This window comes from Mesorhizobium sp. M1295, assembly GCF_040318135.1.
In the GTDB taxonomy this organism is placed as follows: Bacteria; Pseudomonadota; Alphaproteobacteria; order Rhizobiales; family Rhizobiaceae; genus Mesorhizobium.
Genome location: NZ_JAMYLU010000004.1, coordinates 336,472 through 388,099 on the forward strand (window position 1 = coordinate 336,472; position 51,628 = coordinate 388,099).

45 protein-coding genes (1 of these 45 cut by a window edge) are annotated in these 51,628 nt (G+C 63.5%); 33 read left to right on the forward strand and 12 right to left on the reverse strand.

Annotated features, from left to right (window positions below):
- The 6 genes from NKH29_RS09060 to NKH29_RS09085 all read left to right on the forward strand — a co-directional run.
- On the forward strand, positions 1–2,382 hold the 3' portion of the coding sequence (locus NKH29_RS09060) for an efflux RND transporter permease subunit (protein ID WP_023716801.1). It extends 798 nt beyond the left edge of the window; 2,382 of the gene's 3,180 nt are visible here — the last part of the coding sequence; its start codon lies beyond the left edge, outside the window; it ends in the stop codon at positions 2,380–2,382.
- A 16-nt stretch (positions 2,383–2,398) separates the two neighbouring features.
- Positions 2,399–3,553 carry an efflux RND transporter periplasmic adaptor subunit gene (locus tag NKH29_RS09065; RefSeq protein WP_023716800.1) on the forward strand — a complete coding sequence of 385 codons (1,155 nt, stop codon included), beginning with the start codon at positions 2,399–2,401 and terminating at the stop codon, positions 3,551–3,553.
- Positions 3,554–3,809: 256 nt separating this feature from the next.
- A complete protein-coding gene (locus tag NKH29_RS09070; protein WP_352999413.1) occupies positions 3,810–4,547 on the forward strand; it encodes a GntR family transcriptional regulator in 738 nt (245 codons plus the stop codon).
- Between the two features lie 50 nt (positions 4,548–4,597).
- Positions 4,598–5,704, forward strand: coding sequence for a mandelate racemase/muconate lactonizing enzyme family protein (locus tag NKH29_RS09075; RefSeq protein ID WP_352999415.1), 1,107 nt, complete (start codon positions 4,598–4,600; stop codon positions 5,702–5,704).
- Positions 5,705–5,929: 225 nt separating this feature from the next.
- Complete coding sequence (locus NKH29_RS09080) at positions 5,930–7,252, forward strand: NAD(P)H-dependent oxidoreductase (RefSeq protein WP_023716797.1); 1,323 nt, start codon at positions 5,930–5,932, stop codon at positions 7,250–7,252.
- 20 nt (positions 7,253–7,272) lie between these two features.
- Complete coding sequence (locus NKH29_RS09085; RefSeq protein WP_352548716.1) at positions 7,273–8,772, forward strand: xylulokinase; 1,500 nt, start codon at positions 7,273–7,275, stop codon at positions 8,770–8,772.
- Here NKH29_RS09085 and NKH29_RS09090 read toward each other — a convergent pair.
- The gene (locus NKH29_RS09090; RefSeq protein ID WP_352999417.1) at positions 8,762–9,724 is read right to left on the reverse strand and encodes a sugar-binding transcriptional regulator; all 963 of its coding nucleotides are present in this window, start codon (positions 9,722–9,724) and stop codon (positions 8,762–8,764) included. The genes NKH29_RS09085 and NKH29_RS09090 overlap by 11 nt on opposite strands.
- A 293-nt stretch (positions 9,725–10,017) precedes the next feature.
- Here NKH29_RS09090 and NKH29_RS09095 point away from each other — a divergent pair, with 293 nt between their 5' ends.
- The 5 genes from NKH29_RS09095 to NKH29_RS09115 all read left to right on the forward strand — a co-directional run bounded on the left by NKH29_RS09095 (position 10,018) and on the right by NKH29_RS09115 (position 15,316).
- Positions 10,018–11,001, forward strand: coding sequence for an ABC transporter permease (locus tag NKH29_RS09095; protein WP_502895879.1), 984 nt, complete (start codon positions 10,018–10,020; stop codon positions 10,999–11,001).
- A gap of 149 nt (positions 11,002–11,150) precedes the next feature.
- On the forward strand, positions 11,151–12,089 hold the full coding sequence (locus tag NKH29_RS09100; protein WP_352484098.1) for a sugar ABC transporter substrate-binding protein: 939 nt from the start codon (positions 11,151–11,153) through the stop codon (positions 12,087–12,089).
- A 33-nt stretch (positions 12,090–12,122) separates the two neighbouring features.
- Positions 12,123–13,631, forward strand: a complete 1,509-nt coding sequence (locus NKH29_RS09105; protein WP_023716792.1) for a sugar ABC transporter ATP-binding protein — start codon at positions 12,123–12,125, stop codon at positions 13,629–13,631.
- Between the two features lie 126 nt (positions 13,632–13,757).
- Positions 13,758–14,522, forward strand: coding sequence for an SDR family oxidoreductase (locus NKH29_RS09110; protein WP_352493993.1), 765 nt, complete (start codon positions 13,758–13,760; stop codon positions 14,520–14,522).
- Positions 14,523–14,530: 8 nt separating this feature from the next.
- Positions 14,531–15,316, forward strand: a complete 786-nt coding sequence (locus NKH29_RS09115) for an SDR family oxidoreductase (protein ID WP_352484100.1) — start codon at positions 14,531–14,533, stop codon at positions 15,314–15,316.
- A gap of 56 nt (positions 15,317–15,372) precedes the next feature.
- Here NKH29_RS09115 and NKH29_RS09120 read toward each other — a convergent pair whose 3' ends face one another.
- Entirely contained in the window at positions 15,373–16,449 is a 1,077-nt protein-coding gene (locus tag NKH29_RS09120; RefSeq protein ID WP_352588896.1) for a D-alanine--D-alanine ligase family protein, read from the reverse strand.
- 21 nt (positions 16,450–16,470) lie between these two features.
- Between NKH29_RS09120 and NKH29_RS09125 the strand changes: the two genes are divergently transcribed.
- From NKH29_RS09125 to NKH29_RS09145, 5 genes are all read left to right on the forward strand, one after another.
- Positions 16,471–16,701: a hypothetical protein gene (locus NKH29_RS09125; RefSeq protein WP_352999420.1), complete on the forward strand. Its 231-nt coding sequence runs from the start codon at positions 16,471–16,473 to the stop codon at positions 16,699–16,701.
- 306 nt (positions 16,702–17,007) lie between these two features.
- A complete protein-coding gene (locus NKH29_RS09130; protein WP_352999422.1) occupies positions 17,008–17,982 on the forward strand; it encodes an ABC transporter substrate-binding protein in 975 nt (324 codons plus the stop codon).
- 73 nt (positions 17,983–18,055) lie between these two features.
- On the forward strand, positions 18,056–19,132 hold the full coding sequence (locus tag NKH29_RS09135; protein ID WP_352999423.1) for a quaternary amine ABC transporter ATP-binding protein: 1,077 nt from the start codon (positions 18,056–18,058) through the stop codon (positions 19,130–19,132).
- On the forward strand, positions 19,129–21,111 hold the full coding sequence (locus NKH29_RS09140; RefSeq protein ID WP_352999424.1) for an ABC transporter permease: 1,983 nt from the start codon (positions 19,129–19,131) through the stop codon (positions 21,109–21,111). The genes NKH29_RS09135 and NKH29_RS09140 overlap by 4 nt, the downstream gene beginning before the upstream one ends.
- A 160-nt stretch (positions 21,112–21,271) precedes the next feature.
- Positions 21,272–22,837, forward strand: a complete 1,566-nt coding sequence (locus tag NKH29_RS09145; RefSeq protein WP_352999426.1) for a hypothetical protein — start codon at positions 21,272–21,274, stop codon at positions 22,835–22,837.
- Positions 22,838–22,960: 123 nt separating this feature from the next.
- Here NKH29_RS09145 and NKH29_RS09150 read toward each other — a convergent pair whose 3' ends face one another.
- Genes NKH29_RS09150 through NKH29_RS09170 form a run of 5 tightly spaced genes read right to left on the reverse strand, consistent with a single transcriptional unit; the run spans position 22,961 to position 27,751 of the window.
- Positions 22,961–24,142, reverse strand: coding sequence for a M20 aminoacylase family protein (locus tag NKH29_RS09150; RefSeq protein ID WP_352484107.1), 1,182 nt, complete (start codon positions 24,140–24,142; stop codon positions 22,961–22,963).
- Positions 24,143–24,184: 42 nt separating this feature from the next.
- Positions 24,185–24,958 carry an amino acid ABC transporter ATP-binding protein gene (locus NKH29_RS09155; RefSeq protein ID WP_352484108.1) on the reverse strand — a complete coding sequence of 258 codons (774 nt, stop codon included), beginning with the start codon at positions 24,956–24,958 and terminating at the stop codon, positions 24,185–24,187.
- Positions 24,945–25,865, reverse strand: a complete 921-nt coding sequence (locus tag NKH29_RS09160; RefSeq protein ID WP_352639048.1) for an amino acid ABC transporter permease — start codon at positions 25,863–25,865, stop codon at positions 24,945–24,947. Before NKH29_RS09160 ends, NKH29_RS09155 begins: the two co-directional genes overlap by 14 nt.
- Positions 25,866–25,873: 8 nt before the next feature.
- Positions 25,874–26,743: an ABC transporter substrate-binding protein gene (locus NKH29_RS09165; RefSeq protein WP_352895553.1), complete on the reverse strand. Its 870-nt coding sequence runs from the start codon at positions 26,741–26,743 to the stop codon at positions 25,874–25,876.
- Between the two features lie 33 nt (positions 26,744–26,776).
- On the reverse strand, positions 26,777–27,751 hold the full coding sequence (locus NKH29_RS09170) for a substrate-binding domain-containing protein (RefSeq protein WP_352484111.1): 975 nt from the start codon (positions 27,749–27,751) through the stop codon (positions 26,777–26,779).
- 108 nt (positions 27,752–27,859) lie between these two features.
- Here NKH29_RS09170 and NKH29_RS09175 point away from each other — a divergent pair, with 108 nt between their 5' ends.
- The gene (locus NKH29_RS09175) at positions 27,860–29,197 is read left to right on the forward strand and encodes an aminotransferase-like domain-containing protein (protein WP_352484112.1); all 1,338 of its coding nucleotides are present in this window, start codon (positions 27,860–27,862) and stop codon (positions 29,195–29,197) included.
- Positions 29,198–29,223: 26 nt separating this feature from the next.
- Here the strand turns inward: NKH29_RS09175 and NKH29_RS09180 are convergent, their stop codons facing one another.
- The gene (locus tag NKH29_RS09180) at positions 29,224–30,582 is read right to left on the reverse strand and encodes a trimethylamine monooxygenase (protein ID WP_023716778.1); all 1,359 of its coding nucleotides are present in this window, start codon (positions 30,580–30,582) and stop codon (positions 29,224–29,226) included.
- Positions 30,583–30,842: 260 nt separating this feature from the next.
- On the opposite strand from NKH29_RS09180, the gene NKH29_RS09185 reads away from it, so the two are divergent.
- The gene (locus NKH29_RS09185; RefSeq protein WP_023716777.1) at positions 30,843–31,559 is read left to right on the forward strand and encodes a helix-turn-helix domain-containing protein; all 717 of its coding nucleotides are present in this window, start codon (positions 30,843–30,845) and stop codon (positions 31,557–31,559) included.
- A 168-nt stretch (positions 31,560–31,727) separates the two neighbouring features.
- Here the strand turns inward: NKH29_RS09185 and NKH29_RS09190 are convergent, their stop codons facing one another.
- From NKH29_RS09190 to NKH29_RS09205, 4 genes are read right to left on the reverse strand one after another with little or no spacing between them, the layout of a single operon-like run.
- The gene (locus NKH29_RS09190; RefSeq protein WP_352484115.1) at positions 31,728–32,768 is read right to left on the reverse strand and encodes a heme-dependent oxidative N-demethylase family protein; all 1,041 of its coding nucleotides are present in this window, start codon (positions 32,766–32,768) and stop codon (positions 31,728–31,730) included.
- Positions 32,769–32,777: 9 nt separating this feature from the next.
- Positions 32,778–33,743, reverse strand: a complete 966-nt coding sequence (locus NKH29_RS09195) for a PDR/VanB family oxidoreductase (RefSeq protein WP_352484116.1) — start codon at positions 33,741–33,743, stop codon at positions 32,778–32,780.
- Positions 33,740–34,336, reverse strand: a complete 597-nt coding sequence (locus tag NKH29_RS09200) for a dimethylamine monooxygenase subunit DmmA family protein (protein ID WP_352484117.1) — start codon at positions 34,334–34,336, stop codon at positions 33,740–33,742. The genes NKH29_RS09195 and NKH29_RS09200 overlap by 4 nt, the downstream gene beginning before the upstream one ends.
- Before the next feature lie 14 nt (positions 34,337–34,350).
- Positions 34,351–35,484 carry an aminomethyl transferase family protein gene (locus tag NKH29_RS09205; protein ID WP_352789914.1) on the reverse strand — a complete coding sequence of 378 codons (1,134 nt, stop codon included), beginning with the start codon at positions 35,482–35,484 and terminating at the stop codon, positions 34,351–34,353.
- Positions 35,485–35,732: 248 nt separating this feature from the next.
- On the opposite strand from NKH29_RS09205, the gene NKH29_RS09210 reads away from it, so the two are divergent.
- The 15 genes from NKH29_RS09210 (at position 35,733) to NKH29_RS09280 (ending at position 51,527) form a co-directional block, all read left to right on the forward strand.
- Positions 35,733–36,020 carry a hypothetical protein gene (locus NKH29_RS09210; RefSeq protein ID WP_023716771.1) on the forward strand — a complete coding sequence of 96 codons (288 nt, stop codon included), beginning with the start codon at positions 35,733–35,735 and terminating at the stop codon, positions 36,018–36,020.
- 13 nt (positions 36,021–36,033) lie between these two features.
- A complete protein-coding gene (locus NKH29_RS09215) occupies positions 36,034–36,411 on the forward strand; it encodes a hypothetical protein (RefSeq protein WP_023716770.1) in 378 nt (125 codons plus the stop codon).
- A 17-nt stretch (positions 36,412–36,428) separates the two neighbouring features.
- Positions 36,429–36,590 (forward strand): hypothetical protein, encoded by a 162-nt coding sequence (locus NKH29_RS09220; protein ID WP_352484119.1) that lies wholly within the window; start codon positions 36,429–36,431, stop codon positions 36,588–36,590.
- Positions 36,591–36,605: 15 nt separating this feature from the next.
- The gene (locus NKH29_RS09225; RefSeq protein ID WP_031193329.1) at positions 36,606–38,006 is read left to right on the forward strand and encodes an APC family permease; all 1,401 of its coding nucleotides are present in this window, start codon (positions 36,606–36,608) and stop codon (positions 38,004–38,006) included.
- A gap of 309 nt (positions 38,007–38,315) precedes the next feature.
- Positions 38,316–38,945 (forward strand): hypothetical protein, encoded by a 630-nt coding sequence (locus tag NKH29_RS09230; protein WP_502895880.1) that lies wholly within the window; start codon positions 38,316–38,318, stop codon positions 38,943–38,945.
- Entirely contained in the window at positions 38,942–39,262 is a 321-nt protein-coding gene (locus NKH29_RS09235) for a hypothetical protein (RefSeq protein ID WP_031193328.1), read from the forward strand. The genes NKH29_RS09230 and NKH29_RS09235 overlap by 4 nt, the downstream gene beginning before the upstream one ends.
- 95 nt (positions 39,263–39,357) lie before the next feature.
- A complete protein-coding gene (locus NKH29_RS09240; RefSeq protein ID WP_023716765.1) occupies positions 39,358–40,251 on the forward strand; it encodes a class II glutamine amidotransferase in 894 nt (297 codons plus the stop codon).
- 4 nt (positions 40,252–40,255) lie between these two features.
- The gene (locus NKH29_RS09245; RefSeq protein ID WP_023716764.1) at positions 40,256–40,990 is read left to right on the forward strand and encodes a GltB/FmdC/FwdC-like GXGXG domain-containing protein; all 735 of its coding nucleotides are present in this window, start codon (positions 40,256–40,258) and stop codon (positions 40,988–40,990) included.
- Positions 40,991–40,996: 6 nt separating this feature from the next.
- Positions 40,997–42,325 carry an FMN-binding glutamate synthase family protein gene (locus NKH29_RS09250; RefSeq protein WP_023716763.1) on the forward strand — a complete coding sequence of 443 codons (1,329 nt, stop codon included), beginning with the start codon at positions 40,997–40,999 and terminating at the stop codon, positions 42,323–42,325.
- A gap of 34 nt (positions 42,326–42,359) precedes the next feature.
- Entirely contained in the window at positions 42,360–43,667 is a 1,308-nt protein-coding gene (gene glnT, locus NKH29_RS09255) for a type III glutamate--ammonia ligase (protein ID WP_352484123.1), read from the forward strand.
- Positions 43,668–43,703: 36 nt separating this feature from the next.
- Positions 43,704–44,957, forward strand: a complete 1,254-nt coding sequence (locus NKH29_RS09260) for a sarcosine oxidase subunit beta family protein (protein WP_352548741.1) — start codon at positions 43,704–43,706, stop codon at positions 44,955–44,957.
- A 16-nt stretch (positions 44,958–44,973) separates the two neighbouring features.
- A complete protein-coding gene (locus NKH29_RS09265) occupies positions 44,974–45,249 on the forward strand; it encodes a sarcosine oxidase subunit delta (protein WP_023716760.1) in 276 nt (91 codons plus the stop codon).
- Complete coding sequence (locus NKH29_RS09270) at positions 45,249–48,233, forward strand: sarcosine oxidase subunit alpha (protein ID WP_023716759.1); 2,985 nt, start codon at positions 45,249–45,251, stop codon at positions 48,231–48,233. Before NKH29_RS09265 ends, NKH29_RS09270 begins: the two co-directional genes overlap by 1 nt.
- Positions 48,226–48,855, forward strand: a complete 630-nt coding sequence (locus NKH29_RS09275; RefSeq protein WP_023716758.1) for a sarcosine oxidase subunit gamma — start codon at positions 48,226–48,228, stop codon at positions 48,853–48,855. The genes NKH29_RS09270 and NKH29_RS09275 overlap by 8 nt, the downstream gene beginning before the upstream one ends.
- A 302-nt stretch (positions 48,856–49,157) precedes the next feature.
- The gene (locus NKH29_RS09280; RefSeq protein WP_352792105.1) at positions 49,158–51,527 is read left to right on the forward strand and encodes a trimethylamine N-oxide demethylase; all 2,370 of its coding nucleotides are present in this window, start codon (positions 49,158–49,160) and stop codon (positions 51,525–51,527) included.
- Positions 51,528–51,628: the final 101 nt, after the last annotated feature.

Here is a 51,628-nt window from a genome sequence, read left to right on the forward strand (position 1 = left end):
GTTGCGCGCATCGAGCTCGGCGCGCTGCAATATTCGTCGTCGGCCTTCTTCGGCAAGGACCCGACGGTGGTGCTCGCGGTCTACCAGATGCCGGGCTCCAACGCGCTCGATCTGCAGCAGCGCGTCAAGGACAAGATGCAGGAGCTGTCGGCCCGCTTCCCGAAGGGGGTCAGCTATGCCATGCATTACGATACGACACGTTTCGTATCGGCGTCTATGCATGACGTGCTGATCACGCTCGGCGAGGCGCTGGTCCTGGTCGTCGCGGTGGTGTTCATCTTCCTGCAAAGCTGGCGCACCACGATCATCCCGACGATCGCGATTCCGGTGTCGCTGGTGTCGACATTAGTCGTCATGTACATGTTCGGCTTCTCCCTGAACATGCTCAGCCTGCTCGGCATGGTGCTGGCGATCGGCCTCGTCGTCGACGACGCGATCGTCGTCGTCGAGAATGTCGAACGCCAGCTCGAGGCCGGCCTCAAACCGCTGGCTGCCACGCGTACGGCGATGGCCGAGGTCACCGGACCGATCATCGCCACGACCGCCGTGCTGATGGCCGTGTTTGTGCCGGTTGCCTTCATCCCCGGCGTTTCCGGCCGGCTCTACAACCAGTTTGCCCTGACGGTCGCGATCTCCTTCGGCATCTCGGCCTTTGTCTCGCTTACGCTTACTCCGGCGCTCAGCGCGGCGTTCCTGCGCCACCGGCCTGAAACGCAGTTCGTGCTGTTCCGCTGGTTCAACATGGGCTTCGAACGGCTGTCGCATGCGTATGCGAATGGCGTGCGCATTCTCATCCGTCTGCGCTGGATCATGCTTGGCCTGTTCGCGGCCGGACTTGTCGCGACCTACTTCGTCTGGCAGCGCCTGCCCTCGACCTTCCTTCCGGTCGAAGACCAGGGCTACTTCTTCGTCGTTATCCAGCTCCCCGACGGGGCCTCGCTGGAACGCACCGATGCAGTGGCGCAAAAGGCACGCGATATCCTGCAGAACACGCCCGGCGTCGACATTGTCGGCTCGATCAGCGGCTTGAACTTCCTGACCAGTGCCGCGCAGTCGAACTCGGCGGTCGAATTCGCCATCCTGAAGCCATGGGACGAACGCGGCCCCGACCAGAGCGCCTCGAAGCTCGTCGCCGACGTGCGCAACAAGCTGCTGCAAATTCCGGAGGCTTTTGCGCTGAGCTTCGACCCGCCTTCGATCCCGGGCATCGGCACCACCGGTGGCTTCGAGTTCCAGGTCGAGGATCTGACCGGCCGCGGCAGCGTGGCGCTCAACGATGCGACGCAAGCTGTGATTGCCGAGGCGCGCAAGCAGCCGGAGCTCAACCCACAGCAATTGTTCTCGTCGTTCTCGACCTCGACGCCGCAGTTCAACTACGATCTCGATCGCGCCAAGGCAAAGCTGCTCGGGCTCAACCTGCCGGACGTCTTCAACACGCTGCAGATCTATCTCGGCTCGCTTTATGTGAACGACTTCAACCTGTTTGGCCGCACCTTCCGGGTGACGATCCAGGCCGACAAGGACTCTCGAGCCGGTCCGGCCGACATTTCGCGGCTCTATGTCCGCAATGCGTCGGGTGGCATGGTGCCGCTGAGCACGCTGGGCAAGCTTGTGCCCATCGTCGGCCCCGAGACCGTGCCGCACTACAACAACAATGCGTCGGCCCTGATCAATGGCGGCGCCGCCCCCGGCTTTTCGTCCGGCCAGGCGGTGGCGGCAATGGAACGTGCCGCTGCCACGGCGTTGCCGAGAGATTTCGGCTACGAATGGACCGGCATCACCTATCAGGAGCTCAAGGCGGGATCGATCGCATCCGTCGTCTTCGGCCTCGCCATCGTCTTCGTTTTCCTCATCCTTGCCGCGCAATATGAGAGCTGGGCGATGCCGTTCATGGTGCTGCTGGCGGTGCCGCTCGCATTGTTCGGTGCGTTCGTCGTGCTGTGGCTGCGCGGCATGCAGATCGACGTCTACTCGCAGATCGGCTTCGTCATGCTGATCGGACTGGCGGCCAAGAACGCGATTCTGATCGTCGAGTTTGCCCGGCGCCGGCGCGAAGAAGGCCTCAGCATCGTCGACGCCGCGATGGAAGCGGCGCGGCTGCGGCTGCGGCCGATCCTGATGACCGCCTTCGCCTTCATCCTCGGCGTGCTGCCGCTGATGTTCGCTACAGGTGCAGGTGCCGCGAGCCGGCAGTCGATCGGCACCACTGTCTTTGGCGGCATGGTCGCGGCGACCATCCTGTCGCTGGTGTTCGTGCCGGTCTTCTATGCGGTGATCGAGCAGCTGCGCGAGCGCCGCAGCGAGAGCGAACCGGTCTCCGAAACGACTGAACAACCAACCGCCGAACCCGCCTTCGAGCCATTGGCCGAAGCGGCTGAATAGGACTGGAGAATCGATCATGCGTAAATGGAAAATCGCGCTGGGAACGGCCGTCGCCCTTGGGGCGATTTCGATAGCGAGCGTTCACTTGCTCGACATGGGCAGTCTCAGCCTCAACGCCGGCACGGCCGGGGCGGCGACACCCAAGCCGGAAGCCTTTGTCATGCCGGTGCCGGTGGTGAGCGTCGTCAAGAAGACGATCCCGATCTATCTCGACTACGCCGCCCGGGTAGAGCCGATCCGCAGCATTACGCTGCAGGCGCGCGTGCCGGGCTATCTGCAGGAGCAGGTCGCCACCGACGGCGGCGATGTTGCAAAGGGCGACCTTCTCTACAAGATCGCCCCGGAGGATTTCCAGGCTGCCCTGGAGCAGGCGAAGGCGCTTATCCAGCGCGACACGGCAACACTCGACTATGCGCGCTCCAATCTCGGGCGCGGCAGCGAGCTCGCCAAGAGCGGCTATCTCGCCAAGGACGTGTTCGACCAGCGCACCAGCACCTTGCGCGAGGCTCAGGCCTCGCTCGCCGTGAACCAGGCCGCCTTGCGGACCGCCGAGCTCAATTTGAGCTATACCGAAATCCGTGCTCCATTCGCGGGACGCATCGGACGCAGCCAGGCTTCCGTCGGAACGCTGGTCAGCGTTGCCGGCACGGTGCTCAACTCGCTGGTGCAGCTCGATCCGATCTACGTCACCTTCAATCCGAGCGAAACGGACCTGACCCAGATCGAGGAAGCTCGGGCCGCGGGACCGATCAGTGTCGACGTCCTGCTTCCCGGTGAAACCGAACCGCGCCAGAAGGGCGATCTTACCTTCATGGACAACACGATCGATCGCTCGACCGGCACGATCACGGCACGGGCGACGGTCGGCAACGGCAAGTTCACCCTGCTGCCCGGCCAGTATGTCCGCGTCCGGCTGCACGTCAAAGAGCAGCCCGATGCGCTGATGGTACCGCAGACGGCACTCGGCTCAGGCCAGCTCGGCAAATACCTCTATGTCGTCGGCAAGGACAACACCGTCGACCAGCGCATCGTTTCGCTCGGACCGACCAATGGCGATCAGGTGGCCATCTTGAGCGGCGTAGCCGAAGGCGACCAGGTGATCACCGGGAATCTGCAGAAGATCGGTCCGGGAATGCCGGTCTCGCCGCTACCCCAGAAACCGGCCACCTGATAACCCCCATCAGGTCCGGTCCCGCGGCGCCTTCGGCTCCCACGCCGAGGGCGCCGTTTTTGCTGAGCAGGGTCGGCAAGATCGGCCTCATCGGCACACTCGACCTTGGCAGGAGCCATGAAGGCGCAAGTAGAGCGCGCCGTGACGTACCCGTCTGCCGCAAGCAGCTGGCCAGCGGAGAACCTGTACCCGCAATTACCTCTTGTTAGATTGTCGACAATCTGCTGTGTTGCTTTTGGTCTCCTGGAGCAGCCGGATGGCAACGCTGGATTTCAGTCCGATCGCGGATACGACACGCCGGGCCGAGATCGTGGCGCTGCTCCGGCGCGCGATCCTGACCGGCCAGCTGGAACCGGGGCAGAAGCTCAACGAACTTAGGATTTCCGAGCAGATGCGGGTGAGCCGTGCGCCGCTGCGCGAGGCGATGCGCGAACTGGTGCAGGAAGGCATCCTGACCAGCATCCCCTACGCCGGAACCTTCGTCATCGAGGTGACCGCCAAGGACATCGACGATGCCTATTCGCTCAACAAGGTGCTGGACGAATTCGCCATCGAGCGGACCTGGCCGCTTCGCGACCAGCGCTTCTTCGACGAGATAGACCGGCGGCATGCGGCGGTGAAGCAGGCGACGCGCGAGCTGGACGCGACGCGACAGATCGAAACGGCGCTGCAACTGCATGGCCTGATCCACGAATGGGCCGACAATTCGGTGTTGCTGGAAACCTGGCAGCGGCTGGCCAGCCGGCTGCAGATGTATTTTGCGCTGCACCAGAGGGCGCGCAACGAGCCGGTGCCTGCCGAAGACGCTCACGAAAGCTATGTGCAGTTGCTCAAGGGCAGCGACATGCGCGCTGCACAGCGCCACGCCAAGGAGCATATCGATTTGGATTTCGAGGAACTGCTCGCCTATGCGCGCGAGTTGGAAGAGCGTGGCTCAAAGGGCGCCGGCGCGGATCGTGCCGGCCTAACGCGCAATCGGCCCAAAGGCGGCTGAGCCCGACAAGTTTGGCGGTCATCCCGGAACACAGACAACGGACAGAAGACGTGCAGATCAAAACCATCAAAGCCTACCATGTCGTGCAGCCCTTTGTGGACGGACCTTACCGGATGTCGAAGGGGCGCGTCGCCGATGCGTTCGACGCTGTGATCGTCGCCGTCACCGCAGATAGCGGGCTCACCGGCTGGGGCGAGATGGCGCCGCTCGGCAATTTTTACTCGCCGGCGTTCGCCGCCGGCACGCGCGCCGGCGTCGTCGAGATCGCGCCGCATCTCATGGGCCATGACCCACGCGGGCTTGCCGGGATCAACAGGCTCATGGATACGGTGTTCAAGGGCCATCCCTACGTCAAGTCGGCGCTCGACATGGCATGCTCGGATCTCGCGGCGCGCGCCGCCGACGTGCCGCTGGTTACGTTGCTTGGCGGACGCGAGAGCGAGACGGCCGAACTCTACAAGGTCGTCACCCATGGCACGGTCGACGCGATGGCTGCACTTGCCAAGCGCATCGTCAAAGACGGCTGTCATCGACTGCAGGTCAAGGTCGGCGGCAACGTCCATGACGACATCGAACGCGTCACAGCCGTCGCCGCCGCGGTGCCGAAGGGCACCGTCATCTTCTGCGACGCCAATGCCGGCTGGACGCCTTACCAGGCACGCCAGTTCGTGGATGCGACGCGCACCATCGACTACACGTTCGAACAGCCCTGCACGACGATCGACGAATGCATGTCGGTGCGCCGCTCGCTTGACAAACCGATGGTGCTCGACGAATCCGTCGCCTCGCTGGACGACATGCTCGACATCCACCGCAAGGGCGCTGCCGACGGGCTGACGCTGAAGATCTCGCGGCTCGGAGGAGTGACCAAAACGCGCCAAATCCGCGACCTCGCCGTCGATCTCGGCTTCATGATCACCGTCGAGGACACTGGCGGCGCCGAGATCGACACATCGGCCATGGCGCATCTGTCGCTGTCGACGCCCGAGGAGCGCCGGCTGCACGCCATCGCCTTCCACGAATGGGTGACGGTGCGCACCGCATCCAATATGCCGCCGGTCTGGGGCAGCCGCATGGGCATTCCGGACGGGCCGGGACTTGGCATCGATGTCGTTCCCGACCTGCTCGGCGCGCCCTTCTTCGAGATCGGCAGCTGAGGTAGAGACCGCGCCACCTCAAGGCAACGTCGAGCAACCCGCATCGGTCGGCGCCGTCCGGCTACCTGCAGAGGTCGTGCCCTGACCGGCAGCTGACCCCAAGCGATCGGCCATTCCAGAGCGGGAATGTCCCAATTGCAGGTTGAAATATTTTTCATTTGGAAATAGGAATGTTCAAAACGTTGATTTGGACGCTGCGGCGCGTCAAGAACTGGAGGAAGCGACATGTCCCATCCGCAATTTGCAGCGGAACTTCTGCAGCGCGCTGAACAGCAGGGGCCGATCACCATCGGGCTTGCCGGCGCCGGTCAGATGGGCACCGACATCGTCGTCCAGGTGGCACTGATGCCGGGCATGCGGATCGGCGCTATTTCCGAGGTCAGGCCGCAGGCAGCGATCGACGCGGCGCTGCTCGCTGGCCACGACCGTTCCGACATCGTCCAGGCCGGCAATGCGGCGGCGATCGACCGCGCCATCGAGGCCGGCAAGATTGCGGTGACCGAAGATTTGCACGCGCTGGCGGCGGCTGGCCGGATCGACGTCATCATCGACGCGACGGGCAATCCCAATATCGGCACGCTGTTCGCGCTGGAAGTGATGAAGAACGGCAAGCACATCGTCATGCTCAATGTCGAGGCCGACATCACGATCGGCCGCTTCCTCAAGGACGAGGCACGCAAGGCCGGCGTCGTCTATACCGGTGCCGCCGGCGACGAGCCGGCCTGCACGCTGGAGATCATCGGCTTTGCCAAAAGCCTCGGCTTCAACATCATCGCCGCCGGCAAGGGCAAGAACAATCCGCTGAAGATCGACGCCATGCCGGCCGATTACGAGAAAGAAGCGGCCGAGCGCAACATGAATGCGCGCATGCTGGTCGAATTCGTCGACGGCTCGAAGACGGCCATCGAAATGGTGGCGATCGCCAATGCCACCGGCCTGGTGCCCGACGTGCCGGGCATGCACGGCCCAACCGCAACGCTGGAGGAGCTCGCCAGCGTGCTCTGCCCGCGCGAGGATGGCGGCGTGCTGCATCGCAAGGGCGTGGTCGATTATTCGATCGGCAAGGGCGTGGCGCCCGGCGTGTTCTGCATCATCGAGACCCAGCATCCGCGCGTGCTGGAGCGCATGATCGACCTCAAGGTCGGCAAAGGCCCCTATTTCACGATCTTCCGGCCCTATCATCTGACCAGCCTGGAAGTGCCGCTGTCGGCGGCGCGCGCCGTCGTCTACAAACGGGCCGACATGGAGCCGCTCGACCGTCCGGTCGCCGAGGCGGTGGCGGTTGCCAAGAGCGATCTTGGCGTCGGCCAGTCGCTCGGCATGATCGGCGAGAACGACTATCGCGGGTTCGCCATGACATGGGAAGATGCACGCGCCCGGGGCGCGCTGCCGCTCGGCCTTGCCGAACGGGCCAAGGTGGTCAAGCCGCTCAAGATCGGCGATTTCCTGACCTATGAAAATTGTGTACCCGACGATTCGATGGTGATAACCCAGATCCGCCGTCGTCTCGATCAGTCGGACGGACGGTTCGCTACCAACGCGGCTTGACCCCGCCGGATCTCCGCCTGATGGACGATATCGTAATCGGGATCGACGCCTCGACCACGGCCGTGAAGGCGATTGCCTTCACCCGCGACGGCGAGGAGCTGTTCCAGGCACGCGAGACTTATCCGCTTTCAAATCCGAAGCCCAGCCATTTCGAGCAGGACGCCGAACATTGGTGGACGGCGCTGCTTGGCGCATTGAAGCAGGTCACTGAGGCGGTCGGCGCTTTCCGCGTGGCGGCGATCTCCATTGCCCACCAGCGCGAGACCTTCACGCTGGTCGACAGCGCCGGCAAACCACTTATTCCGGCGATCCTGTGGCTGGACGAACGCGCCCGGCCGCAGGTTATCAGGCTTTCGGCCGAACTCGGCCGCGAGGCGATCCGCGACTGGAGCGGCAAGCCGCCGGACCCGACGCCGGCGCTCTACGCCATCGCCTGGCTTGCCGAACACCAGCCTCAGATGCTTCACCAGGCAGCGGCACTGGTCGACGTGCACGGTTTCTTCGTCCAGCGGCTGACCGGGCGATTGGTCACCAGCACCGCAAGTGCGGATCCGCTCGGGCTCCTCGACGTAGAGAGAGGTACCTGGCATCCCCGCCTCGTTGCGGCCGCCGGACTGCAGATGGAGCAATTGCCCGACCTGGTCGCGCCGGGCGCAATTTGCGGCGGGCTTTCCGCAACCGCGGCGCAACTGACCGGCCTGAGGGCCGGCACGCCGGTCGTTGCCGGCGCTGGGGACGGCCAGGCGATGGGCCTCGGCATGGGCGTCTACGGCGAAGGCAAGAGCTATCTCTCGCTCGGCTCCGGCGTGGTCAGCGGCTGCTATTCCGGCAAGGTGAAAACCTCGGACGCCTTTCGCACGCTGGTCTCGCCGACCGGTTCCGGTTTCATGTTGGAGACAGTGCTGCGTTCGGGCATGCAACTGGTCGACTGGATTGTCCGCACGACCGGTTCGCCGTCGGCGGCAGCACTGGAGAAAGCGGCGCTGGAGGTTGCCGCTGGCAGCGAGGGCCTGCTCGTCCTGCCCTATTGGGCCGGCGTCATGAGCCCCTATTGGGATGGTGCCGCGCGTGGCGCCATTGTCGGCCTGTCGCTCGACCACCGGCCGGAGCATCTTTTCCGCGCTGTCCTGGAAGGCATCGCCTTCGAGCAGGCCGTTGCCACCGAGGCCATGGAAGCCCAAGCCGGCGGACAGGCGGCGATGATTGCCGCCGGCGGCGGCACCAATTGCGTACTCCTCATGCAGATCATGGCAAGCGTGCTCGAGCGGCCGATCTCGGTTTCGCCGGTCAACGAAGCCGCCGCACTCGGCGCCGCCATGCTGGCGGCCGCCGCGGTCGGCTGGTTTGCCTCGCCGGAAGCCGCCGCAAAGGCAATGGCTGCCGCTCCCACCATGCATGTCGACCCGGTCGATGGACTTGTTGCCGGCTATCGCGGCCGCAAGGCAATCTACCGCGATCTCTATCAAGCGACGCGCGATATCCACGTGCGGCTGAGTGCTCTCAACGCGACTAGCGGTTGAGCAGCCCCTTTGCCGCATCCTCGTCGGTGATCAGAACCGATACCTTGGTGTTGGCGAGTGCTGCCCGCATGATGGCAATCTTTTCCTGCCCTCCCGACACCAGGATGATGCTCGGGATATCCGACAGATCCTGCAGCGGATAGGCACAGACGCGGCGGTTCACCTCGTGGTCGACCGGGCGGCCCTCGGCGTCGATGAAATGACACAGAATATCGCCGACGGCGCCGGCCGCCTGCAGTTCCTCGAGTTCGCTTGGCTTGATGAAGCCGTAATTGGCGATCGGGCTGTCGTTGGAAAACGAGCCGACGCTGAGCACGGCAATGTTTGCCCGGCGTGCACGGAAGACAACGTCCTGAACGCTGCGCTGGCTCATGAACGCGTCGCGCTGTTCCGGCCGGTCGGCATAGACCGGCACCGGCAGCAGGAAGCACTGCGCACCGATCTTCTCGGCGAAATCCCAGGCGCTTTCTGTCGGGTTGAGCGGCTGTGCATGGGTCAGGCCGCCAAGCATCGAAACCACCGTGGTCCTGGCGATAGGCCGCCTTGGCAACTCATTGATGGCGAATTTCAGCGTCCGCCCCCAGCCCAGCGCAATGACATCGCCGGCATTCACATGGTCGGCCAGATAGGCGGCGGCGGCGTGGCCGATCATCAGCGGTGCGTTGCTTCGGTCGGCAGCCGACGGCACCACAACAGCCTGGCTGAGCCCGAACCTCTGCTTGAGGCTTTCCTCCAAAACCACGCATTCGACGACGCTGTCGCGGATGCGAAACTGGACGACACCCTCTTCGCGGGCGGCGGAGAGAATGCGATGTACCTTGATGCGGCCGACGCCGAGAATTTCGGAAATCCGCTCCTGTGTAAGACCCTCGACATAATAGTGCCAGGCGGCGCGGGCCTTGAGTTCGGCGTCGGGAAAGCGCGAGGCTCTTTCGTTCTCTACGATCGTCATCTGTTTGCCTTGCCGCAGCCGCCGGCTCTGCTCATGATATTCCAATCCGGCGACTTCGAAATGCCCAAGATTTCCGAGACCTTGCGTAAGGCAAACCGGCGGACAGCGCAAACCGTCGTCGAATGAAACGGCAGGGCCTTGACAATTTTCCGACGAACAGTTTAGCTGAACAAAATTGCATGTTAAAGATAAATTGTTCACATGGAGGGGCCTGGTGAACAAAGTGGCCCGGTGATGCAGCGCCGGATTGCTGTGGAGGAGACGAAGTGGCTGTGAGCAACGACGCAAGCGAGTTGAAAGCAGGCTCTGGTACGCAGGCCACGACGGGCGCAAAGTTTTCGGCTGTCTTTGCCGGAACCATGGGCCCGCTGATCGGGCTGGTCCTGCTGTGCCTGGCGCTCTCGCTGACCACCGATACGTTCCTGACCATCCGCAACATCCTCAACGTGCTCGACCAGGTTACCGTACTCGGCATCATGGCGATCGGCATGACGCTGGTCATCCTGATCGGCGGCATCGACCTGTCCGTTGGCTCGGTGCTGGCGCTGGCTTCCATGGTGATGGGCTTCGTCGCCCATCCGGACTATCTCAATCTCGGCCTGCCGGCCGGCATCGCCGCAGCCCTCGTCGTCGCCGGCCTTTGCGGGCTGGTTTCGGGCCTGCTGGTGACGGTCACCAAGCTGCCGCCCTTCATCGCCACGCTGGCCATGATGTCGGTGGCGCGCGGTCTCGCCAATATGATCACCGACGGCTCGCAGATCGTCGGCTTTCCCGACTGGTTCACCAGCCTGTCGATCATCCGCCATTTCGGCTTCCTGTCGGTCACCGTCGGGCTGATGATCGTGCTTGCCGTCATTTTCGCGATCTTCCTGAATTATCGTGCCACCGGCCGCAGCCTCTACGCAATCGGCGGCAGCGCCGAAGTCGCCCGGCTGTCCGGCATACCGGTCAAGTCGCTGACAAACTGGGTCTATACGATCTGCGCCGTGCTGGCCGGTCTCGCCGGCATCGTGCTTGCCGCCCGGCTCGATTCCGTCCAGCCGAGCTCCGGCCTTGGCTACGAGCTCGACACCATCGCGGCGGTGGTTATCGGCGGCGCCAGCCTGTCGGGCGGCGTCGGTTCGATCGGCGGCACAGCCATCGGCGTCCTCATCATCGGCGTGCTGCGCAACGGACTGAACCTGCTCGGTGTCTCGCCCTTCATCCAGCAAGTGGTTATCGGCGTGGTGATCGCGCTGGCGGTGGCCACCGACACCTGGCGGCGCAGAGCACAATGAAAAATGGGGCACAATGAAGAATTGGGCTCAATGAGATTCACCCGGATATTCGGGCGAAAACGGATCGGTGATCCGAAACTGGGAGTTGTTCGGCCACGGGGCGCCGCGATGCGCGGGCAGGACAGATTGAACATCAACGGAGGAATAACATGCTGACTAAACGTTCATTGCTGCTTGCCGCCGCGGCCATCATCCCGCTGCTTAGCCTGTCCGACATGGCCTCGGCCAAGGAAGCCAAGAAGCTCGGCCTCGCCGTCGCCAATCTGCAGGCCGACTTCTTCAACCAGATCAAGCAGTCCGTCGAAGCCTACGGCAAGGAAAAGGGCATCGAGGTCGTCACCGTCGACGCCAAGGGCGATTCGGCGACCCAGGTCAGCCAGGTGCAGGATCTGATCACGCAGAATATCGATGCGCTGATCTACATTCCGGCCGGCGCCACCGCCGCCACCGTGCCGACCAAGACGGCCAAGGCTGCCAGCATCCCAGTCATTAATGTCGACCGCAACGCCGACGGCGCGCCCGGCGACACCTTCATCGCCACCAATAGCGTGGCATCGGCGAAAGCGGTTTGCGACTACATCGCCAAGCAGGCCGGCGGCAAGGGCGAGCTGATCATCATCCACGGCCAGAAGGGTACGACGCCCGAGGTCGATCGCTCGAAGGGCTGCGGCGAAGCGCTGAAGGGCTATCCCGACATCAAGGTCGTCGGCGAATTGTGGAGCGAAGGCTGGCACCAGGACGAAGGTTTCAAGCTGACGCAGGATCTGTTGCAGTCGCATCCCGACGTGTCGATCGTCATCGGCCAGGCCGATGCGCTGGCGCTCGGTGCGGCGCAGGCGGTCAAGGTCGCCAATCCCGGCCACAAGGTCTGGGTTGCCGGCTTCGACGGCGACGTGGCGGCGCTCAAGGCGCTGAAGGACGGCGTCTTCGACGTGACGGCGACGCAGCAGACCCAGGGCATGGGCCGGCTTGCCGTCGATGCGGCAATCAAGCTGGTGGCCGGCGAGACCATTCCCGCAGAACAGCTGCAGGATGCGACGCTGACCACCAAGGACAATGTCGAGCAGTTCATCGCCAAGCATCCCTGATTTAGACCAGTCCGGCAGTCGACGAGCGCAACAATGTCCACCGAACCTCGCCACACGCACAGCCCCAATCTGGGTCTCGTCGTCAGCGGCCTCTGCAAAAGCTACGGACCGGTGCAGGTCCTGGCCGATGCGAGCTTCGAGGTGCGGCCGGGCGAGGTCGTGGCGCTGCTTGGCGAAAACGGCGCCGGCAAGTCCACCGTCTCGAACATCATCGCCGGGTCGACCAAGCCCGATGCCGGCACCATCACCTGGCGGGGGAACGCTTATTCCCCCGCCAATCCTGCCGCGGCGATCGACGCCGGCATCGGCATGATCCACCAGGAGCTGAAGCTGCTGCCGGATCTGTCGGTCGCCGAAAACGTCTATGTCGGGCGCCTGCCGATGCGCGGCGGCCGCATCGACCGCGCGGCAATGAATGCACGGGCATCAGCCCAGTTGAAGCGCCTCGGGCTCGATGTCTCGCCCGAGCGCAAGGTGCGCACGCTGCGTATCGCCGCCCAGCAGCAGGTCGAGATTGCCAAGGCGCTGACGCTCAATGCCGAGCTGCTGATCTTCGATGAACCGACGGCCGCCCTTGGCGGCGAGGAAACGGAGCTCCTGTTCCAGCAAATCCGCAAGCTCAAGGCGGAAGGCATGTCCTTCATCTATATCAGCCACCGGCTGGACGAAATCGCCCAAATCGCCGACCGTGTGGTGGTGATGCGCGACGGGCGCATCGTCGCGCGGCACGAGCGCGCCGATATTCCGGTGCGCACTGTCGTCGAGCAGATGGTCGGCCGCAGCGTCGAGCGGATGTTCCCGACTTTGTCGGCGCCCCGCAATGACACGCTGCTCGAGGTCGAGAACCTGTCCTCGCCGGAACGCAGCTTTCAAAATGTCAGCTTTTCAGTGCGGGCCGGCGAAATCCTCGGCATTGCCGGGCTGATCGGCGCCGGCCGCACGGAGCTGGTGAGGGCGATCGCCGGCGCCGACCCGATCTCATCCGGCTCGGTGCGCGTCGCCGGCAAGCCGGTGCATCTCAATGGGCCGGCGGCGGCGATCAAGGCCGGCGTCGTGCTGGTGCCGGAAGACCGCAAGGCGCAAGGCGTGGTGCTCGACCAGACGATCGGCGAGAATCTGGCGATCGGCAATTTCGACCATGTCGCGCCGAATGGCTGGGTGTTCCCGAAGGCGGTGCAGAAATTCGCCGAGGCCGGTATTCGCCGGCTCGGCGTCAAAGGCCGGCCGAACCAGGCGGTCAGCAAGCTTTCAGGCGGCAACCAGCAGAAGGTGATCATTGCCAAATGGGTGTCGCGCCCGCCCAAGGTGTTTATCCTGGACGAGCCGACGCGCGGCATCGACGTTGGTGCCCGCGCCGCGATTTACGATGTCATCGCCGACCTTGCCCGTTCCGGCATGGCGGTGGTGGTGGTGAGTTCCGACCTCGAGGAAGTGCTCGGCCTGTCGCATCGCGTGCTCGTGCTGAGCCGCGGCCGTCAGCGCGGCATTCTCGACCGCAGTGATGCGAGCAATGTCGCCGTCATGGAACTCGCCACGAGCTAGGACAGCCCATCGAAACAAAGCGCAGCAGGTGGTATCCTCCCGGGCACCAGACCGCGCGGGGCGCCAGCAACAGAGTTGGCGCCCCTTTATTTCCGGAGGACGGCGGTTGGAGGAGAGGGACCGACGATGAAACTATTCGATCTTCATGGTGACGTGGCACTTGTGACAGGCGCCGGCAGCGGCATCGGGCAAGCAATCGCCATCGGCCTGGCCGAGGCCGGCGCCGACATAGCTTGCTTTGGCCACGCCTCCAAAGGCGGGCTGGAGGAGACCGCACACCAGATCACAGCACGCGGCCGCAAGGCACTGGTGCTGACCGGCACGGTGACTTCAGAGGCCGATCTCGCGGCCGCGATCGAGCGTACGGAGCAGGAACTCGGCGCGTTGACCATCGCAGTCAACAATGCCGGCGTCGCCGGAGCTGAGCCGGCAGAGACGCTGTCGCTGGAAAAGTGGCAGAAGCTCTATGACGTCAATGTCAGCGGCGTGTTCCTGTCCTGCCAGGCCGAGGCCCGTGCCATGCTGACGCGGCGCAAGGGCTCGATCATCAACATCGCCTCGATGTCGGGCTCGATTGTCAACCGCGGCCTGACCCAGGCGCATTACAACTCGTCGAAGGCCGCGGTCATCCACATGTCGAAGAGCCTCGCCATGGAATGGGCCGATCGCGGTCTACGCGTCAACGTCGTCAGCCCCGGCTATACGCTGACCCCGATGAACAAGCGACCGGAGGTCGCCGACCAGGTCAGGATCTTCGAGCGCGACACGCCGATGGGCCGCATGGCGGCGCCGGAAGAGATGGTCGGCCCGACCGTGTTCCTGGCCAGCCGCGCCGCGAGTTTCGTCACCGGCATCGACCTGATCGTCGATGGCGGCTTCGTCTGCTGGTAGGAGAAAAAATGCAGAAGCGATTCCAGGGAAAAACGGCGGTCATCACCGGCGCGAGCGGCGGCATTGGCGCGGCAATGGCCAGGCGCTTCGCCGTGGAAGGTGCTGCGGTCGTCGTCAGCGCCATCGACGCGCGCGTTGAAGAGGTTGCCGCCGATCTGAAGACTGCGGGCGCCAAGGTTGCGTGGATGCGCATGGACGTGACCAAAAAGGAAGAGGTCGTCGCGCTTTACGACCTGGCCGAGCAACAATTCGGCCGCGTCGACATCTCAGTGCAGAATGCCGGTGTCATCACCATCGCCAGGATCGAGGCGATGACCGAGGCAGAATGGGACAAGGTGATGGCGGTCAACACCAAGGGCGTGTTCCTGTGCTGCCAGGAGGCGATCGCGCGCATCCGCAAGCATGGCGATGGCGGCCGGCTGATCAACACCGCATCCGGCCAGGCGCGGCAGGGCTTTATCTACACGCCGCATTATGCGGCCTCGAAATTCGGCGTCGTCGGCATCACCCAGAGCCTCGCCAAGGAAGTGGCGAAGGAGAAGATCACCGTCAACGCGATCTGCCCCGGCATCATCGACACCGATATGTGGGCCTATAACGATGCCGCATGGGGCAAGTTGATGGGCGACTACAAGCCCGGCGAGCTGATGGCCGAATGGGTGGAGAACATCCCGATGGGCCGCGCCGGCAGCGGCGAGGACGTCTCCGGCCTGGTCAGCTTTCTCGCCAGCGACGATGCGGCCTATATCACCGGGCAGACCATCAATGTCGATGGCGGCCTGATCATGTCGTAAGATACGACACAGGCCAACGTTCCATCCGCCGGGATCTGAAAGCCGCTTCGCTGCATTCAGGCTGCTCGGCCGGCCCGCGCCAGTCCATGTTCCACGAGCCGGTCGATGATTTCGGAATAGCTGACGCCGCTTGCCGCCATTGCCTTGGAGTACATGCTGATATCGGTGAAGCCGGGGATGGTGTTGATTTCATTGACCAAGAACTGCATGTCCGGTGTCAGGAAAAAGTCGATGCGCGCCATCCCGTCACAGCCGACGGCTCTGAAAGCCCTTGCAGCCACATCCCGCATGCTTGCCTCGACCTCGGGCGGCAGTTCGGCCGGCACTTTTAGCGCCGCGCCGTTCTCGTCGATGTATTTGGCATCGTAGCTGTAGAAACCGTGGCTTTCCGCCGGCACGATCTCGCCTGGCCGCGAGACGAACAGGTCGCCTGCCGGGTCCTCCAACACGCTACATTCGATCTCGCGCCCATGAACGAATTCCTCGGCCAACAGCTTGCAATCGTGCTGGAAGGCTTCAGCAAGCGCCCCATCGAATTCCTGGCTGGCATTGACCTTTCTGACCCCGACAGACGATCCCTGACGCGCCGGTTTGATGAAGAACGGCAGGCCGAGTTCGCCTTCGAGTGTGGCGAGGGCGGGCGCCGCACCTTCATGGACCGTCACTGAGCGCGCGATTGGCAGACCCGCCGCTTTCAGGAGCCGCTTGGTGACATCCTTGTCCAGCGCGGTTGCTGAACCCAGGATGCCGCAGCCGGCAAGCGGCACCAGAGCCACCTCGGCCACCCCCTGTACCGAGCCGTCTTCGCCATGGGGGCCGTGCAGGATGGGAAACAGGATGTCGATCGTTGGCAGATCATAGGGCGTGCCGTCGGCCGGGATCGCCATCATCCGTCCGCGCCCACCCGGAAGCAGGCAAACTTCCGTGCCGCCTGCAGGTTTCGCGAGCTTACCATCCTGAAAGCTGCTCAGCCGCCACCGTCCCTCGCGCGTGACGAAGATTGGGACGGCATCGTATTTGGCAGGCAGCAGCGCACGCATGACATTGGTTGCGGAAAGCACCGAAACGTCATGTTCGGCGGAACGTCCGCCAAAGAGCACGGCAATGCGCAGTCTGTTTAAGGAAGAGGTCATGAAAGCCTCGGAGATGATCTGGTGTTGAAAGGGTCAGAAGCCGACGGCAATACCGCGGTTGGCGCTGAAGTAAGGCGCTTTGGTCTGCTGCATTGTGTCGATGTCCTGTCGTCGCGGCTGGTACCCGATGACTGGCAACCTTGGTTTTTTTTCGAGCCGATCTACGGTCCATGTAAAAAGACGGCCGTGAAGTTGGCGCAGCGTTATTCGTTGCGCGACGTGAACGTTGGTATATATAATTTCATCCCATGAAAGCGGCTCTGGGCGAGTTGCCGAGCCAACAGCCGAGATCATGGGACTTTGATGGTTTGCACCTCAAGACCGGCGATCGATCCGCGGATGACTGCTTCCGCAGCAAACCATCGGCAGTCATGACGCGGCCGGTCCCGCGCACATCTTCACCAATTTGGGCACCACCCCGTTTTGCGCCGGCATCCGCTTCGGCAGCATTGTGGCGCCGACGGCCTTGCGCAACGACCAGCTTTTCCAACACAATCAAAAAAGACGCAAGAAGGGAACTAACGATAACTTCCACCAGAGCTTGACAGGAGAACAAGCATGTTACTTCGGAGCATGATTTCGAAACTATCAATGGGAGCCTTGGCGCTTGCCGCAGCAAGCGCGCTGACACTACCGGCACAAGCAGCGGCGCCGGAATCCAACGACCCGATCAAGATCGCGCTGTTCGACTGGACCAGCGTCAATCTGAACGCCAAGATCCTCGGCGGCATCCTCGAAAAGCTCGGCTATACCGTCGAGTACCCGACCGCCGACTATCTCTCCAGCCTGACCACCGGCCTGACCAATGGCGACATCGATGTCGGCATGGAGTTCTGGGACACGACGGCCGGCGAAGCGATGAAGGCCTCGGATGCAACCGGCCAGACCGAACGCCTCGGCAAGCTCGGGCCCAAGGCCAAGGAGGAATGGTGGTTTCCCGAATATATGAAAGAGAAATGCCCGGGCCTGCCGAACTGGGAGGCATTGAAGGACCCGAAATGCGCCGAGGCCTTTTCGACGGCGGAAACAACACCGAAGGGGCGCTATCTCGGCGGCCCTGTGACATGGGAAGGTTTTGACGACGAGCGCGTCGAGGCGCTGAAACTGCCCTTCACCGTCATCCATGCTGGCACCGATGCAGCGATGTTCGCCGAACTGGACTCGGCCTATCAGCGCAAGGCGCCGATCATGCTGTGGATCTATTCGCCGCATTGGGCACCGGCCAAATACAAGGGCGAATGGATCGAATTCCCCGACCATACTGTAGAGTGCTACACCGACCCGAAATGGGGCGTGAACCCCGATGCGAAATACGACTGTGGCAAGCCGCATGGCGAGATCTGGAAATATTCCTGGGCCGGCATGAAGGACAAATGGCCGGTCGCCTACAAGGTCGCGAAAAACTACACGGTCGATACCGACGAGCTCAACAAGATGAGCGGCGAGATCGATCTCGAAGGCAAGACGCCGGAAGACGTCGCCGCCGCCTGGATCGCCGCCCACGAAGGCGACTGGAAAGGTTGGGCCGAGTGACCGTCTGACTGGAAATCCGACGGCCCGGCCATTCGTGGCCGGGTCTCGATCCCTATTCCAGAAGGACGATTGCATGACCGATACGATTGAAGGCGCGGCGAAAGCGGGCAACGATGCCCGCCCGATAAAGCTTGCCTGCCGCAATGTCTGGAAGCTGTTCGGGGCGGACGCGGCCAATTTCATCCGCCGGCGCGACGGCAAGGCCAGCCTGGCGGACATCGCCGCTGCCGGACTGGTTGGCGCGGTGCGCGCCGTCGATCTCGAAATCCGGCAAGGCGAGATCTTCATCATCATGGGACTTTCGGGATCCGGCAAGTCGACGCTGGTGCGCTGCATGTCGCGGCTGATCGAGCCGACCCACGGCAAGGTCGAGTTTGAAGGCAAGGACCTGCTCAAGATTTCCGATGCCGCGCTGATCGAGCTGCGACGCCACCGCATGGGCATGGTGTTCCAGAATTTTGCCCTGCTGCCGCATCTCAACGTACTGGAGAACATCGCCTTTCCCTTGGGCATCCAGGGGCAGGACCGGCCGACGCGCGAAAAGCGGGCTCGCGAGGTCATCGATTTGGTCGGCCTGCGCGGCCGCGAGCATTTCTATCCACGCGAGCTTTCCGGCGGCCAGCAGCAGCGTGTCGGCATCGCCCGCAGCCTCGCCACCAAGCCGGAAATCTGGTTCCTCGACGAGCCATTCTCGGCGCTCGATCCGCTGATCCGCCGTGAGATGCAGGACGAGCTGATGCGGCTGCAGACCATGCTGCACAAGACCATCGTCTTCATCACCCATGATTTCGACGAGGCCATCCGGCTGGCCGACCGGATCGCCATCATGAAGGACGGCGAGGTCATCCAGATCGGCACGCCGGAAGAGCTGGTGGTCAACCCGGCGACGGATTATGTCGCCGAATTCACCCGCGACGTCGACCGCGCCAAGGTGATCTCGGCCAAGAGCCTGATGCGCGCCTGCGACGCCGCTGAACATGGCGGCACGGTCGCGCCGGATGCCAAGATCGCCAGTTTCTCGGCAGATATCGTCTCTGCCGGCAAGCCCTTCGCGGTGGTCAACGGCACCGGCAAGCCGATCGGCGAGGTAACGCCGCAGGCGGTGATCGATCTTCTCGCTGGCATCGAACGTCCCGGAGCCGGCGCATGACGGTCACGGCAAGCGCGAGCGCAGCGAGGGCGCGGCAGGGTCAGACCTGGCTGGTGATCTGGGCCTGCGCGCTCGCCGCCGTGCTTGTTGTCTTCCTGCTGCAGGAAAGCCTGCCCTGGACGGTCAATTACCCAGCCAATGCCGTCATTCCCGTCGCCGACTGGGTCAGCGCGCTGATGAACTGGGTGAAGTCGAATTTCTCCTGGCTGACGCGCTCGATCACCGCCGTGCTCGGCGTGCCGCTCGATTTCGCGCTCAATCTTCTCGCCAAAAATTTCAAGATCGGCCATGGCGCGGATATGATCGTCTTGCCGCGCCTGTCCTGGGTCGGCGTCTGCGCTGCCGCCTACCTTGCCGGCCGCGCCGCCGGCGGCTGGAAGCTGGGTGCGCTGGTCGGCGGGTGTTTTCTCTACATCGCGCTGTTCGGGCAGTGGACCAGCGCCATGCTGACGCTGGGCCTGATCTCGATCGCTGTGCCGTTTTGCATTGTCACCGGGCTGTTCGCCGGCATCTGGGCATGGCGCAAGCCCTGGGCAGAAAGGCTATTGATCTCCCCTGCCCTCGATCTGATGCAGACGATCCCAACCTTCGCCTATCTCATCCCGATGCTGCTTTTGTTCGGCAACAGCCCGGTCTCGGCAATGATCGCGACGGCAATCTTCGCGACACCGCCAATGGTGCGGGCGACGATGCTGGGCCTGTCGCGGGTGCCGTCGGAGATCGACGATTTCAGCGAGATGGCCGGCTGCACGGCACGGCAGAAGCTGTGGCGGGTGCTGTTGCCGTCGGCGCGGCCGACGCTGATGGTCGGCGTCAACCAGGTTATCATGCTGGCGCTCAATATGGTGATCATCGCCTCGATGATCGGCGCCGGCGGCCTCGGCTATGATGTGCTTTTGGCGCTGCGCGCGCTCAAGGTCGGCGAGGCGATGGAGGCAGGCCTCGCCATCGTCGCACTGGCAATTGCGCTCGACCGGCTGAGCCAGGCGATCGCGCACAATCACGCCAAGGGCAATGTCCGCCATCAGCCCGGCACCAGCTTCTGGCGGCGCTATCCCAACGTGACGCTGGCCGTCGCCATCCTCGCCGTCACCACGCTGCTCAGCCTGTTCGTGCCGGCCTTCGCCGCGGTGCCGAAGGCGATCACCTTCACCACCGCACCTTTGTGGAAGGCGGCGGTGAACTGGATCACGATCAACTTCTTCGACACGATCGAGGCGTTCCGCGTGGCGCTGATCCTCAATGTGCTGAACCCGGTGCGCGCCTTCTGCGAGGGCTTTCCGTGGCTGGGCGCGGTTTGTCTCCTCGGCCTTGCCGGATACCAGCTCGGCGGCTTGCGCCTCGCCGCCCTGGTCGCGGCATTGACAGCGTTCTGCGCCGTCACCGGCCTTTGGGAAAAGACCATGGCGACGGTCTACCTGTGCGGCATCTCGGCCTTTATCGCTTGCCTGATCGGCATCCCTATCGGGCTGATGGCATCGCGCAGCGACCGCTTCGAAAAGATCGTGACGCCGGTCATCGACACGCTGCAGGTGCTGCCGTCGTTCTGCTTCATCATTCCGGTGGTGATGCTGTTCAGAGTCGGCGACGTCACCGCGATGATCGCCACCGTCGCCTTCGCCGTGGTGCCGGCCATCCGCTACACCAATCACGGGATCCGGCAGGTGCCGCCGGCGCTGATCGAGGCGGCGAAGGTTTCCGGCTGCACCAAGCGCCAGACCTTCTTTCGCGTGCAGCTGCCGCTGGCGTTGCCGGAGATCATGCTCGGCGTCAACCAGACTATCCTGATGGCGCTGGCAATGATCATCATCTGCGCCATGGTCGGCACCCGCGATCTCGGCCAGGAAGTGTTCATCGCCCTGTCCAAGGCCGATTCTGGCCGCGGCATCGTCGCCGGCCTGGCCATCGCCTTCATCGGCATCGTCGCCGACCGGCTGTTCAATGCATGGACGGCCAAGGCGAGAGCGAGGCTGGGATAGCCGGGAATAGGACGGCCACAGGAAGCTGCCGCTAATGGCGCCCCGGTGACGAGTTACCGATCCCTACGCCTAACGACATAGCCCTTCGGGATTATTGCTCGCTCTTGGCTCACATCGTACGGCTGTGATGGGACGGGTAGGCTCAACAGGAGAGCGGATAATGTCTAAACGCGTTCCCTTTACTACCGGTGATCTAGCAGATCATCAGTGGGGTATCGATGACGCCCTCACAGGCGATCCAAACACGAATATCTTGACCGGCGACGCCGGCGGCAGCCTGCTCGATTTCTCGAGAGGCGGCAACGATACCTTTACGGAAACCGCACCGTCGACCTACACCTTCTACGGTGACGCGGCTCGGAGCTTGTTCAATTTTGCTCGGGGCGGTGACGACACCTTCACCACGGGGCTTTCGTCCACCACGACGACTGCCTATGGTGACGCGGGCGACGATATGTCGGACCACAGCAAGGGCGGCAACGATACCTTCAACAGTGGATTGGCAAGGCAGGTAGTCGATACCTTCTATGGTGACGCCGGCGGCAACATGCTCGGCCATGCTCATGGGGGTGACGACACTTTCCTGACCCAAACCAAACAAGGAGCCGACCACACCTTCTACGGTGATGCAGGCGGCGAGATGTCCGATCGCAGCAAGGGCGGCAACGACACCTTCGAGGGCTCGAAAGAAGCCAATAACATTTTCTACGGTGACGCCGGCAGCAACATGTCCGGCAATGCGCGGGGCGGCGACGATAGCTTCACGGGCAAGAGCGATTCATTCAACACTTTCTACGGCGATGCCGGCGGCGACATGTCGGACGACAGTAGGGGTGGCAACGATACCTTTACGGGCCGCTCCTTTTCCACCAACACTTTCTTCGGCGACGCCGGCGGCAACATGTCTGGCCATGCTCTGGGCGGCGACGACTATTACACAGACACGTTTGGGGATCTCGGGAGCAAAACTCTCTATGGCGATGCGGGCGGCGATCTTTCCGGTTTTGCCACGGGCGGCAACGACACCTTCACGAGCGTGGGTGGGTCCCGGGTAACGTTCTACGGTGACGCGGGCGGCAGTATGTTCGACCATGCGCTTGGGGGCGATGACGTGGCCGTGCTGCAAGGCACCGCCCATAATGTGGGGTATGGCGACGCCGTGACGATGCTCGGCAACGCTGTGGGCGGCAATGACATCCTGACCGGCGGGGACAAGAGCGCCTTTCCTGACGTTCTAAACGAGTTGTCCGGCGACGCGCGCGCTATGTCCGGCTCCGCCCAGGGCGGCAATGACATTCTTACCGGGGGCCAGAACAGCGAAAGCGGCCAAGTTCGCAACTTCCTGTGCGGCGACGCTCTGCAAATGTCCGGTTCGGCTCAGGGCGGCAACGATGTCCTGTACGCAGGGAGCGCGGCACCTGGCTGCACGGTCATCAATGACATGTGGGGGGATGGACAACTGAGCGAGTTGGCTCAGGGCGGCGCAGACCAATTCATATTCAAGGACGATGGTTCAATGACGGTCGGAACCCAAAACACCATCTACGACTTCAGCCAGACCCAAGGCGACACTATCGTGTTTAGTGGCGTGGAGGGCGTGCAATCGTTCGATGATCTCACAATTGCGCAAAGTGGAACCGACACCATTATTACCGCGGGAGTCGATCAAGTTACTCTCGCAAACTTTGCGAGCCCGCTGACAACGAGTGATTTTTTGTTCGTCTGAAAGTGAAGCTCTTATCGCATTCGAAGAGGGGGAATGCGTGAGAATTCGTTGAGCATCGTCGCGCGGCCGGTCGCCCCAATTCTGGTCGACCGGCCGATCGACAATCCCAGCCGCAAGTATGGATCAAGCGGCCAGGAATCTCTCGGTCAGTCGAGCCCAGAGCGCTGCGCCGACGGTCAAATTGCCGTCGTTGAAATCATATTTCGAGCTGTGCAGGATGGCTGAATCCTCGCCGTTGCCGAGGCGGAGGAAGCAACCGGGTTTGTGCTCGAGGAAATAGGAAAAGTCTTCGCTGCCGGGGATCAACGGGCAGACGGCCACCTTGTCGTGACCAACGAGTTCAACAGCGACGTCTGTCGCAAAGGACGTCTCGCTCTCGGAATTGACCACCACCGGGTAGCCGCGCTCGTAGTCGATCTCGACGGTTGCGCCATGCGCCTGCGCCACAAGTGCTGCGATACTGCGAATACGCTGCTCGAGCCTATCGCGAATCTCGACCGAGAAGGAGCGGACGCTGAGCGTGATCTCGGCCTGTTCGGGGATGACGTTGGAGGCCGTGCCGCCGTGAATGGTGCCGACGGTGACGACAGCCGTCTCGATCGGGTTGACGTTGCGCGACACCACCGTCTGGAGGGTCATGATGATGTTGGCGGCAGCGACGATCGGGTCGACCGTCAGGTGCGGACGCGAGGCGTGGCCGCCACGCCCGGCGATCTTGATGGTGACGGTATCGCTCGCTGCCATCAGCGGCCCCGCGCGCATCAGGAAGGAACCCGCCGGCGCGCCCGGATGGTTGTGCAGCCCGAAAATCGCATCGCAGGGAAAGCGCTCGAACAGGCCGTCGGCGATCATCGCCTGCGCCCCGCTTCCTTTGCCGGCTTCCTCGGCCGGCTGGAAGATGAGGTTCACCGTGCCGTTGAAATGGCGCGTGCGCGCCAGGTATTCGGCCGCGCCGAGCAGCATCGTGGTGTGGCCGTCATGGCCGCAGGCGTGCATCTTGCCGCTGGCTTGGCTGGCATAAGGGAGATTGGTCGCTTCGGTGATCGGCAAGGCGTCCATGTCGGCGCGGATGGCAATGCTGCGGCCGCTGCCTTGGCGCAAGCGGCCGACGACCCCGAGCCCGCCGACATTGCGTGTCACCTCATAGCCCCAGCTTTCGAGCCGTTCGGCAACGTATGCAGCCGTTTCGTGCTCCTGGAAGGAAAGCTCGGGATGCGCGTGCAGGTGCTGGCGAGCCGCAGCAAGCTCGGCGGCCTTGTCGGCGAAGTCGGAAACATCGGCGAACTGGTTGGAGGTCTTTGGCATGAGGGGTCCTTTGCCGAGCACGTAATGGCGCCGGCTTTTCTGTCAGATGAAACGGCTTAAAAAGGCCCGCGTGCGCGGGTGCCTGGGTTTGGCGAGAACCTCGTCCGGAGGCCCGGCCTCGATCACATTGCCGTCGTCCATGAACACCACCCGATCCGCCGCTTCGCGGGCGAAGCCGATCTCATGCGTGACCACGATCATGGTCAAGCCCTGCCTGGCAAGATCGCGCATGGTGGCGAGCACCTCGCCGACCAACTCCGGATCGAGCGCCGACGTCGGCTCGTCGAAGAGCATCAATTTCGGGCGGATGGCGAGCGCACGGGCGATGGCGACGCGCTGCTGCTGGCCGCCTGAAAGCTGGCGCGGATAGGCGTCGATCTTGTCGGCGAGACCGACACGGGTCAGCAGTTCGCGGGCGTAGCCGATCGCTTCCTTGCGGTTCTCCCGGTGAACGCCGACCGGAGCCTCGATGACGTTCTGAAGGGTCGTCATGTGTGGATAGAGATTGAACTGCTGGAACACCATGCCGATCTTGCGCCGCTGCGCCGCGATCGCCCGATCGGAGAGCTTGTCGAGACGGCCGTCGTGCAACCGGTAGCCGATCTGCTCGCCGTCCACCTCGATCGCCCCTTGGTCGATCGCCTCGAGATGATTGATGCATCGCAGGAAGGTCGACTTTCCGGAGCCGGACGGTCCGAGAACGACCACCACCTCGCCAGGCGCGACGTCCAGGTCGATGCCCTTCAGCACCTCGAGCGGGCCGAAGGCCTTGTGAACGTTGCGCGCCCGGACCAAGGGCGTGTCATGCGCGCTCATTGGCGGCCTCCAGGGTGGCGGTCGCCGTCTTCTCGCGGGCGCCGCGGTCGCCGCGGCTGTAATGGCGTTCGATCGCGCCCTGCGCGACATTGAGAACCGAGGTGATCAGCAGGTACCAGAGCACCGCAACCATCAGCAGCGGAATGATTTCGAAGGTGCGGTTGTAGATCGACTGCACGGAGTACAGCAGGTCGGCCATGGCGATGACGCTGACCAGCGACGTCGCCTTGATCATGCTGATCAGCTGATTGCCGGTCGGCGGCACGATCGAGCGCATCGCCTGCGGGATGATGATGCGCCGCAGGGCCCGCGCGCGGGTCATGCCGAAGGCTTCAGCCGTTTCGGCCTGCCCCTTGTCCACCGACAGCAGCCCACCACGAATGATCTCTGCCATATAGGCGGCCTCATTCAGCGCCAGACCGAGGATAGCGGCCGTCAAAGGCGTGATCAGGTCGTTGGTGTTCCAGCTCGCAAAACCGATGGAAATGCGCGGAAACAGCGTCGAAAGATTGTACCACAGGATGAGCTGCACCAGCAGCGGCGTTCCCCGGAAGAACCAGATGAACAGTCCGGATAGAAAAGATGCCAGCCTGTCTTTCGACATGCGCGCGATGGCGAGCAGCAGGCCGAGCACGATACCCAGGATCATCGCCACGACCGTCAGGCCGAGCGTTACGGAAAGCCCCTGCATGACCGTCGGATCGAAGAAATACTGGGCGACGACTGGCCAACCGAAATTCGGGTTGACCGCGACGATATAGGCGAAGCCGGCCGCCACGGCGACGGTGAACGCCCAGAGCACCAGCCGGACAAGCGGAAACGGCCGGTGGGCTCGCTTGACATCGCGCAGAGCGTCGTCGGGACGTCGCGGCACCTCGGACGCGTAGGCAGCGGTCGCGTCGGTCATGGCAGCCTCTACTGTCCCTGGTTGATGCCGGGCGCGTCGATCATGTTCTTCTCGAGACCCCACTTCTTCATCACCGCGGCGTAGGTGCCGTTCTTCATCAGGATCTTGAACGCGTCGAGTAGTACACCGCCCAGCGGCGAGCCCTTCTTGAAGACGGCGCCTTGATAGATGTCCTTGAAGCCATTGGCCTGGCCGACACCTGAAAGTTCCAGTTGGCCCTTCGCCTGCTCGACGAAATAGGTCAGTGGCGCCTGCGAGGAGAAGAATGCGTCGGAGCGCTTCGACCGGACGGCCAGTATCGAGCTCGGCTGGTCGGTGAAGGATTGCACCTCGACGGCCGGCTTGCCGCCCTCGGTGCATTTCTGCGCCTGCTGCTTGATGACCTTTTCGGCTGAGCCACCCGACATCACGGCGATGCGCTTGCCGCACGCCGTGTCGAGCGAGGTGATGCCTTGCGGATTGCCCTTCTCGACGGCGAAGACGACGTATTCGCGCACCCAATCGATGAAGTCGTTGGATTTCTGGCGGTCGGGATAGTCGCCGACAGGTCCCATCGCGAACTGATAACGGCCGGCATTGATGCCGCTCAGCAAGGCCGGCAAGCCGGCGACCGAGGCGTGATCGACTTCGACACCGAGCAGCTGGCCGATGGCGTCGGAAATGTCCCTGGTTGCCCCGGTCAGTTCGGTGCCGGTGACGATCTCATAGGGCGGGAACGAGCCGTTGTTGACGGCCGTGATCTTTCCCGCCGTGCGGATCTCTTCCGGCAGCCGGGCCCGCAAATCTTCGTTCACCGATTGCTTCTGGATATCCTGGGCGAAGCTGGCCTGCGCCAGAATGGTGACGAGCGAGGCGAATATGAAGCTGATTGTCCTCATGGCATTCTCCTTCGTGTTCTTCGTTGCGCGTTGTCAGGCTGCGGTGGCCCGCGACCTGGCGTCGAAAGGAAACAAGGCTTCGGCGGAAATCGGTTCCGTCAGAATGCCCTGGGCATGTAGCTCGGTGACGAAATCCTCGATCATGCGCCGGTTGGCGGGCAGGCCGCTGGCGTTCCAGGAGGCAGGCAGGTCGCGCCCCGCATGAAGCAGCTCCTCGAGGATCCAGGGCGAGGTATCGGCATATTTTCGGCGCTTGCCCGTCCAGACGCGCTGGCTTTCGTCGATCAGCCTGGCGAGTTCCTGCGGCAGCCAGGGGTGCTCCCTGGCCAGGACGGCCTTGACGGCGACCAGATGCATGCCCGGGACATAACCGACGTCGGCGAAATAGGCGCGTTCGGCCGCGCGAAAATCGCGCAGCACTTGCCGGAAGCCGGAAGCCGGGCCGAAAAAGCCGTCCGGCATGAAGGGTGTGAAAACGGCGTCGAGCTCGCCTTGCGCCAGCAGCTCCATCATCGGGCGCTCGCCTGGCGCTGCTTCGATGCGACCCGGCCTGCCGAATCCGTCGAGGCGGTCGGCGACCGGGTGCTCGGATGTCAGCCTGCCGGCAAACCAGTAGGCGTCCTCGACGCCGACACCTTCGCGGCGAAGTGCCGCCCGCGTCCATGTGTTGCCGGAATCGCGCCAGCCGGTGACGCCGATGCGTTTGCCGGCAAGGTCGGAGAGCCGTACCAGCGGACTGTCACTGACCGTGATGATGCAGCGGTGGCGAAAGCCGCGCATGATGAAACACGGTATTCCAACCACCGTATCCCGGCCCGACGCCATGGCCGACACATAACGGCTGAACGAGACCTCCGCCGCATCGTAGTTCGGATCGGTACCGAGATCCGCGATCAGCGTGGCGACGCGGTCAACCTTCACCGACAAGCGGCTGGAGGTGACGTCACCGAGGACCAAGGGCGTGAGATAGTCCCAATCACGGGTGGCTATAGTGATGGAAACGGGCATCGGCATGAACTTCAATACTATGTTTGACCGGCGATTGGTAAATGTTTATTTTTGGCCGATCAAATGTTATTATGTTACTGAACATTAACACTGGCAGTCGTTGATTCGATGGATTTCGATGCAGGATGGTTCGCTGAACGCCTCGGCGACCGCACGACGCGCGGCATCGCGCGCGAGACCAGTGCGCTGATCAGAAGCGGCGCGCTGCCTGTCGGCGCAAAGCTTCCGCCGGTGCGCGATCTTGCCTATGTGCTCGGCGTCAGCCCGGCGACGGTCTCGCAGGCGTGGAGCGAGCTGCGGCGCTACAAGATCATCGGCGGCCGCGGGCGCAACGGCACCTGGATCATGGGCAACCGCTTTGCCGCCCGGCCCGAGCGCCACATGAGCGGCGGCAATTACGGTGCGGACATTCTGAACCTGGCGATCGCGGAGCCCGATGTGAAGCTCTTGCCGCCGCTCGACATCGCGCTGGCGCATGGCGCGCGCGCCGAAAAGCTCAACAGCTACGACCGGGTGCGCATCCTGCCCGAGCTGGAGGCCGCGGTGCGCCCGTCATGGCCGTACGATCCCGGCGCGTTCCTGGCCACCAATGGCGGTTACAACGCCATCTACACCTTGCTGCATGCGCTGGTCCCGACGGGGGCGCCGGTGGCCATCGAGAATCCGACGGCGCTTCGCCTGCTCGACATCCTCGAAGATCTCGACGTGCCGATCATCCCGGTGGACTGCGACAGTGACGGCCCCTTGCCCGACGCGCTCGCCAACGCTCTGCGGCAGCGGCCGGTCGCGTTCCTGTTCCAGCCGCGCGTCCATTCGGTGACCGGCGCCTGCATGTCGTCGGCGCGGCTGGAAGTCATCGGCGACCTGCTCGCCGGCACCGACGTGCTGATTGTCGAAGATGACGGCGTTGGCGATATTGCCGATGCGCCGCGCATTTCGCTTGGCCGGCGTTTTCCCGATCGCGTCGTCCACATCCTGTCCTATTCCAAGACCCATGGCCCGGACCTGCGGCTCGCCGTGCTGTCCGGATCGGCGACGATCGTCGAACAGATCCAGTCCTATCGCAGCTTCAGCTCGGGATGGACCAGCCGTATCCTGCAGGCGGCCACCGCCTGGCTGCTGCAAGACCCGGCCACGGCTGTCTTGGTCGAGCAGGCGAAGGAAGTGTATCGCCGCCGCCGCGAACGGCTCGCCGGCGAACTGGCGAAACGCGATGTCGCGATCGACGCCGGATATGGTCTCAGCGTCCTCATTCCGGTTGCTTCGGAACCTTATGCGATGGTCACGCTGGCCGCGCACGGCATCGCGGTCCATGCCGGCGCGAAGTTTTCGACCGGAAAAACGAACGCCGTCCGCGTCGCGACCAGCATCCTGGACGAGGAGCACCTCGAACACGTCGCAAATTCCCTGGCGCTGGCAGCCGACCCGGCGCGGGACGTTGTCTGAGGCAAGGCAATCGTCGTTCGGACTCCCTACTCCGCCGCCACGCCCTTCACTTCGAGATAGCTCTCCATCGAATCGTCCATCGCCTGCAGCCAGGGCGTATGGTGCAGCGGCGCCATCGTGCCGGTCATCAGCGAGCGATAGGAATGGTCGCGGAAGCCCATGATGTCTTCCGCCTTGTGGTGCTCCCACTCCATGAAGGTCTGATTGACAGCCTCGACATCGAAGCCGGGATAGTCGGTCTGCTCCATCAACTCCCTGGTGTAGTCGCCCTGGAACCAGATCATCTGCTCGGCGTCTTCCAGCGTTTCCTCGCGTGCCCGCCACTTTTTGCCGTGCTCGGCCATCGCATCGGCCGAGGGCAGTTTGATGCGGCCCATGATGACGTCGCGGGCGAACCAGGCCTGCGCGTCGAACATGTTGAAGGTGTAGAACTGGTCCTGCATGCCGATATAGGACAGCTTCAGGTTTTTCTCCCAGACGACGCCCTCGTAGAGCCCGTCCGGCCACATGCGGTTGGCGGTCTTCAGCTTCAGATCTTCGGTCAGGAACGGGAAGGAGTGGAGATAGCCGGTGCACAGGATGATGGCGTCAACGTCTTTGGTGCTGCCGTCCTTGAAATGCGCGGTCTTGCCGACGACCTTCTGCAGCAGCGGCACTTCCTTCCAGTTCTCCGGCCATCTGAAGCCCATCGGCTTCGAGCGGTAGCTGGAGGTGATCGATCTGGCGCCGTATTTGTAGCATTGCGAGCCGATGTCCTCGGCCGAATAGGAGCGGCCGATGATCAAAATGTCCTTGCCCTTGAATTCCATCGCGTCGCGGAAGTCATGGCTGTGCAGGATACGGCCGTTGAAGGTCGAAAAGCCCTCGAAATAAGGAACGTTGGGCACGGAGAAATGCCCCGAAGCGACGACGACATTGTCGAACTCTTCCGAGTAGGTGACGTCGTTGGTGCGGTCATGCGCGGTGACGGTGAACTTCTTCGTCGCATCGGAAAAGGTGACCATGCGCACCGGGCTGTTGAAGCGCACCCATTGGCGCACGCCGGATTTTTCGACACGGCCCTTGATGTAGTCCCACAGCACGGCGCGAGGCGGATAGGAGCCGATCGGCCGGCCGAAATGCTCCTCGAACGTATAGTCGGCGAATTCGAGGCATTCCTTCGGGCCGTTCGACCAGAGATAGCGGTACATCGAGCCGTGCACCGGGTCGCCGTGCTCGTCGAGGCCGGTGCGCCAGGTGTAGTTCCACAGGCCGCCCCAGTCGGACTGCTTTTCGAAGCAGACGATCTCGGGAATGTCGGCGCCGTTGTCGGCGGCCGACTTGAAGGCCCTGAGCTGGGCCATGCCGGACGGCCCGGCTCCGATGACGGCAACACGATCTTTCATTTCGGGCCTCCCGATCTCATTTCTCTAACGAAACAAATTTCACTGACAGGACAGTAATTACCCCTTCGATGCTGTCAACAGGCCTTGTCGCGAAACCCTCGTTTCACCACGCTGGATTTCCAAGCGACGCGGTAGCTCGGGCGAAATCCGGACATTGCGCAATTCGACACGGGTGGCTTGCCGTAAGAGTTGCGCTTCTGTATCGGCACCGAATATGTTCACCGTGAGTGAAATGAATCGGCAAGGTCCGGGGTGGCGAAATGGCGAAAAAAGCGACCAGTCTAAAGCCTGCGGCAGCCGCCGCGGGCAAAGCCAAGCCGTCGGTTGCTGTAATCGATCCGCGCAAGATGCGCGCGCCGCTCACCCAGAACCCGCACGCCATTCGCGACACTCGCGAAAAAGTGCTGGAGGTCGCGATCGGCCGCGAGGTGCGGGCATTCCGCAAGAAGCTCGGCATCACCGTCGCCGATCTGGCGGCCGCCACCGACATTTCGCTTGGCATGCTGTCGAAGATCGAGAACGGCATCACCTCGCCGTCGCTGACCACGTTGCAGGCGCTGTCGCGGGCACTCGGCGTTCCCGTCACCGCATTCTTCCGCCGCTTCGAGGAAGAGCGCAGCGCCGTCTTTGTCAAGGCCGGGGAAGGCCTTGACGTCGAGCGCCGCGGCACGCGCGCCGGCCACCAGTACAATCTGCTCGGCCATATCGGCTCCAACACCAGCGGCGTCGTCGTCGAACCCTATCTGATCACGCTGACCGAAGATTCCGACGTGTTTCCGACCTTCCAGCACGAAGGCATGGAGTTCCTGTATATGCTCGAAGGCGAAGTGGTTTACCGGCACGGCAGCAATCTCTACCCGATGAAGCCCGGCGACAGCCTGTTCTTCGACGCCGATGCGCCGCACGGGCCGGAAGTGCTGACCGTTCTGCCGATGCGCTATTTGTCGATCATTTGTTACCCGCAGAGCGCGGGGTGAGCGGGAGGCAAGCGACCCCCTCACCCGGATTGCCAACCGAATTGTGAAGGACAATTCGGGGCAATCCGACCTCTCCCCGAGGGGAGAGGAGATTGGCAGCGCCGGCGCTAGCCTCTTCTCCCCAGCGGGGAGAAGGTGGCCGCGAAGCGGCCGGATGAGGGGACTTGCTTAATCCGGCCCAAACCCCGGCGACGTCGCACTGCCGTCATCCAACTTCGACAGCCATTCGACCAGCGTCGCGCGGTAGCGCGTCAGGCCCTTGTAGTTGGCGAGCTCGTCGGGCAGGTCGCGGATGACGCGGTGCAGGCGCCGTGCCCATTTCGGCTGCGTCACCAGCTCGTCCATCTTGATCAGGTAGCAGCGGATCGGAAAGACGATCGCGTTCGAGCGCGGCAGTCGCCAGAAGCTCTGCAGCTCGACGCGCAGATGGACCTTGTCGCCGACATTTTCCGGCGTCACCGTGGCGCGGTCCGGGCCCCATTTGTGGTAGTTTTCCGGGCTGGTGTCGAGGCGCGGATTGATGGTCATCGTCCAGTTCAGCCGGCGTGCCGGCTTGCCCTGCTGGATGTTGGTGAGGAACTTCAGCGCCCGGACGAAGATGCCCTTCTCATGCGCCAGCGGCACCGGCGCGTGCCATTCGAAGAAGTTCATGCCGATGTCGAAATCGAGCGACCAGTCGGCCTGGGTGGTGACCATGCCGGCATCCATCCACAGATTGCCGTCGCGCTGGTCGAGGATGCAGAAATCGCCCTGGCTCTGACGCGTGATGTACTCCATTGGCCCATAGGGCAGCGTCGAGACGTCGCCGAAGGTGAAGCTGTCGTCGATGCCGAGCGGGCGGTTGATCCAGCGCCAGCGGTCGCCGTCGCGCGTCAGCGTGAAATGCTCGGGATAGCCGGAAGCCTGCTGCTCCATCAGCAGTTCGAGCAGGTCCCAGCCGGCCAGCGTCATGTGCGGCAGCGACTGGCAGCGCAGCGGGTCTTCGGCGAGCACCAAAGCACGGTCCTGCATTTCGGCGACATAGTGCTCGTCGACGTCGATCAAATTCTCCAGCACGCTGCCCTTCGGCCCGACGACATGCGGCTCGATATTGACCGCATACATGTAGCTGTCTTCATGGAACGGGAATGGAAACCGCCTGATGTGCTCCGGGCTGTTCCGGAAGGTGAAGTCGTCGCGAAAGGTTTCCTTGCGAAAGGTAATGCCCAAGCTCGCCTCCTATCTTTCCAGCACCAGCGACCTGCCCTCGAAGCGCGACACGCAGGGCATGATCTTGCAGCCCGAACGGTGGTCTTCCTCGCTCAGCCAGTGGTCGTTGTGGATGAATTTGCCGTCATGCGAGATGACGTTGGTCTCGCACTGGCCGCAGACGCCGCCGCGGCAGAGATAGGGCGGATCGACGCCGGCCGCCTCGATCGCCTCGAGCAGGCTCTGCTGCTCGTCGACGCGGATCGTCTTGCCGCTGACCGCCAGCGTCACGTCGAAGGGCGCACCCGGCTGCGGTGCCGCGAAATGCTCGAAATGCACGGTCTGGGGAGGCCAGCCTAGAGCGGCGGCGCGGTCACGCACCCAGCCGATCATGCCGGACGGGCCACAGACATAGAGATGGGTGCCGAGCGGCTGCGACGACAGCAGCCGGTCGAGCTCGATGCGCTCGTCGCGATCGTCGTGATAGAGCCTGACCCGGCGCTCGTAGCGCTCTCTCAGCAGATCGGCATAGGTGCCGAGCGAAGCGGTGCGGCAGGTGTAGTGCAACTCGAAATTGCCGCCCTCCGCCGCCAGCTGCGCGGTCTGCGCCATGAACGGGGTGATGCCGATGCCACCGGCCAGCATCAGATGCTTCCTGGCGCGCAGATCGAGCGAGAACAGGTTGACGGGGTAGCTGACCACCATCTCCGTGCCCGGCCTGACCTGCCGGTGCATGAACAGCGAGCCGCCGCGGCCGGCCTCGTCGCGGCGAACCGAGATGGTGTATTCGCGGGTGTCGAGCGGCGAGCCCATCAACGAATAGGGATTGAGCCTGGTCCGCTCGCCATCGCGCATCTCGACGACGACATGGGCGCCGCCGGAAAAGGTCGGCAAGAGCTCGCCGTCGCGCCTGCGGAAGTGAAAGCGCGTCACCAGCTCGTTGACCGGAACGACATCGCTGACGATGACGTCGAGCTTGGTGGTGCCGGTGCTCATCGAAAGACCTCCTCCGTCGGAGGAATTTCACTGCGGTCCTCGGCATTGATGCAGACGCCCTGGAAAGCGGCGAGGCGTCGTGAATAGTGGTCGCGAACCAGAAGCAAGAGGCCGCAATGCGAACAGGTCGCCGGCTGCGTCGTCACGTTCTCGGTGATGCCCTTGCAGTGGACGCACTGCATGCGGCGCGCCAGCGAGCCGCGATGCTCGGTCTGGATCGAGATGTGGTCGATGCCGGCTTCGAGCGCCGCCTGCATGGCCTGGCCGATCAGCCCTTCGGTGCCGGCAAGGTAGAGCCTGAGTCCCATATGCGCGTTTGCCAGCGTCTGCTTCAGCCGCGGCAAAGCGCTGGCAAAGGAATGGCCGAGGTAGAACTGCGCCGGCTTCAGCGCTTCGAGCACATCGGCATATTTGCTGTCGCGGCCGGGAATGAAAATGATGTGGGCGCCGCCGAAGAAGTCCGCCGGTGCCTTGGCGGCCAGATCGGCAATCGCCAGCGCTCCCTCTGCATCCGCTACGAAAAGATGATACTTGCCGGGCTGCGGAGACAGGGTCCCATAGACCGGCCGGCTGATGATGCTTTTCGCTGCCATACCCGCAGTATGCCTCAGCCTTTCGCCGTGCGCTTGGTCTTCTTCGGATCGTCGAACGGAAGCGGCTCGGCGGTTGCGCTGATGGCGCCGCTCTTGTTGCGGATCTCGAGCCTGGTGCCTTGTACCGCGCAGTCGACGTCGAGCCGGGCGATGCCCATCGATTTTTTGACCAGCGGCGAATACATGGCGCAGGTCACCACGCCGACTTTTTTGCCGTCGCGATAGACTGGCGCGCCCTCGTCGGCCGGCTCCTTGCCTTCGAGCAGCACGCCGAAGATCTTGAAGCGCTCCTTGCCCTTGAGGCGATAATGCTCCTCGGCGCCGCGAAAGCCTGTCTTGCCGGGGCTGACGGTGAAATCGAGGCCGAGCTCCCACAGCGTGTCGCCGGGGCCTTCGTTCTCGAACGGGTATTTCTGCGAATTGTCGTAGGGGTAAAACAGCAGGTAGCTCTCGACGCGCAGCATGTCGAGCGTGGTGAAGCGGCACGGGATGATGCCGGCGCTCTTGCCCTCGTCGAGGATCCTGTCCCAGATCGTGCCGGCGTCCTGGCCACGGCAGAAGATCTCGTAGCCGCGCTCGCCGGTGTAGCCAGTGCGCGAGATCATCACCGGCAAGCCGAACAGCTGCGTCTGCATGTGATGGAAATAGTTGAGGTCGCGAATGCCCGGCACATGCTTTGCCAGATAGTCGACGGCGGTCGGGCCTTGCAGCGAAAGGTCGTGCAGATTGTCATCGAAGCGCAGCGACACGTCACGACCGACCGAAGCGCGCTGCAGCTCTTCATGGCCGGTGCCCGAGCCATGCACCACCATCCAGGAATTCGGGCCGGTGCGGTAGAGGATGCAGTCGTCGGTGAACTTGCCGGCCTCGTTCAGCATGCAGGCATAGGCCGACTTGCCGGGATAGATCTTTTCGACGTCGCGCGTCGTCGCCAGGTCGATCAGGTGCGAGGCGTGCGGCCCGGTGATGTGGACCTTCTTCAAGCCGGACACGTCCATCAGGCCGGCCTTGGTGCGGATGGCGATATACTCTTCGTCGGCTCCCTTGTCGTAGGTCCACGCGGTGCCCATGCCGCTCCAGTCTTCGAGCTTCGAGCCGAGCGCGCGATGGCGGTCCGCAAGGGCCGAAAATCTCCAGGATGCCGTCATCCGCTGGTCCTCCGTTCGAAAAAACTTCTTGCTTTCCCCTGCTCCCTGGCGGGAGCGTTGCCCGAATATTGATCGCAAACGCCGAGAGCCTGCAATACCCGCAAGCAAATAATTTCATTGTCAGGCAAAATCCGGCTGGTCAAACAAACAGTTAACGTTGCGTAAAATCGTCTTGACAATTGCGGAGTTCGGCTTGAAGTTATGAAAAAAATTTCACTCTCTTGAAAGAGAGCGATGGAGGGGAACCGATGTCCGACATGCAGCAGCGCATTGAAGCCCTGTACCGTTCCGACCTTCGTGGATCGGTGCTCCTGATCGTCTGTCTGTGGGCGACGATCCTCTTCGTCCTCTTCATGACATGGCCGTACATCCCCGACGCAGGCATCAAGCTAGTCGTCGCGGTCGCTGCCGCCGCGGTGCTGATCTTCAACACGGCCGCCATCCTGGCGATGGTCAACCACTACAAGGAAGACAAGGACTTCATCTACGGCCTCGACATCAAGAATGCCGACGCTTACCGCAACCGCAAGTCCTGAGGGGGGGAGACGCATGGCCCGCTACACACCGCCCGAACAGAGCAAGGCCGGACAGGTTTTCGATATCGCCGTCGTCGTGGTCGCGATTTTCGTCGCGCTGTGGCTGCCGCTGAAACTGGGGCTGGCAGGGGCGGCAAAATCCATCGACGCGCTCGACGCCAAGACGTGGGAAGCGCTCGGCCAGAACCCGACCATGGCCTCGATCTGGGAAAAGCTCGGCTACACGCCGGAAACCGCGCACGACATCATCCAGAACCGGTTCCACTACATCATCGACTGGCCGACGCTGATCATCATGGCCGCGGTGCTGATCGGCTATTTCATCTTTCTGTTCCGCGCATCGGACCGCGAATACCGCGACGTCATCAACGAAAAATTCGACGACAAATAAACCGGGGAAGCATCGTCATGTGGGTGGCACTCTCTTACGCATGCTGGGGCATCTCGATCGTGCTCGCGCTGTGGATGCTCTACGACTGGTTCAAGATCGACACGACCTATTCCGAAGACGTGCTGACCTCGTCCAGGGAAGGCGAACTTGAAGCCGTGTCCGAAAAACACCGGATCTGAGTAGGGGATTGAACGATGACGGTCACGCTTGAACCGGCAGTGCAAGTGCAAGGCGACAGGGTTTCGCTGCTCAGGGTGCTCGGCCCCGCCCATGTCTGGGCACTCGGCGTCGGCATTGTTCTGGTCGGAGAATTCACCGGCTGGAATTTCGCGGCGGACAAGGGCGGCGCGCTGGCGGCGCTGATCGTCTGCTGGATCGTTGGCCTGCTCTACACCTCGGTCGCCATGATCGATTCCGAAGTCACCTCGACGGTCGCCGCCGCCGGCGGCCAATATGCGCAGGCAAAGCACATTGTCGGGCCGCTGATGGCGTTCAACGTCGCGCTGTTCCTGGTCTTTGCCTATACCATGCTCGAAGTGTCGGACGCTATCCTGCTCGGCGACACGATCGTCGCCAAGGCCGGCGTCGAAGGCCTCAACCACAATTCCTTCATCGCCGCGACCATCGTCGTGCTGGCATGGCTGAACTATCGCGGCGTGCTGATGACGCTCAACGTAAACTTCGTCATCACCGCCATCGCCTATGTCTCGATCGTCATCCTGTTCTTCTCGGTCAGCCCGTGGACGCAAGGCGCCGTGCTCAAGCTGAACGAGCTGGTCACCCCCGGCAACGCCCTGCCCTATGGCTGGATCGGCGTCATCGCCGCCTTCCAGTTCGGCATCTGGTACTATCTCGGCATCGAGGGCACCACGCAGGCGGCCGAGGAAGTTCGCTCGCCGGCGCGCTCGCTGCCTTACGGCACGATGGCCGGCATGATTACGCTTTTGATCGCCGCCGCCATGACCTGGTATGTCTGCGCCTCGCTGATGCCCTGGGAATATCTCGGCATCACCTATTATCCGCTTTGGGACGCGGGCAAGCTGACCGGCAGCCCACTGCTGGAGAACCTGTTGTTCATCGCGACGCTGCTTGCTGCACTTGCTTCGGCCAATGGCTGCATCAACGACGCCGCGCGCGCCTGGTTCTCGCTCGGCCGCGACCGCTATCTGCCGACCTGGTTCTCGGCGGTGCATCCGAAATACCGCACGCCCTATCGCTCGATCCTGTTCCTGCTGCCGATCGCGCTCGCCTTTGCCTTCATCGCCGACCTCAACCAGGCGATCACCTTCTCGATCCTGTCGGGCGTGCTGCAATACACCTTCATGAGCATCAACATCATCATGTTCAGGAAGAAGTGGCCGCTCGGCTCGATCCGCCGCGGCTACACCCATCCCTTCCATCCGCTGCCGGCGATCGTGCTGTTCTGCCTTTGCGTGGTCACCTTCTTTGCGATCTTCCTCGGCTTCGGCTCGCAGCTGATCGCCATGGTCGCCTTCTACTTCCTGATCTCGCTATGGTTCCATTTCTACCGCTACAGATTCGTGCGCCGCGGTGCCCAGTTCACCATGCCGTGGCCGAAACCGCAGGGGTACTGACAGGAGTAAGGAGGCTCACCCCAAAACGCAATCGCATATGGGAAAGTGCCCCCTCACCCGGATTGCCAACCGAATTGCGAAGGGCAGTTCGGGGCAATCCGACCTCTACCCAAGGGGAGAGGAGGTCGCCAGCGTTGATGCCAGCCTCTTCTCCCCAGCGGGGAGAAGGTGGCCGCGAAGCGGCCGGATGAGGGGGACTCCATACGCAATAGCCCTGCTCCAAAACGGGGCGGGCATTTGCGTGACGAGGTGCGTTAGGTGATCTCAGCATTGCTCGCCGGGGCGGTTGCCCTGGCTCTCGTCCTCCACATGACCTGGCTTGCGCGCGCCAACCGCAACAAGGCTTCGACCGCACTTGCCGCCGACGAAGCGGGACTTCGCGAAATCATTCCCGACGTGGCCAACGTCTCGGACGGCACCGCCGGCGTCGTCACCTTCGCCGGCTCGTGGAACGGCCGGCGGGTGCAGGTACGGACCATCGTTGACACGCTGGCGATCAGGAAGCTGCCAGCGCGCTGGCTGAGCGTTTCGATCAACGAAAAAGTCGCGGTGCCAGGCACTTTCGACATGATGATGCGGCCAGGATCGCCGACGACTTTTTCCAATTTCGATCATCTCGACCATACACTGCCGAAGGCGGCGGGATTTCCAGCCGAAGCGGTGCTGCGGAGCGACCGCAAGGGCGTGCGCTTCCCTGACGCCATTATCACCGACCACCTCGATGTCTTTGTCGAGGGGCGCGCCAAGGAATTGCTGATCACGCCGAACGGCGTGCGCATCGTCTGGCTGCTGGCCGAGGCCGAGCGGGCGCGCTATGGCGTGTTCCGGCAAGCCGAATTCGGCACGGTCAGGCTCGATCCGGCGCTGGTCGAGAGGCTGCTGTCGTCGGCGTCGGCACTGCGCGATGCCATCAATCAAAGCGAACGGCAAGCGGCATGAGCAGGCAGAGCACCACCTCCCCCGCGCCACCGAACCCGTATCTGGTTCTCGGCGCCGCGATCGTCTTGCCGGCGAGCGGGCATGTCGTGCTAGGTGTGCCGGTGCGCGGCCTGCAGTTCCTGTTTTTCATGGTGATCCTGGCCTGGGTCACCGCCAAGATCGCGCCGCCGGATGCCAGCTTCATCGGCCGGCATGCCGGCGGCTTCCTGATCTATGCCCTGTCGATCCTGGATGCCTACAAGATCGCCCGCGTCCGCCATGCCAAATGGGTTCACAATGGCGGCAAGCGCAGCGATAGTGCGGCCGGCAGCGCCTGAGCCGATATATAACGACAGGAAAATTTTTTTCATACTAATTGAATTCCCGGGACTCATTCGATACATCTCCAAGGGAACAAATCTCGGAGCCTGACATGTGCGGAATCGTCGGACTGTTTTTGAAGGACAAGTCGCTTGAGCCCCAGCTTGGCGCGATGCTGTCGGAGATGCTGATCTCGCTCAGCGATCGCGGTCCCGACAGCGCCGGCATCGCCATCTATGGCGCGTCTTCCAATGAAGCCAAGATCACCATCCAGTCGGCCAAGCCGGAGCGCGATTTCCGCGGCCTCGACGCCGACCTCGCCAAGGCGATCGGCGCGCCGGTGAGCTTGGCTGCGAAGTCGACGCATGCGGTGGTCAGGACGACGCCTGCCAAGATCGACGAAGCGCGCGAGGCGATCCAGGCGCTGCGCCCCGACATCCGCATCATGGGCGCCGGCGACGTCGTCGAGATCTACAAGGAAGTCGGCTTGCCGGAAGCGGTCGTCGATCGGTTCGGCGTCCGCGAGATGACCGGCACGCACGGCATCGGCCATACCCGCATGGCGACCGAATCGGCGGTGACGACGATGGGCGCGCATCCGTTCTCGACCGGCGCCGACCAGTGCCTGGTGCATAATGGCTCGCTGTCCAACCACAACAATGTCCGCCGCGAGCTGATCCGCGAAGGCATGACATTCGAGACCGAGAACGACACCGAAGTCGCGGCCGCCTATCTCTCCTCGCAGATGGCGCATGGCAAGAACCTCGGCGAGGCGCTGGAAGGCACGCTGAGCGACCTCGACGGCTTCTTCACCTTCGTCGTCGGCACCAAGAATGGCTTCGGCGTGGTGCGCGATCCGATCGCCTGCAAGCCCGCCGTGATGGCCGAAACCGACCAGTATGTCGCCTTCGGCTCGGAATATCGTGCGCTGACCAAACTGCCCGGCATAGACAATGCGAAGGTCTGGGAACCCGAGCCCGCAACCGTCTATTTCTGGGAGCATTGATCTTATGCCGGCAATTAACCTCTCCAAGGCCGCGCGCGAGCCGGGCCAGGCATCGAGGGTCTTCGACCTGGCCGAAATGTCGCTGCGCGAGCTCAACCAGGCGCTGCACGATCTGGCTCCCGGTTCGAACGAGACCGCCTGGGAGGTACTGCATCCGCGCGGCAGCCATTCGGTCGCCGTCGGCGTCGACCAGCCGGTCGCCATCGATGTCCGCGGCAGCGTCGGCTATTATTGCGGCGGCATGAACGACGGCGGCACCATCACCGTGCATGGTTCGGCCGGGCCCGGCGTTGGCGAAAACATGATGTCCGGCCAGATCGTCGTCAAAGGCGATGCCAGCCAGTATGCCGGCGCCACCGGTCGGGGCGGGCTGCTGGTCATCGAAGGCAATGCGTCGTCGCGCTGCGGAATCTCGATGAAAGGCATCGACATCGTCGTCCACGGCAATATCGGCCACATGTCGGCCTTCATGGCGCAATCCGGCAACCTCGTGGTGCTGGGCGATGCCGGCGATGCGCTCGGCGATTCGATCTACGAGGCGCGGCTCTTCGTGCGCGGCAAGGTCGAAAGCCTCGGCGCCGACTGCATCGCCAAGGAGATGCGGCCCGAACACCTGGAATTGCTGCAAAACCTGCTCGACCGTGCCGGCGTGACCGGCGTCAAGGCGGCGGAGTTCAAGCGCTACGGTTCGGCGCGCACGCTTTACAATTTCAATATCGACAACGCCGATGCGTATTGAGGCAGCATGACCTATCGCAACCCGCCGACGACGCCGCGCAAATCCGCGACCTTCGACGACTATACGCTTTCCGAGATCCGCCGCGCCGCGGCGACCGGCATCTATGATATCAGGGGCGCCGGCGCCAAGCGCAAGCTTCCGCATTTCGACGACCTTCTGTTCCTCGGCGCTTCGATCTCGCGCTATCCGCTCGAAGGCTATCGCGAGCGCTGCGACACCAGCGTCGTGCTCGGTTCGCGCTATGCGAAGAAACCGATCGAGCTGAAGATCCCGATCACCATTGCTGGCATGAGCTTCGGCTCGCTGTCCGGTCCGGCCAAGGAAGCGCTCGGCCGCGGCGCGACGCTGTCCGGCACCTCGACCACCACCGGCGACGGCGGCATGACCGAGGAAGAGCGCGGCCATTCGAAGACGCTGGTTTACCAGTACCTGCCGTCGCGCTACGGCATGAACCCGCGCGATCTGCGCCGCGCCGATGCGATCGAGGTGGTCGTCGGCCAGGGCGCCAAGCCCGGGGGCGGCGGCATGCTGCTCGGCCAGAAGATTTCCGACCGCGTTGCCGAAATGCGCACGCTGCCGAAAGGCATCGACCAGCGCTCGGCCTCGCGCCACCCCGACTGGACCGGGCCGGACGACCTCGAGATCAAGATCCTCGAACTGCGCGAAATCACCGATTGGGAAAAGCCGATCTACGTCAAGGTCGGCGGCGCGCGGCCCTATTATGATACCGCGCTTGCCGTGAAATCGGGCGCCGATGTCGTCGTCGTCGACGGCATGCAGGGCGGCACGGCGGCAACCCAGGAAGTGTTCATCGAAAATGTCGGCCAGCCGACGCTTGCCTGCATCAGGCCGGCTGTGCAGGCGCTGCAGGATCTCGGCATGCACCGCAAGGTGCAGCTGATCGTCTCCGGCGGCATACGCAACGGCGCCGACGTCGCCAAGGCGCTGGCGCTCGGCGTCGACGCGGTGTCGATCGGCACGGCAGCGCTTGTCGCGCTCGGCGACAATGACCCGCGCTGGGAAGCGGAATACAACGAGCTCGGCACCACCGCCGGCGCCTATGACGACTGGCATGAGGGACGCGACCCGGCCGGCATCACCACGCAGGATCCCGAGCTAATGAAACGGGTCGATCCGATTGCGGCCGGACGACGGCTGGCGAACTATCTTAAGGTAATGACACTTGAGGCTCAGACAATCGCCCGCGCCTGCGGCAAGAACAGCCTGCACAACCTCGAGCCCGAGGATCTTGTCGCCTTGACGATCGAAGCCGCCGCCATGGCCGGCGTGCCGCTGACCGGCACCAACTGGATACCGGGCAAGAACGGCTTCTAAGACAAATCAAAATGCCAGTAAGCGAGGAATTATAATGGGGAACGATCTCGCCGCCTTCGCCAAGGAGAAGGGCGTCAAATATTTCATGATATCCTACACCGACCTGTTCGGCGGGCAGCGTGCCAAGCTGGTGCCGGCGCAGGCGATCGCCGACATGCAGCGGGACGGCGCCGGCTTTGCCGGCTTTGCTACCTGGCTCGACCTGACGCCGGCGCATCCCGACATGCTGGCCGTGCCGGATCCGGATTCGGTGATCCAGTTGCCGTGGAAGCCCGAAGTCGCCTGGGTCGCCGCCAACTGCATGATGGACGACAAATCGGTCGAGCAGGCGCCGCGCAACACGCTGAAGCGGCTGATCGCCGAGGCCGCCGGCGACGGCATGCACATCAAGACCGGCGTCGAGGCCGAGTTCTTCCTGATCTCGCCGGACGGCAAGACGATTTCCGACGAATACGACACGGCGTCGAAGCCCTGCTACGACCAGCAGGCGGTGATGCGCCGCTACGACGTCATCGCCGAGATCTGCGACCATATGCTGGCGCTCGGCTGGGGCGCCTACCAGAACGACCATGAGGACGCCAACGGCCAGTTCGAGATGAACTGGGCCTTCGACGATGCTCTGGCGACCGCCGACAAGCATTCCTTCTTCAAATTCATGGTGAAATCCGTTGCGGAAAAGCACGGCCTGCGCGCGACCTTCATGCCGAAGCCGTTCCAGGGCCTGACCGGCAATGGCTGCCATGCCCACATCTCGGTTTGGGACAGGGACGGCAAGACCAATGTCTTTGCCGATAATGCGATGGAACTCGGCCTGTCGGCCAAGGGCAGGAATTTCCTCGGCGGCATCATGAAACATGCTTCCGCGCTGGCCGCCATCACCAACCCGACGGTCAATTCCTACAAGCGCATCAACGCACCGCGCACCATCTCCGGCGCCACCTGGGCGCCGAACACCGTGACCTGGACCGGCAACAACCGCACCCACATGGTGCGCGTGCCCGGCCCCGGCCGCTTCGAGCTGCGCCTGCCCGACGGCGCGGCAAACCCCTATCTGCTGCAGGCCGTGATCATCGCCGCCGGGCTCGACGGTGTCCGCTCGAAGGCCGATCCCGGCCGGCGCTACGACATCGACATGTACCAGTTCGGCCATACGGTCGAAGGGGCGCCGAAGCTGCCGCTCAACCTGCTCGACGCATTGCGCGAGTTCGACAACGACAAATCGCTCAAGGCGGCGCTGGGTGAGGAATTCTCGTCGGCCTATCTAAAGCTCAAGCAACAGGAATGGAATTCCTATGCTTCCCACTTCACCCAGTGGGAGCGCGACCACACGCTCGACATCTGATCCGGAATTGTTGCACGCCCGGCGCGAAACAGGTTCATGAAATACTCGATCTTCTCCCTCGCCCGGGCGGCATTTTCCGGCCATAAAAACTGGCAGCGTACCTGGCGCGACGCCAGCCCGAAGAGCCACTACGACGTGGTGATCATCGGCGGCGGCGGCCATGGACTGGCGACGGCATGGTTCCTCGCCAGCGAGTACGGCATCAGGAATGTCGCGGTGCTGGAAAAAGGCTGGATCGGCTCCGGCAATGCCGGCCGCAACACCACCATCATCCGCTCCAATTACGGGCTGCCCGGCAATACCGGCTTCTACGAGCTTTCGATGAAGCTGTGGGAACGTATGGAGCAGGACCTCAACTACAACACCATGGTCAGCCAGCGCGGCGTCATCAATCTCTACCATTCCGACGCGCAGCGCGACGCCTACGCACGGCGCGGCAACACCATGCGCATCAACGGCATCGATGCCGAACTGCTCGATCTGGCGGCGGTCAGGAAGATGATGCCGTTCCTGAACTTCGACAATGCGCGCTTTCCGGTGCAGGGCGGGCTTTTGCAGCGACGCGGCGGCACGGCACGCCACGACGCCGTGGTCTGGGGCTATGCGCATGCGGCGAGCGCGCTCGGCGTCGACATCATCCAGAATTGCGAGGTGACCGGCTTTGTCCGCGACGGCAACGGCAAGGTGACCGGCGTCGAGACGAGCCGCGGCAAGATCGGTGCGGCCAAGGTCGGCATGGCGGTCGCCGGCTCCTCGTCGCGCGTCGCGGCGATGGCCGGCATGCGGCTGCCGATCGAAAGCCATGTGCTGCAGGCCTTCGTCTCGGAGGCGATCAAGCCGCTGATCCCCAATGTCATGACCTTCGGCGCCGGCCATTTCTACGTCAGCCAGTCCGACAAGGGCGGCCTGGTCTTCGGCGGCGACATCGACGGCTACAATTCCTACGCCCAGCGCGGCAATCTGCCTGTCATGGAGGACGTCTGCGAGGGCGGCATGGCGCTGATGCCGATGATCGGCCGCGTGCGGCTGCTGCGCCAGTGGGGCGGCATCATGGACATGTCGATGGACGGCTCGCCGATCATCGACAAGACGCCGGTCGACGGGCTCTATCTCAATGCCGGCTGGTGCTATGGCGGCTTCAAGGCGACGCCCGGCTCCGGCTTGGTCTTTGCCCATCTTCTGGCGCGCGACGAGCCGCACAAGGAGGCGGCGCGCTTCCGCCTCGACCGCTTCCGGCGAGGTGCGATGATCGACGAAAAGGGCCAGGGCGCCCAACCGAACCTGCATTGAAGGCTGGCTGAAGAGCATGCGCATTGTCTGTCCCTTCTGCGGCGAACGCGAACTCGGCGAGTTCACCTATCTGGGCGACGCCAGGCCGGTGCGTCCGGCGGCCGGCTCCTCCGAAGACGAGGTCTTCGACTATGTCTATCTGCGCGACAATGTCGCCGGGCCGATGAGCGAATACTGGTATCATGGCGGCGGCTGCCGGGCCTGGCTGAAGGTCGCCCGCAACACGCTGACGCACGAGATTTCGTCGGTCGAGCCGGCTGCGGGCGTTGGCGCCGCCAAGGTGGGCGCCTGATGGTTGGCCCTGCGCAGACACACCGGCTGGAGAGCGGCGGTCTCATCGATCGCGCCGCGCCGCTGAGCTTCCGCTTCGACGGCAAGAGCTTTGCCGGCTTCCAAGGCGACACGCTGGCCTCGGCGCTGATTGCCAATGGCGTCAAGTTGATCGGCCGATCGTTCAAATACCATCGCCCGCGCGGCATCCTGACCGCCGGGTCGGAGGAGCCCAACGCGCTGGTCGAACTGCGCAGCGGAGCGCGGCGCGAGCCGAACACCAAGGCGACCACGGCCGAACTTTACGACGGGCTCGAGGCCGCCAGCCAGAACCGCTGGCCGTCGCTGCGCCACGATCTGATGGCGGTCAACCAGCTGTTTGCGCCGATCTTCGTCGCCGGCTTCTACTACAAGACCTTCATGTGGCCGGCGAAATTCTGGGAAGCGGTCTACGAACCGGCGATCCGCCGAGCCGCCGGTCTCGGCCGCGCCGCCGGCGTCGCCGATCCCGACCATTACGACAAGGCGTGGGCGCATTGCGACGTGCTGATCGCCGGCTCTGGCCCGGCCGGGCTCGCGGCGGCATTGGCGGCCGGGCGCAGCGGCGCCCGTGTCATCCTGTGCGAGGAAGATTTTGCGTTCGGCGGCCGTCTGCTTGCCGACGGCGGCACCATCGACAGCCTGCCGGCGGCCGAATGGATTTCGCGCACGCTGGCCGAACTCGCAGCACTCCCCGATATCCGCATCATGAACCGCACGACATTGTTCGGCGTCTATGATGGCGGCACCTATGGCGCGATCGAGCGGGTCAATGACCACCTGCCCTCCCCGCCAGAGCACCAAGTGCGCCAAAGGCTATGGCGGATCGTGGCTAGGCGCTGCGTCGTTGCCGCCGGCGCCATCGAGCGGCCGATCGTGTTTGCCGGCAACGACACGCCCGGCGTGATGATGGCTTCGGCGATGCGGACCTATGTCGCGCGCTACGCGGCGGCGCCGGCAAAGAGGATCGCGCTGTCCACCAACAATGCGGATGGCTGGCGCACGGTCGAGACCGCGCTCGCCGCCGGATTGCAGATCGCGGCGGTCGTCGATGCGCGCCCGGACGTCTCCGCCGCACATCGCGCGCTCGCCGCCAAGGCCGGCTTTCCGGTGCTCAGCGGCTCGGTCAACGGGGTCGAAGGCGGCAAGGCCGGCGTCCGGAAAATCGCGATCTCGCTGACCGGCGGCGCACGGGCGGAAGTCGAAGCCGACGGGCTTGCCGTCTCCGGCGGCTGGAATCCGGCGGTCGGGCTGACCTCCTACCATCGCGGCCGGCCGAAATGGCAGGACGACATCGCAGCCTTCGTCCCGGACGGTGCGCCTCCGGGCATGATGGCCGCAGGCGCCGCCAACGGCGCCTTCGGGCTGGGCGACTGCCTGCGCCAGGGCTTTGCCGCAGGAGCGGCGGCAGCACAGAGTGCCGGGCGCAGCGGCAATGCCGGCACGCCGCCGGTCGCCGACGATGAGGCGTTTTCGCTGACGTCGCTCTGGCATGTCGCCGGCAAGGGCAAAGCCTTTGTCGACTACCAGCACGATGTCACGGCGTCCGACATCGAACTGGCGCAGCGCGAGGGTTTCGAATCGGTCGAGCATCTGAAGCGCTATACGACGCTCGGCATGGCCACCGACCAGGGCAAGACCTCGAACGTCGCCGGCCTCGCCATCATGGCTACGTTGTCAGGCAAATCCATTCCCGAGACCGGCACGACGATCTACCGCCCGCCCTATGTGCCGGTCGCTATCGGCGCCTTCGCCGGCCATCATCGCGACGAGAACTTCCATGCGACGAGGCTGACGCCGTCGCATCACTGGGCAGCCGAACAGGGCGCGGTGTTCGTCGACACCGGCCTGTGGAAGCGCGCGCAATGGTATCCGCGCGCCGGCGAAAAGGACTGGCTGGAATCGGTGACGCGCGAGGTCAAGGCGGTGCGCTCCGGCGTCGGCTTCTGCGACGTCTCGACGCTCGGCAAGATCGACGTGCACGGCCCGGACGCCGGCGCTTTCCTCGACCGCGTCTACATCAACACCTTCTCCAGTCTTGCCGTGGGAAAAGCCCGCTACGGGCTGATGCTGCGCGAGGACGGCATCGTCTATGACGACGGCACCACCTCGCGGCTGGCCGAGGACCATTATTTCCTGACCACCACCACCGCCAAGGCCGGGCTGGTGATGCAGCATCTCGAATTCTGCCGGCAGGTGCTATTTCCTGAGCTCGACGTCCAGCTCACCTCCGTCTCTGACCAGTGGGCGCAATTCTCGATCGCTGGACCTAGGACCCGGGACCTGCTCCGGGAAATCGTCGATCCGGCCGAGGATCTGTCGAATGAAGGTTTTCCGTTCATGGGGGCGCGCGAGGTATCGCTTCGCGGCGGCACCAGGGCACGGCTGTTCCGCATCTCGTTCTCCGGTGAGATGGCGTTCGAGATTTCGGTTCCCGCCCGTTACGGCGACGCGCTGGTGCGCAATTTGATGCTGGCCGGGAAGCCATTCGGCGTTACGCCCTACGGCACCGAGGCGCTCGGCGTCATGCGCATCGAAAAGGGCCATGTCGCCGGGCCGGAGCTGAACGGCACGACGACGGCCGCCGACCTAGGCCTCGGCAAGATGATGTCGACCAAGAAGGATTTTATCGGCCGCGTCATGGCCGGGCGCGAGGCGCTGGTCGCCCCGGACCGGCAGGTCGTGGTCGGCATCAAGCCGACGGATAAGGCAAGCCGCCTGCGTTCCGGCGCGCATATCATTCCGAAGGACAAGACACCCGGTCCCGACAACGACCAGGGCTACGTCACCTCGGTCTGCTTCTCGCCGACGCTCGACCAGTGGATCGGGCTTGGCCTGGTCGAATGCGGCCGCGAGCGCATCGGCGAGATCGTCCATACGCATGACCCGCTGCGCGGCGAAGACTACGATGTCGAGCTGTGCAGCCCGGTCTTCTACGATCCGGATGGAGGGCGCCAGCGTGGCTGAGTTTTCCTGGATTGCCCGCAGTCCGCTGGAGCACGCGCTCGTCGTCGGCGCCCATGGCGCGCGCGGCACCGAGGCCGGCGTTTGGCTGACGGAAATCCGCAATTTCGACCTGATCCAGGTGATGGCGCGGCGCGGCAAAACGGCGGAGCTGGCAAAAGCTGCCCAGGCCCGTTTCGGCGTTGCCGCACCGGAAACGCCCAAGGCGGTCCGAGTTCCCGACGCTACGCTGATCTGGTCGGGACCGGATCAGTTCCTCGTCCTGTCCAATGCCGGCAAGCACGCGATCGAACCGCTGAGCCAGGCGTTCTCGCAATCCGCCTCGCTATCGGACCAGTCGCATGCGCGCGTCCTGATCAGCGTTTCGGGAGAAAAAGCGCGCTCGATGCTGGCCAAATTGTCTTCACTAGACCTGCACCCGGCGGCATTTCCGGTCGGCACCGCCGCCGCAACATCGGTCGATCACACCAGCATCAATCTCTGGCGCGGCAATGACTGGCCGGATGGACAGGCGGTGTTCAATCTCCTGGTGTTCGCGACGTTTGCCGGGAGCCTGTGGCACACGATGCTCGATGCCGCCGCGGAGTATGGCGTCGATATCCGGCATTCCGAGGAATTGGCATAGCCTTGGCGCGTCTTCCCTTCTCCCCTTGTGGGGTCCGAAGGACGGGACGAGACCCGTGGCTCGCCCCAGGGCGGTGGATCGGCGCGCAGCGCCGAGACGGATGAGGGGTGTTCCAGCGGAGTGAGAGGCTGGCGTTCCCTGGAACACCCCTCATCCGTCGCCTTCGGCGACCCCTTCTCCCCAAGGGGAGAAGGGGGAGCTTGTGCCACCTTCACCTTGCCAACTCCGGCTCTTCTGCCCTATTCTTCCCGCTAAAATAATTTCACGCACAGGCAAACTTGTTTCTCGAAACCAGGGTTGAGATGAGCCAGTCGCCCTACCCCGTAATCGCCGCCGGACCGCCCCGGCCGAGTCTGATCCTGCGGCCAGGCCAGATCGCGCTGCCGGCCGGGATGGAGCGCTATTCGGTTCAGGGCAATGGCGCGGTGCTGATCGAGGTCGAGGCCGGCGACAGCATCACTGTGCGCAATATCGAGGGCGGGCAGGCCTGCGAGCTGCTGGTATGGGACAGCACCGGCGTAACCGATCCCGGTATTCTCGGCGAAAAATCGAACAGCAATGCCGCCGGCATTAAGGCGCTGCTGGCCGATAGCGACGATAGCCTCGCTTCCTTGCGCCGAGGCCTCGAACGTCGCCAGGTACAGCTAGATCAGGCAAAGGCGGTCCGCGTCTTCGGCGGCTCCACCCCTGCCGGCACCGAACAGAGCTTTGCGATCGCCCGCGACGGCTCGATGCTCGTCGCTGCACCCGGCGGTCCGATGCTGGTCGACGGCCACGATACCGCAACGCCGCTCAGCGTCATCCTGCGCCGCGCCACGATCCGTCCAGCTGCGAAGTCGCGGCTTGCCGACCCGCTGGCCGATCCGGTGCTCGATCTGCGCGTCCATTCGGCGACGGCGGAAGCCTATTTCGTCAAAGCCGGCGACTATCTGCAGATCATCGATGTCGACGGGCGCCAATGCACCGACTTCCAGTGCTTTTCGGCGCGCAAGCTGGACAAGGGCCGCGATCATCCGCTCGACGTGACGACGACGCGCACGCTGATGGGTTCGAGCTATCCGATGCCCGGGCTGCACTCGAAATATTATGACCAGGACATGGAGCCGCTGGTCGAGGTTATCCAGGACACTTGCGGCCGCCACGATGCATTCGCGCTCGCCTGCGCTGCCAAATATTACGACGACATCGGCTATCCCGGCCATCCCAACTGCTCGGAGAATTTCAACCGCGCGCTGGCCGACAAGGGCGTGACGCCCCGCGCCGGCTGGATGGCGATCAACTTCTTCTTCAACACGGCCATCGACGCGTATGGCGTCGTGGTTTCCGACGAGCCGTGGTCGCGGCCGGGCGACTATGTGCTGCTGCGGGCGCTGACCGACATCGTCTGCGTCTCGTCCGCCTGCCCCGACGATACGACGCCGGCCAATGGCTGGAACCCGACCGACATCCATGTGCGGACCTATTCCGGCCAGCACAAATTCTCGCGAGCGATCGCCAGACGCATGACGCCCGATTCGGAACCGAAAATGACCCGCGAGACCGCCTTTCATTCGAGCTTTGCCAAGCACACCCGCAACTTCGTCGAGTACAAGGGTTATTGGCTGGCCAATTCCTTCGCCAAGCAAGGCCCGATCGGCGAATACTGGACCTGCCGGCAGGATGCAGTGATCATGGACCTGTCGCCGCTGCGCAAGTTCGAGATCACCGGCCCGGATTCGGAAGCGCTGCTGCAATACACGCTGACCCGCGACATCAGGAAGCTCGGCGTCGGCCAGGTCGTCTATTCCGCCATGTGCTATGAGCATGGCGGCATGATCGACGACGGCACGCTGCTTCGGCTCGGCAAGGATAATTTCCGCTGGGTTGGCGGCGACGATCTATCCGGCGAATGGCTGCGCGAAACGGCGACGAAACTCGGCCTTACCGTGCTGGTGCGTTCATCGACCGACCAGATGCACAATGTCGCCGTGCAGGGACCGAAAAGCCGCGACATTCTCAGGCAGATCATCTGGACCTCGCCGCTGCAGCCGTCGATCGACGAGCTCGAGTGGTTCCGCTTTGCCGTCGCCCGCATCGGCGGCGGCAACGGCATTCCGGTCGTCGTTTCGCGCACCGGTTACACCGGCGAGCTCGGCTACGAGATCTGGTGCCATCCGCGCGACGCCGAAAAGGTGTTCGACGCCATCTGGGAGGCCGGCCAGCCGCACGGCCTGAAGCCGATGGGGCTGCAAGCGCTCGACATGGTGCGCATCGAGGCCGGGCTGATCTTTGCCGGCTACGAGTTCTCCGACCAGACCGACCCCTTCGAGGCCGGCATCGGCTTCACCGTGCCGCTAAAGACCAAGACCGACGATTTCATCGGCCGCGAGGCGCTGATCCGCCGCAAGGAAAACCCCCAGAAGAAGCTGGTCGGCCTCGACATCGACGCCAATGTCGCGGTCGGCCACGGCGATTGCGTGCATGTCGGCCGCGCCCAGGTCGGCGTCGTCACCTCCGGCATGCGTTCGCCGGTGCTGAACAAGAATATCGCGCTGGCCAGGCTCGACGTCGCGCATTCGGCGATTGGCACCGAGGTCGAGATCGGCAAGCTCGACGGCCACAGCAAGCGGCTGCCGGCGCGCGTCGTCGCCATTGCCCACTACGATCCGCAGAAGACCAGGCCGCGCTCCTGATCGACGCTGCCTGGTTCTTCCCTTCTCCCCTTGTGGACCTGTTGCGCAGTCATGAGCAAAAGCTTGCGGCGGCGGGGTTGCGGCGGTTGTTCGCTTTGCGG

Excerpts from the sequence above, each read along its gene's own strand:
- NKH29_RS09220 (WP_352484119.1), top strand. The coding sequence starts at position 36,429 with ATGTGGGTGGCACTCTCTTACGCATGCTGGGGCATCTCGATCGTGCTC.
- NKH29_RS09150 (WP_352484107.1), bottom strand. The coding sequence starts at position 24,142 with ATGCCAAAGACCTCCAACCAGTTCGCCGATGTTTCCGACTTCGCCGAC.
- NKH29_RS09250 (WP_023716763.1), top strand. The coding sequence starts at position 40,997 with ATGACCTATCGCAACCCGCCGACGACGCCGCGCAAATCCGCGACCTTC.
- NKH29_RS09205 (WP_352789914.1), bottom strand. The coding sequence starts at position 35,484 with ATGACGGCATCCTGGAGATTTTCGGCCCTTGCGGACCGCCATCGCGCG.
- NKH29_RS09140 (WP_352999424.1), top strand. The coding sequence starts at position 19,129 with ATGACGGTCACGGCAAGCGCGAGCGCAGCGAGGGCGCGGCAGGGTCAG.
- NKH29_RS09120 (WP_352588896.1), bottom strand. The coding sequence starts at position 16,449 with ATGACCTCTTCCTTAAACAGACTGCGCATTGCCGTGCTCTTTGGCGGA.
- NKH29_RS09260 (WP_352548741.1), top strand. The coding sequence starts at position 43,704 with ATGAAATACTCGATCTTCTCCCTCGCCCGGGCGGCATTTTCCGGCCAT.
- NKH29_RS09185 (WP_023716777.1), top strand. The coding sequence starts at position 30,843 with ATGGCGAAAAAAGCGACCAGTCTAAAGCCTGCGGCAGCCGCCGCGGGC.
- NKH29_RS09130 (WP_352999422.1), top strand. The coding sequence starts at position 17,008 with ATGTTACTTCGGAGCATGATTTCGAAACTATCAATGGGAGCCTTGGCG.
- NKH29_RS09280 (WP_352792105.1), top strand. The coding sequence starts at position 49,158 with ATGAGCCAGTCGCCCTACCCCGTAATCGCCGCCGGACCGCCCCGGCCG.
- NKH29_RS09265 (WP_023716760.1), top strand. The coding sequence starts at position 44,974 with ATGCGCATTGTCTGTCCCTTCTGCGGCGAACGCGAACTCGGCGAGTTC.
- NKH29_RS09175 (WP_352484112.1), top strand. The coding sequence starts at position 27,860 with ATGGATTTCGATGCAGGATGGTTCGCTGAACGCCTCGGCGACCGCACG.
- NKH29_RS09270 (WP_023716759.1), top strand. The coding sequence starts at position 45,249 with ATGGTTGGCCCTGCGCAGACACACCGGCTGGAGAGCGGCGGTCTCATC.
- NKH29_RS09230 (WP_502895880.1), top strand. The coding sequence starts at position 38,316 with ATGACCTGGCTTGCGCGCGCCAACCGCAACAAGGCTTCGACCGCACTT.
- NKH29_RS09085 (WP_352548716.1), top strand. The coding sequence starts at position 7,273 with ATGGACGATATCGTAATCGGGATCGACGCCTCGACCACGGCCGTGAAG.
- NKH29_RS09210 (WP_023716771.1), top strand. The coding sequence starts at position 35,733 with ATGTCCGACATGCAGCAGCGCATTGAAGCCCTGTACCGTTCCGACCTT.
- NKH29_RS09090 (WP_352999417.1), bottom strand. The coding sequence starts at position 9,724 with ATGACGATCGTAGAGAACGAAAGAGCCTCGCGCTTTCCCGACGCCGAA.
- NKH29_RS09070 (WP_352999413.1), top strand. The coding sequence starts at position 3,810 with ATGGCAACGCTGGATTTCAGTCCGATCGCGGATACGACACGCCGGGCC.
- NKH29_RS09240 (WP_023716765.1), top strand. The coding sequence starts at position 39,358 with ATGTGCGGAATCGTCGGACTGTTTTTGAAGGACAAGTCGCTTGAGCCC.
- NKH29_RS09170 (WP_352484111.1), bottom strand. The coding sequence starts at position 27,751 with ATGCCCGTTTCCATCACTATAGCCACCCGTGATTGGGACTATCTCACG.
- NKH29_RS09245 (WP_023716764.1), top strand. The coding sequence starts at position 40,256 with ATGCCGGCAATTAACCTCTCCAAGGCCGCGCGCGAGCCGGGCCAGGCA.
- NKH29_RS09180 (WP_023716778.1), bottom strand. The coding sequence starts at position 30,582 with ATGAAAGATCGTGTTGCCGTCATCGGAGCCGGGCCGTCCGGCATGGCC.
- NKH29_RS09135 (WP_352999423.1), top strand. The coding sequence starts at position 18,056 with ATGACCGATACGATTGAAGGCGCGGCGAAAGCGGGCAACGATGCCCGC.
- NKH29_RS09155 (WP_352484108.1), bottom strand. The coding sequence starts at position 24,958 with ATGAGCGCGCATGACACGCCCTTGGTCCGGGCGCGCAACGTTCACAAG.
- glnT (WP_352484123.1), top strand. The coding sequence starts at position 42,360 with ATGGGGAACGATCTCGCCGCCTTCGCCAAGGAGAAGGGCGTCAAATAT.
- NKH29_RS09160 (WP_352639048.1), bottom strand. The coding sequence starts at position 25,865 with ATGACCGACGCGACCGCTGCCTACGCGTCCGAGGTGCCGCGACGTCCC.
- NKH29_RS09065 (WP_023716800.1), top strand. The coding sequence starts at position 2,399 with ATGCGTAAATGGAAAATCGCGCTGGGAACGGCCGTCGCCCTTGGGGCG.
- NKH29_RS09110 (WP_352493993.1), top strand. The coding sequence starts at position 13,758 with ATGAAACTATTCGATCTTCATGGTGACGTGGCACTTGTGACAGGCGCC.
- NKH29_RS09200 (WP_352484117.1), bottom strand. The coding sequence starts at position 34,336 with ATGGCAGCGAAAAGCATCATCAGCCGGCCGGTCTATGGGACCCTGTCT.
- NKH29_RS09235 (WP_031193328.1), top strand. The coding sequence starts at position 38,942 with ATGAGCAGGCAGAGCACCACCTCCCCCGCGCCACCGAACCCGTATCTG.
- NKH29_RS09080 (WP_023716797.1), top strand. The coding sequence starts at position 5,930 with ATGTCCCATCCGCAATTTGCAGCGGAACTTCTGCAGCGCGCTGAACAG.
- NKH29_RS09100 (WP_352484098.1), top strand. The coding sequence starts at position 11,151 with ATGCTGACTAAACGTTCATTGCTGCTTGCCGCCGCGGCCATCATCCCG.
- NKH29_RS09195 (WP_352484116.1), bottom strand. The coding sequence starts at position 33,743 with ATGAGCACCGGCACCACCAAGCTCGACGTCATCGTCAGCGATGTCGTT.
- NKH29_RS09105 (WP_023716792.1), top strand. The coding sequence starts at position 12,123 with ATGTCCACCGAACCTCGCCACACGCACAGCCCCAATCTGGGTCTCGTC.
- NKH29_RS09165 (WP_352895553.1), bottom strand. The coding sequence starts at position 26,743 with ATGAGGACAATCAGCTTCATATTCGCCTCGCTCGTCACCATTCTGGCG.
- NKH29_RS09145 (WP_352999426.1), top strand. The coding sequence starts at position 21,272 with ATGTCTAAACGCGTTCCCTTTACTACCGGTGATCTAGCAGATCATCAG.
- NKH29_RS09225 (WP_031193329.1), top strand. The coding sequence starts at position 36,606 with ATGACGGTCACGCTTGAACCGGCAGTGCAAGTGCAAGGCGACAGGGTT.
- NKH29_RS09215 (WP_023716770.1), top strand. The coding sequence starts at position 36,034 with ATGGCCCGCTACACACCGCCCGAACAGAGCAAGGCCGGACAGGTTTTC.
- NKH29_RS09115 (WP_352484100.1), top strand. The coding sequence starts at position 14,531 with ATGCAGAAGCGATTCCAGGGAAAAACGGCGGTCATCACCGGCGCGAGC.